This window comes from Blastococcus sp. SYSU DS0541 (assembly GCF_054050875.1).
Map to the genome: position 1 here is coordinate 1 of NZ_JBJHAD010000015.1, position 57,671 is coordinate 57,671.

The window sequence follows — 57,671 nt, forward strand, 5'->3', positions numbered from 1 at the left end:
GGCCGGGGCCCTGCACGGCGCGCGCCGTGCAGCGGTCCTGCTGGTGGACGGTCTCGGCGCCGACCTGGTCCGGGCCCACGCCGACATCGCCCCCACCCTGGCGGCGCTGGCCAGCCCGGCCGGCACCCTCCAGGCGCCCTGCCCCAGCACCACCCCGGTCAGCCTCGCCACCATCGGCACCGGCCTGCCGCCGGGCAGCCACGGCATCCTGGGCTTCGTCACCGAGGTGCCAGGGCAGGGGCGCACCCTCAACCACACGCAGTGGAGCGACGACCCGGACCCGGCCGACTGGCAGGCCCAACCCACCGTCTTCGAGCGGGTCGCCGCCGACGGGGTCGCGGTCACCGCCGTCGGCCCGTGGGCCTACGCGGGCTCGGGGCTCACCGTGGCCGCCTACCGGGGCGCCCGCTACACCGGCGCCGTCGGCCCCGGCGACCTCACCGCGCTCATGCGCTCGGCGCTGGACGCGGGACCCCGGGCGCTGGCGTACGGCTACATGGCCGAGCTGGACCTCACCGGGCACGTCCGGGGCGTCGACTCACCGAGCTGGCGCGCGCAGCTCGCCCTGGTCGACCGGGTCGTCGAGCAGGTGCTGGACGGCCTGCCCGACGACGCGGCGCTGCTGGTCACGGCCGACCACGGGATGCTCGACGTGCCCGCCGCCACCCGCCTGGACCTGGACGACGAGCCGGACCTCGCCGACGGGGTGCGGTTGCTCGCCGGGGAGCCGCGCGCCCGCTACGTGCACACCGAGCCCGGGGCGGAGGCCGACGTGCTGGCCCGGTGGCGGGGCGTCCTCGGCGACCGGGCGTGGGTCGTCGGGCGGGAGGAGGCGATCGCCAGCGGCGTCTTCGGGCCGGTGGAGGAGCCGCTCTCCGCCCGCATCGGCGATGTCGTGGCCCTGGCCCGCGGCAGCTGGGCGCTGGTCACCCCCCGCCTGGAGCCGGGGCCGAGCCGGCTGGCCGCCTACCACGGGTCGCTCACCGCGACGGAGCTGGCGATCCCGCTGCTCGTCGCCCGGGGGCGCGCCCTGTCCTGACCGGCCCGATCAGCCCGGCGACAGCGCCAGGTGGTGCCAGCTGCGCACCCGGCCGGCCGAGGTGGCCTGGCAGGTCAGGTGGACCGCCTCCGCTGACGGCCGGCTCTCCACGGTGACGACGACGGTGCCCGCCGCGCGGCCCAGCGTGACCTCCCACCGCTCCGCGCCCGCGTCGGCCGCATCCCGGGGGACGACGCGGACCGGGTGCAGGTCGTCGACGCCGAGCGCGCCGAGCTCCTCCCGCGCGTAGTGCTGGGCGGCCTGCGCCGGCGCGGCCAGCCCTGCCCGGCCGCGCAGCCACGGCAGCGCGACCTCGTGCCGGCCGTGAGCGGCGACGACGAGGCCGCCGTCGCCGGGCACCTGGCCGTAGTAGAAGCCGTGGGGGAGCACCAGCATGTTCGCCGCGAAGCGGTCGCCCCCGAGGTGGCTGCACTCCCACACGTCGATCGGGCCGGGGGAGGGCAGCGCCCGGGCCAGCGGCCGGCCGCGCAGCGCGCAGCAGGCGTCGTGGCCGCCGTGCGTGCACACCAGGTACGTCGGCCCGGGCGCCGGCTCGCCGACCGATCCGTCCCACGGTGCGGTGAGCAGGTCGGAGTCCGCCGAGCGCACCGACCACCACAGCCCCTCCTGGCCGATCCGGCCGTCGGCGTAGGCCCAGCGCCGCCCGGAGTCGGCCAGCCGGTCCCCGGGTCGGCGGACCAGCAGGACCCGGACGCCCTCGCGCTGCGCGCGCTCGCTGAGCAGCCGGGCCACCCGCGCGTCGAACCGCGACTGCAGCAGCGCCTGGCGCCCCCACGGGCCCGGCTGCTCGATCAGCAGCCAGCGGGACACCGGGGCGGCCGTCGCGACCCCGGAGTCGCCGCGCGCGAGCGCCTGCACCGAGCAGCGGCCCGCGTCCAGACGGCCCAGCGGGCGGGCGGGGACGTCCGTGCGGCAGAAGTCGTCGTCACCCGCCGGGCCGGCTGTGGTCACGCCCCCCACCGGGTCACCCGGGCACCCCGGCGTCGGGCACGGTGGCGATCGACTCGGTCACCAGCCGGCGGGCCAGCGTGAGGCGGTCCTCCGGGTCGAGGCCCGGCAGGTCGCCGACCTTCAGCTCGCCGGCGGCCAGCAGCTCGGTCAGCGCCGGGCGCACCTCGCCCGGGAAGGAGTGCGTGCGCCGCCCGGCCACGAGGGCCACCCGGCCCTCGTCGGCGTCGCGCAGCACGCAGCGCAGGTGCCGGCGAAGCCGCAGCACCGTCGCGGGGCCCAGGGACGCGGCGGCCGCGGACTGCGCCAGCGGCGCGACCGGCTCGGGCCGCACCTGGGCCCAGGTCCGGCTGCGCAGGCGGTCGGCGACCTCGCCGGGGTCCACCCGGCCGAGCCACTCCCGGAGCCCGTCGACCACGGCGGTGACGTCCTCGGCGATCGTGTCGGGGTCGGACAGGTCCACGCCCAGGGGGAGGGAGGTGCGCAGTGCGCGGTCCTCGGCCGCCAGCTCGCGCACCAGGTCCAGCACGGACTCGGCGGCCGCCCAGCGGGTCACGGAGTGGATGCCGACGGTCAGGTGCGCGCTGATCGCGCCCAGGGCCTTGGCCGAGTGCAGGAACCCGCGCGGCAGGTAGAGGGCGTCTCCGGGGCGCAGCACCGCGTCGATCACCGGGGCGCGTTCCGCGGCGGCGGCCACCTCGGCCGCGCGGTCGCTCCACGGCTGGGTGCGCAGGGGGTCGGGCAGCACGGGCTCGTGGATGGTCCAGTGCTTCTCGCCGGCCACCTGCAGCACGAAGACGTCGTGGACGTCGTAGTGCGGGCTGAAACCCTGCGAGGACGGCGGGGTGATGTAGGCGTTGACCTGCGTGGGGTGGCCGAGGTCGGCGGCCAGCTGGTCGGCGAAGGTGATCAGCGGCGGCCAGAGCCGGTGCAGCCCCTGCAGGACGACGGTGCTCCCGTCGGCGAACAGGCGCAGCACCGCGTCGGAGGAGACCTGGTCGGCGATCTCGGCGCCCGCCCCGCCCGAGGTGGTGAACCGCTTGGGGTCGACGACGGCGCCGTCCTTGGCGATCCGGAGGAAGGGCGTGCGCAGACCTCGCCGGGAGAGCAGCTCGTCGACGGCGGGCAGGTCGAGCAGGTCGGTGAAGGAGTTGCCGGTGTCCTCGGCCCGGGTCAGGAGCGGGTGCCGCGCCCAGTGCTCCCGCGCGAACCGCTCGGGTGCCATGTCCGTGCACCGCCGCAGGGCCGGGCGGAGCTGCGGCTCCGCCCGGCCCTGCGCGGTCGGGTTCTCGGTCAGGCCGAACCGTCCGCGCCGCCGTCGGCACCGCCGTCCGCGCCGCCGTCCGCGCCACCGTCGGCACCGCCGTCCGCGCCACCGTCGGCACCGCTGTCCGCACCGCCGTCGGCCCCGCCGTCGTGGCCGCCCGGGGCGCCGGAGGCGCCGTGGTCGGCCGTGCCCGCGCCGCTGTCGGCCGGGCCGTGCGCACCGCCGTCGGCGCCACCGTCGGCCCCGCCGTCCGTGCTGGTCATCTCGTCGTCGAGCGCCATGGGCTCCTCCGCTCTCGTGCGTCCGGACCGCCGTGCGGCGGCCCCGGTCGGTGCAGTACCTCCCGCGTGCTGCCCTGACACCTGCGCTCCGACCAGCGGTTCTGCCCGGGACCACGGGGGTCGGGCGCCCGGACGCCGGCCCTCGACCCGAATGTGACGATCCGGTCACGGCTTCGGGGTGGAGGTGGGCGCCCGGGCCGCCGGCGGGCATCCCCAGGAGGTCGGCGTGGAGCACACCGCGCCTGCACCGTGAACTGCACGACGACCGGAGGAGTGAGCTCGTGACCGAGAGTCGTACGCGAACCGACACCACGTTCGAGGACAACGTCATCCGCCAGGAGACGGTCGACCGGCCGGCCGAGGGGGCGACCGCGACGGCGCCGGTGACGGGTCCCGCCGTCTCCGCGCCGCCCCGACGCGACCGGGTCCGGTGGGGCCCGGTGTGGGCCGGTCTGATCGTCGCCGTCCCGACGTTCCTGCTGCTGCAACTGGCCACGCTGGCCCTGGGCTGGTGGGACATCGGCCCCGGGGCGACCGGTAACAACGCCGACTGGATCAGCGGGGTCAACGGGCTGATCGCCCTGTTCCTCGGCGGGCTCACCGCCGGCGCCAGCGCGATCTGGCGCGGCCTCAGCGACGGGCTGCTGCACGGCATCCTGGTCTGGGCGCTGACGGTGGTCGCCATCGTCTTCCTGACCCTCTTCGGTGGCGGCGCCCTGCTGGGCTCGCTGGCCGGCGTCGTGACCGACGTGACCAACATCCAGCAGGCGAACCTGCCCGACGTCGCGGCCGGCCAGGCGACGGACGTGGCCACGTCGGCCGCCAGCTGGGCGGTGCTGGGCCTGGGGCTCGGGATCGCGGCCTCCGCGCTGGGCGGCGTGCTGGGCGCCAAGATGTGGCCGAGCCGCAAGGACGCCGAGCGCCAGCGGGTCGCGGCCGGCTGACGCCCACCCGCACCGCTATCGTCGACCCCGGATCGAACGCATGTTCGATCCGGGGTCGACGTGCGGAAGGGGACGGCGTGGGGCGGGGTGGCGGTCGTGCGGCGGGCTGCACCGTGCTGCACGTCGACATGGACGCCTTCTTCGCCAGCGTCGAGGTGCGCCGCCGGCCGGAGCTCGCCGGCACCCCCGTCATCGTCGGTGGCGCCGGCAACCGCGGCGTAGTCACCTCGGCCACCTACGAGGCCCGCAGGTACGGCGTGCACGCGGCCATGCCCACCGCGCGAGCACTGCGGCTGTGCCCGACGGCGACGGTCCTGCCGGGGGACATGGCGCTCTACGCCGAGGTGTCCCGGGCGGTCATGGCGCTGTTCCGGTCGGTCACCCCGCTGGTCGAGCCGCTGAGCATGGACGAGGCGTTCCTCGACGTCTCCGGCGCCGGCCGCCGGCTGGGCGACGCCGCGGAGATCGGCGAGTACCTCCGGGCCCGGGTCTTCGACGAGCAGGGCATCACCTGCTCGGTCGGCGTGGCCGGCACCAAGTTCGTGGCGAAGCTGGCCTCCACGCACGCCAAACCCGACGGGCTGCTCGTCGTCCGGCCGCCGGAGGTCATGGGCTTCCTCCACCCGCTGCCGGTCGGTGCGCTGTGGGGGGTGGGGCCGAAGACGGAGGAGACCCTCCTGCGGCTGGGGCTGCGCACCGTGGGCGACCTGGCCCACGTGCCGGCGAAGACGCTCCAGCGGGCGCTGGGGGTGGCGGCGGGCACCCACCTGCACGAGCTCTCCTGGGGCCGCGACCCCCGGCGGGTCGTCCCCGACGAGCCCGAGCGCTCCACCGGCGCGGAGGAGACCTTCGCCACCGACGTCGACGACCCGCGCGTGGTCCACCGGGAGCTGCTGCGCCTGGCGGAGCGGACGGCCGGCCGGCTGCGCTCGATCGGCTGCCTGGCCCGCACGGTGAGCATCAAGGTCCGCTTCGCCGACTTCACCACGATCACCCGCAGCCGCACCCTCGGAGCGCCCACCGACGTGGGGCAGGAGCTCTACGACACGGCCCGCGTGCTCTACGACGCCCTGGGGCTGGACCGGACCCGCATCCGGCTGGTCGGCGTCCGGGCCGAACGCCTCGTCGAGGCCGGTTCGGCCCCCCGGCAGCTCGAACTGGGGGCCCGCGAGCACGGTCGCCGGGAGGCGGAGCTGGCCGCCGACCGCGCCGCCCGGCGTTTCGGTGCCGGCGCGGTGCGCCCGGCCACGCTCCTGGGTTCCTCGGGCAGGGTCGGGCGGCCGGGCCGCTGACCTGCCCGGACGCGCCGGGGGACCCACCCGGAGGAGTGATCGGCCGACGCGCTCGGCGGCTCGCCGTGGCGTCGCCTTTCGCCGCGTGCAATCGGCTCGTATCCTCGAAGACACCGTCGGCGGGAGCCTCCGACGGAACTGGCTCCGCCCATTTGGAGGTCGACGTGCCGCTCTCCGAGCACGAGCAGCGTCTGCTGGAGCAGATCGAGCGCGCCCTCGTCGATGACGATCCGAAGTTCGCATCCTCGGTCCGCACCGGCGATCGCCGTCAGAAGGCTCGCCGCAGACTGCAACTCGGCGGGTTGCTGGTCCTGGTCGGCCTCGCCGTCCTGGTGGCCGGCGCCGTCGCCGAATCCGTTCCGCTGGGGGTCCTCGGGTTCCTGGTGGCCTTCGGTGGCGCCGCCCTCGGGGTGCTGCACTACCGCGCGGCCACCGGTGCCGTCGAGGCCACCGGTCCCGCCGGGTCGCGCGGCTCGACCGCGGCCGGCCGCGGCGGCCGGAAGGGCAAGCAGCCGATGAAGAACCGGCTCGAGGAACGTTTCCGCCGCCGCTACGACCAGTAGCCCCACGCACCCGCCCGGCCGCCGTCCCGCCCGGACGGCGGCCGGGCGCGTCCCGGGCGGCCACGGCAGAGGCCCTGGGTCCCGGCGCCGCTAGGACCAGGAGCCCTCGCGCACCGACCCGCCGGCCGCTCTCCGCCCGGCACGGTCGAACCCGTCCCGGGTCCACCGCGCGACCCGCGCCCGCGTGCCGGCGACGAGCGAGGCCGGCCACAGGAGCGCGCGCAGCCGCACCGTCCGGGGGCGGGACGCGAGGAGCCCCCGGCGGGCCGTCCGCAGCGCCGTCCGCAGCTCCGCGGGCGGCGGTGCGCTGCCCGGACGCCCGTAGCTGGCCGCCTCCTCCGCCTGCGCCAGCCGGCGCACCGCCGCCACCGACGACTCCGCCGCCGGGCCACCCGGCCCACGGCTGACCGCCCGCACGAGGGCCTCGGCCACCCGGCGCGGTGTCCACGACGGCTGCAGGTGCACGCCGAGGTCCGTGGCGGTGGCGCACAGCTCCGCCCAGGAGCCGGTGGCGGCGTCCCCCGCCAGCCGGCGGCGGCGCTGCAGCGTGCGCACCACGGCCGGCGCGGCCACCGCGGCCGCGCCGAGCGCCAGCAGCCCGGCGCTGACCAGCAGCGGGCCCCGGTCGGTCGCGGTCCCCGCCGACGGGGTGGCCTGGGGCACCGCCTCCGGCAGCCGGTCCGTCCGGGGGAGCGCCGGCGGCGGCGTCGTCGGCGCCGCGGGGACGGCGGGTGCGGCGTCGACCCGCTCCTCGGCCGCGGTCCGCGGCGACCAGGGGAGCTCGACCTGGCGGTCGGCGGCCAGCGGCGTGGGGTCGAAGGGCACCCAGCCCACCCCCTGGAAGTACACCTCCACCCAGGCGTGCGCGTCGTCGCTGGTGACCAGCCGGGTCCCGTCGGGCTGGACCTCGCCCGGCGTGTACCCCAGCGCGACCCGGGCGGGGAGACCGGTCTGCCGGACCAGCACGGCCATGGCGCCGGCGTACTGCTCGCAGTAGCCGCGCTTGAGCCGCAGGAAGTCCACCAGGTCGTCGCCGCTCGTGCCCGGAGCGGTGGAGAGGCTGTAGACGAAGCCGTTGGCTCGGTCGGTGAGGTACCGCTGGATGCGCAGCACCTGCTCGTAGGGCGTCGACGCGCCGGCGGTCAGCCCGGCGGTGAGCTCGGCGATGGCGGGGTCGAGCTCGGGCAGCACGCCGAAGCGCTCCTGCACCGGATCGTCCGCCGGCAGGGGAAGGGCGCCGGAGAGGAGCTCCTCGGAGGGGCGCGGCTCCACCGCGGTCACCCGGTAGGCCAGCCCGGCGCTGGTGACGCCGCGGCCGAACACCGTCCCGGTCGCGTCGTCGAAGCGCCAGGCGGCCTCCTCGCCGGCCACGCGGATCGACAGCGGGGAGGTCGGCACCGGGAGGAACCGGTCGTCGTGCTCCAGGACCTGCACCTCGGCGGACACCTGCCGCGTCGGCTGGCCGTCGGGCAGCGGCGCCAGGAAGCCGTCGTCGGCCACCGAGGTCTCGCCGTCGAGATTGCTCAGCGACCACCCCGTCGCCGGCTCGTACTCGTCGAGCGCGACGGCGCGCAGGTAGCCGGGGTCCTCGACCGAGCTGCCCAGGCGGAGCAGCGGGACGGGCTCGGGCAGGGTCAGCTGCCCGCGCAGCTCCGCCGCCGGGTCGAGCGAGGTGCCCGTGGCCGACCCCGTCCCACCGCCGAGCCCGGTGGCGAACGAGCCCTCGGGCAGGGTGGGCACCGCGGTGCCGACGACGGCCCCGGCCGCCACCGCGACCACGCCGATGCGCACGGCCGTCCCCGCGCCGCCCGCGGAGCCCTGCAGCATCCGGCGCTGGTCGGCCCACAGCAGGACGGCGAACCCGGCCGCCGGCCCGACCAGCGCGACCAGCCCGATGCCGCCGGTCACCGTGGCCACGGGCACGCACACGAGGGGGAGCAGGGCCGCACCCGCGACCGCCGCCTGCCGGCCGGTGACCGCCAGCAGGTCGACGACGACGGCGACGAGCCCCACGAAGAGGGTGGTGAGCGCGAGCAGACCGGTCAGCGGGAGGGCGGGGGTGGCCTGCTCGCGGATCTCCGCCGTGCCGGCGGTGAAGACCTCCCCGAGCCGGGTCAGCGTCGCCGGCGTGGGGACCAGGCCGGCCAGCGCGGTGTCGGGCACGAAGACCGCCGCCAGCACGCAGGCGACGAGGGCCAGCTGACCGACCGGCACCGCCAGCGCGCCCAGCAGCCCGAGCGGCCGGTCGCCGGTGAGCCGGGCCACCGCGGCGCGCAGGGCCAGGCCACCGGCGAGGACGGCGACGACGACGGTCACCACCGGGGGCACCCACGCTCGGCTGGTGAACACGGGGGAGAGCGCCAGGGCGCCGAGGAGGGTGGCCGCCGCGGCGGCGACCGGGGTCCGGACGTCGGCGCCGTTCATGCCGGCGCCCCCGCCGGCGTCCCGGTGAGCGCGGCCCACACCTCGCCGACGTCCTGACCGGCCGACGCGGTGGCGACCCGCCAGCCCGCCGCGGCGAGGACGGTGGCCGCCTGCTCGCGCTGCGCCGAGAGGGTGGCCGGCGCGGTACCGGTCGTGCCCCGCCGGCCGCGGCCGGGGTCGCCCCACGTCGCGACGTCGAGCAGCACGGCGAGCCCGGGCACCGGCCCCTGGCGCAGCCGGGAGAGGTCGGCGACGTCGTCGGGCCCGACCGCACCGAGCAGGCAGACCAGGGGCCCGTCGCCGGCGGCGCGGCACGCCGCCGAGACGGGGTCGGCCAGGCTGCTCGCGCGCGAGGGCCCCAGCACGGCCAGCCGGTCCAGGAGGTCCTCGGCGCCGAGGACGGCGCCGCCGGGCTCGGGCGCCAGCTCCCCGGCGCCGGTCAGCACCCGCAGCCGCGCCCCCCGCTGGGCGAGGGCCACCCCGATGCTGGCCGCGGCCTCGACCAGCCACTCGAAGCTGTCGGCGGGCGGCGAGTCGTCACCCGGGGGCCCGGCGATCCGGCGGGTGGCGTCCCAGCTGGGCGCCACCAGGTGCGCGCGGGCCCGGGTGTCCAGCAGCAGCGTGCCCTGCGCGCGCCAGGGGTGCTCCTCCAGCCGGACCATCAGCTCGCCGGTGCGCGCGCTGGCCCGCCAGTGCACCTTGCGCATGTCGTCGCCGCGCCGGTACTCGCGCACGCTGACGTCGTCCTCCCCGTGGACGGCGAACGCGCGGTGGGCGCCGTCGCCCCCGCCGCTGCCGCCGCCGGGGCCACCGCGTCCCAGGGGGCGCACCCGGGGCACCACGACCAGCGGGGCGGTGTCCGAACCCACCGCGGTGCGCTCGACCAGGCCGAAGGGATCGAGGACCCGCAGCCGCAGCGGCCCGAGCTGGTAGCGGCCGCGGTGCCGGCCGACGAGCCCGTACCGCACGGTGGTCGCGGCGCCGGGGGCCAGGCCCGACACGGTGAACCGGTGCGGGCGGCCCAGCGTCGGGGGCAGCTGCTCGGACAGCAGCCACAGCCCGCCGCGGCGGGCGTCGACGTTCTCCAGCCGCAGCTCGGCGTGGGCCCGCGCGCCGCGCGGCACCCGCTGCGGCGTGACGCTGCGCCGGGTGGTCACCCGGAACCGCCCCCGCGCCACGGTGACGGCGGCGAGCAGGGGGAGGGCCAGGACGAAGGCGGCCAGCTGGACGAGCGCCCGCTCGCCGAGGAGGGCACCCACCAGGCCCAGGCCGACGCCGCCGGCGAGGAGCGATCGGCCGCGGGACGTGAGGGCGCCCAGCGCCCGGAAGGGACCGCCGGGCACGCTCAGCGCCCGCGGGGGACCGGTACGGAGGCCACCAGGGAGGCCACCACCTGCTCGGCGCTGCGCCGGGCGACCACCGCCTCGCCCCCGAGCAGCAGCCGGTGGGCGAGCACGGGCACAGCGAGCGCCTGCACGTCGTCGGGCAGCACGTGCTCGCGGCCATCGAGGGCAGCGGAGGCGCGGGCGGCACGCAGCAGCTGCAGGCCGGCGCGGGGCGAGGCGCCCAGCCGCAGCTCCGGTGAGCGGCGGGTGGCCTCGACCAGCGCCACGACGTAGCGGCGGACGGCCTCGGCGACGTGGACCCGGCCCACGGCGGTGACGAGGGACCGGACGAGGGCGGCGTCGGCCACCGGGCGCAGGGCGTTCAGCGGGTCGGCGGTGGAGCGGTCGTCCAGCATCGCGAGCTCCGCGGCCGGGTCGGGGTACCCCATCGAGACCCGGGCGGTGAAGCGGTCGCGCTGGGCCTCGGGCAGCGGGTAGGTGCCCTCCATCTCCAGCGGGTTCTGCGTGGCCATGACCAGGAAGGGCCGCGCCAGCTCGTAGCTGACGCCGTCGACGGTGACCTGCCGCTCCTCCATGCACTCCAGCAACGCCGACTGGGTCTTGGGGGAGGCCCGGTTGATCTCGTCGGCGACGACGACGTTGGCGAAGATCGCGCCGGGCTTGAACTCGAAGGCCCGGGTCTCCTGGTCGTAGACCGCCACGCCCGTCACGTCGCTGGGGAGCAGGTCGGGCGTGAACTGGATGCGCCGCACGCTCGCGTCGATCGAGCCGGCCAGCGCCTTGGCCAGCGTCGTCTTGCCGACCCCGGGCACGTCCTCGATCAGCAGGTGCCCCTCGGCCAGCAGCACCACCAGCGCCAGCCGGACGACGTGGTCCTTGCCCTGCACGACCCGGCCGATCGCGGCCGCGATGCGTGCGCACTCCGCTGCGACGTCGACCGACGCGTCGGCCGTCCCGTCGGCGGACCGTGTCGCCTCCGTCACCGCTCCACCGTACGTGCCGGGCGACGCCCCGTCCCGGTCGCTGATCACGCTGCCCGCGCACCAAAGACGGGAGGTCGGGCCGCCGGTGGGGCCGGCGGGTCACGACACGGCCTCAGGTGGTGTCCAGTGGGGGCTGGTGGGTTACTGTGTCGGCCGGTGGGGAGGCAGGGTTTCGCCAAGGGACCTGCAGAGCCATGGGAGGACCGATGCGGGAGGTGATCCGGTGTTCGTCGGCAGCTACCAGTTGCGGCTCGACGAGAAGGGCCGGCTCGCGCTCCCCGTCCGCTTCCGCGACCAGGTGGCCGACGGCATGGTGATCAAGAAGGGCCAGGACCGCTGCATCTACGGGCTGACCATGGCCCGGGTCGCCGAGCAGAGCGCCGCGATGGCCGCCATGGCGCCCTCCGACACGGCCGCCGCCCGCATGCGGGCGCGCATGAGCTTCGGCTCGATGGTCGAGCTGGAGCCGGACAAGACCGGCCGCATCACCATCCCCGCGAGCCTGCGGGAGTACGCCCACCTGGACCGCGACGTGGTCGTGGTGGGCGTCGACACCCGTTTCGAGATCTGGGACTCCGCGACCTGGGACGCCTACGTGGCCGAGCAGGAAGCCGCCTTCGCCGACATGGAGAGCGAGGGGATGCCGACGCTGTCGTGATCCCGGGAACGCCCCACCCGCCCCCACCGGCCTCCGCGCCACGCCGAACGAGCCGCCTTCCCCGCGGCTCGACCGGCCCGGGCCCCAGCCGCCTTCCCCGCGGCTCGGTCCCGACGACGGAGGACCGCACGGATCAGCGGAGGGGCCTCCCGCCGGCGGGGGTGACCCACCGGCCCCGCGGGAACCCACCTGACGCTCTTCCCCGACGCCAGGCGGAGCCGCGGGGCCGGACACCCCCGGGATCCCACGTCCCGCCGCCCCACCCCGCTCCACCGGCCCCACCGCGCCCCACCCCGGGCACCGCGACCCACCCACCCCCTGCGCCCCACCCGCCCGAGCCCGCACGCCCCCGGTGCCGCGTCCCCCCGCGGCCCGGCACGGCACGGCACCATCGCGAGAGCCGCCAGGACCAGTCGAGAGGCAGCAGACGATGAGCAGCACCGGACCTGCCGCGGCCCCCGGGCCGTCGCAGCCCCCGGTGCACGTCCCGGTGCTGCTGGACCGGGTCGTCGAGCTGCTCGGGCCGGCCTGCGCCGCAGAGGGCGCGGTCATGGTCGACGCCACGCTGGGCCTCGCCGGCCACACCCTGGCCATGCTGGAGGCGCACCCCGGCCTGCGCGTCGTGGGGCTGGACCGCGACCCGGACGCGCGCGCCGAGGCGACCCGCCGGATCGAGGCCGCCGGTCACGCCGGGCGGGTGACGGTGGTACCCGCGGTGTTCGACGAGCTCCCCGAGGTGCTCGACCGGCTGGGCATCGACGAGGTCCAGGGCGTGCTGTTCGACCTGGGCGTCTCCTCGCTGCAGCTCGACCGCCCCGACCGGGGGTTCAGCTACTCGGTCGACGCCCCGCTGGACATGCGGATGGACCCGGGCGCGCCCCGGACCGCCGCCGACGTCGTCAACACCTACCCGCCCCGCGAGCTGGCGCGGGTGCTGCGCGTCTACGGCGAGGAGCGGTTCGCCTCCCGCATCGCCGCCGCCATCGACCGGGAGCGGGCCCGCGAGCCGTTCTCCGGCACGGCGCGGCTGGCCGAGCTCGTCCGCGAGTCCATCCCCGCCGCCACCCGGAGGACCGGTGGCCACCCCGCGAAGCGGACCTTCCAGGCGCTGCGCATCGAGGTCAACGACGAGCTCGGGGCGCTGGAGCGCGCCCTCCCCGCGGCGATCGAGGCCCTCGCCGTCGGCGGGCGCGTCGCCGTCATCACCTTCCACTCCTTGGAGGACCGGATCGTGAAGCAGACCCTGGCCGCGGGAGCGGCGGACCGCACCCCGCCGGACCTGCCGGTGCCCCTGCCCGAGCACGGTCCGGTGCTGCGGCTGCTCACCCGCGGCGGCGAGGCCCCCGGCGCCGCGGAGACGGCCGGCAACCCCCGCGCGGCGTCGGCCCGTGTCCGGGCCGCCGAGCGCATCCGGCGGGCGGCGTGACGCGCGCCGCGGCCGTGCGCCCGGCCCCCTCGCGCGCCACGCCCTCCCGCCACGCGACCACCCGGGCCACCGGCCCGGCGCCCCGCACCTCCCCGTCCGGCGCGCGCGGCACCGGCCGGGCGACGCCGCGGCCCGAGCTGCGCCTGGTCCCCACCGGTGCCGCCGCGCGGCCGCGCCGGCAGACCCGTGGGGCCGAGCGCTCCCGCAAGGCGCCGTTCGTCGTCCTGGTCGTGGCGCTCCTGGCGCTGACCACGCTCGGGCTCCTGGTGCTGAACACCGCCATCGCGGTGGACTCCCTCAAGGCGTCCCAGCTGCGCGCCGACAACGCCGCGCGGGCCCAGGAGGTGCAGCGCCTCGAGCAGCTCGTCGTCGCCGGTGACACCCCGGCCGACGTCGCGCGGGCCGCCGAGGCCGCGGGGCTCGTCCCGGCCGGCGTCGCCGGCTACCTGGTGCTCGGCGGCGACGGGTCGACGACGATGCGCGGCACCCCCGAGCCCGCACCCGCGCCGGAGCCCGCACCCGCACCGGAGCCCGCGCCCGCAGCCGCGCCCGAGCCGGGCCCCGCCGCCGAGCCCGCCCCCGCGGGCGGGAACTGACCCGTGCCGAGCAGCGTCCGCGGTCCCGGCGCCCGCACCCCGCGCCCGACGGCGACCGGACGGGGGGACAGCGGGCCGTTCGTCTCCCGCCGTGCCCCCGGGACCCGCCGCAGCAGCGGGGCCGGGCTGTCGGTCGAGCAGCGCGGCCGCCGCAACCGGTGGGGGTTGATCGTCCTCGTCAGCCTTCTCGTGCTCGTCGTCGGGCGGCTCGTGGTGCTGCAGGGCATCGACGGCGCCGCGTACGCCAGCGCGGCGGAGCAGGACCGGCTGCGCACCATCCCGCTGGCGGCGATCCGCGGGCAGATCCTCGACCGCGACGGCAACCCGCTGGCCTACACGGTCGACGCGTCGCGGGTGGTCGCCGACCCGACGATGGTCCGCGACCCGGCCCGCACGGCCCTCGCCCTCACCACCCTCCTCGACGTCCCCGTGCCCGAGCTCACCCGGAAGCTCTCCCAGGACAGCCGCTACGAGGTGCTGGCCACCCAGGTGGTGCCGGAGACGGCCGACGCGGTCGACGGGCTCGAGCTCGCGGGGGTCTACCTCCGGGACGACCCGGTGCGGCTCTACCCGGTCGGCGCGGTGGGCGGCCAGGTCGTCGGCTTCGTGGGCAGGGAGGGCACCGGGCTGGCCGGCATCGAGCAGACCTTCGAGGAGGAGCTGTCGGGCACGGCGGGCCAGCGGACCGTCGAGGTGGGCAGCGGCGGCCACCCGATCCCCTCGGGCATCGACGAGGTCACCGAGGCCGTCGCCGGCCGCGACGTCACCCTCACCCTCGACGAGGACCTGCAGTTCGTCACCGAGGAGCGGCTGGCGGAGGCGTGCGCCGACGGCGCCACCACCCGGGCCTCGGCGGTGGTCCTCGAGGTGGCCACCGGGCGCGTCGCCGCCATGGGGTCGTGCCCGGGCTACGACCCCGGCAGCTACTCCACGACCGACCCCGAGCGGCTGGGTAACCCCGTGGTGTCCGACGTCTTCGAGCCGGGCTCGGTCATGAAGGCGGTGACCCTGGCCGCCGCGGTCGAGGAGGGGTACGCCACCCCGGACCGGGTGATGACGGTCGACGGGCACATCCAGGCCGGCGACCGGGTCGTCACCGACGCGCACGACCACGACCCGGTCGACTGGACGGTCACCGGCATCCTCGCCAAGTCCAGCAACGTGGGGACGATCATGCTGGCCCGGGAGGTCGGCGACGAGAAGCTCGAGGAGTACCTGCGGGCCTTCGGCATCGGGGAGAAGACCGGCATCGAGCTGCCGGGCGAGAGCCGCGGCATCCTCCAGGACTCGGCGGAGTGGAGCGAGGTGCGCGCGGCCAACGTCGCCATCGGGCAGGGCGTCTCGGTCACCACCCTGCAGATGGCGTCGGTCTACCAGGCGATCGCCAACGGGGGAGTGCGGGTGGAGCCCCGCATCGTGTCGTCGGTGACCGGCGCGGACGGCCGCCCCGAGGAGACCCCCGAGCCCGCCCGCACCCGGGTGGTCAGCGAGTCCACCGCCGAGCAGATGGCCTACATGCTCGAGGCCGTGGTCGGCAAGGGCGGCACCGCCCCGCTGGCCCAGATCGAGGGCTTCCGCGTCGCCGGCAAGACCGGCACCGCGCAGCGCGCCAACCCGGAGTGCAACTGCTACGCCGGCGGCGGCTACGTGACCACCTTCGTCGGGTTCGCCCCGGCGGACGACCCGCAGTACGTCGTCGCCGTCGACCTGGAGCGGCCCACCAGCTCCGCCGAGGGCGGGCAGGTCGCCGCGCCGGTGTTCGCCGACGTCATGCGGGCGGCGCTCATGGCCGACGGCGTCGTGCCCTCCGGTACCGCGCGCCCCGAGTTCGTCCTCACCGGCGCCCCCTGAGCGAGAACCCCTCCTGCCCCGCCGCTCGCGTGTGCGGCGGGGCCCCGCCGCGGCGCCTGGGCGCGGTGACGTCGTGCGGACATCCACCGCCGGTAGATTGGAGCCCCGTGACCCCGACCGACCCCGGGACGGCCCCGCGGCCGACGGGGAACCGCCCGCTGCCCCTCGCCGAGCTTGCCGACCTCATCGGCCCGGCCGAGGGCCCCGGCACCGACGTCGCCGTCTCCGGGGTCACCCTCGCCTCCGGTGAGGTGGGGCCGGGCTTCCTGTACGCCGCCCTCCCCGGCGCCCGGACCCACGGCGTCCGCTTCGCCGCCGACGCGGCGGCCCGCGGGGCGGTCGCCCTGCTGACCGACCCCACCGGCCGGGCCGACGCGCTGGCCACGGGGCTGCCGGTCTGCGTCGTCGAGGAGCCCCGGCAGGTGCTCGGGGCGGTCGCCGACCGCGTCTACGGGGAGCCGAGCCGCCGGCTCACCGTCCTGGGCATCACCGGCACCAACGGCAAGACGACGACGAGCTACCTGGTCGAGGCCGGGCTGGCCGCCGCCGGCCGCAGCACCGGCCTGATCGGCACGGTCCAGACCCGCACCCGCGCCGCGGACGGCACCGTCACCGCCCTGCCCAGCGTCCGCACCACCCCGGAGGCGCCCGCGCTGCACGCGCTGCTCGCGGGCATGGCCGACGCCGGGGTCGGTGCCGTCGTCATGGAGGTCTCCAGCCACGCCCTGGTGATGGGCCGGGTGGGCGGCGTGCGCTTCGCCGCGGCCGGCTTCACCAACCTGGGCCGGGACCACCTGGACTTCCACCGCGACATGGAGGACTACTTCCAGGCCAAGGCGCTGCTCTTCGACGGCCGCGCCGCAGTCGAGGTCGTCGACGTCGACGACGCGCACGGCCGCCGGCTCGCCGGGCGGCCCGGCCGCCCCCGCCCGGTCACCGTCGCCGGCAGCGAGGGTGCGGCGGCCGACTGGACCGTCTCGGACGTCGCGACGGCGCCCGGTGGCGGCTCGACCTTCACGCTGCACGGGCCGGGCGGGCGCACCTGGCCGGCGCGCGTCCGGCTGCCCGGGCGGTTCAACGTGGCCAACGCCGTCCTGGCCGTGGCGCTGCTGGACGCCGTCGGCGTCGCCGTCGAGGACGCCGTCGCCGGCCTGGCCGAGACCGTCGTCCCGGGGCGCATGGAGCCCGTGGACACGGGGCAGCCGTTCGTCGCCGTCGTCGACTACGCGCACACCCCCGACGCCGTGCGGACGGCGCTCGCCGCCCTGCGCGAGGCCACCCCCGGACGGCTGATCACCGTCCTCGGGTGCGGCGGCGACCGGGACCCCGGCAAGCGCCCCGAGATGGGCCGGGTGGCCGCCGAGGGCAGCGACGTGCTCGTCGTCACCGACGACAACCCCCGCTCCGAGGACCCCGCCGCCATCCGGGCCGCGGTGCTCGCCGGCGCCCGGGACGTGCCGGGAGACCGGCGTGCGGAGGTGCTGGAGGTCGGGGACCGCCGCGCCGCGCTGACCGCCGCCGTGGAGCTCGCCCGCGCCGGGGACACCCTCCTGGTGGCCGGCAAGGGCCACGAGACGGGCCAGGAGGTGGCCGGCACGGTGCACCCCTTCGACGACCGGGCGCAGCTGCGCGAGGTGCTCGCCGCGTCGGGGACACGGGCATGATCCGCCTGTCGCTGACCGAGGTCGCCGCGCTGGCCGGGGGTCGGCTCGCCGGCGCGCCCGAGGGCGCGGTCACCGGGAAGGTCACCCTCGACTCGCGGGCGGTCGCCGCCGGGGACCTCTTCGTCGCCGTGGCGGGGGAGCGGGTCGACGGCCACGACTTCCTCGGGGCGGCAGCGGGCGCCGGCGCGGTGGCCGCGCTGGCCACCCGACCCGACCCGGCGCTGCCGTGCGTCGTCGTCGACGACCCGGTGGCCGCGCTGGGCCGGCTGGCCGCCGGGGTCCACGCGCGGCTGACCGCCGCGGGCGTGCGCACCCTGGCGATCACCGGCTCCTCGGGCAAGACCTCGACCAAGGACCTCCTGGGGCAGGTGCTCGCCGCGCACGGGCCCACGGTCAGCCCGCCGGGTTCCTACAACAACGACATCGGCCTGCCGCTGACCGTGCTCTCCGCCGACGCCGGCACCCGGTTCCTCGTCCTGGAGATGGGCGCCCGCGGGCCGGGGCACATCGCCCGCCTGTGCCGGGTGGCCCGCCCCGAGGTCGGCGTCGTCCTCAACGTCGGCTCGGCCCACCTGGGCGAGTTCGGCAGCGCCGACGGCATCGCCCGGGCCAAGGGCGAGCTCGTGGAGGCGCTGCCCGCCGACGGCACCGCCGTGCTCAACGCCGACGACGCCCGGGTGCTGGGCATGGCCGGCCGCACGGGCGCCCGGGTGCTCACCACGGGGCGCTCGGAGCAGGCCGCCGTCCGGGCCGTCGACGTCGCGATGGACGAGGCTGCCCGCGCGCGCTTCACCCTCGTCGCCGGCGGTGAGCGCCACCCGGTGGCGCTGCGGGTCGTCGGCGAGCACCAGGTGGCCAACGCGCTGTCGGCCGCCGGCGCCGCGCTGGCGGTGGGCCTGGGCGCGGGCGCCGTCGCCGCGGCGCTCTCGGAGGCCGAGCCCCGCAGCCGCTGGCGCATGGAGATCGACCGGCGCGCCGACGGGGTGACCGTCGTCAACGACGCCTACAACGCCAACCCCGAGTCGATGCGGGCCGCGCTCGCCGCGCTCGCCGGGCTGGCCGGGACCCGGCGCATCGCCGTGCTCGGCGGCATGGCCGAGCTCGGCCCCGACGCCGCCGCGGAGCACGAGCGGCTGGGCCGCGACGCGGTCGCCGCCGGGGTCGACCTGGTCGTGGCCGTCGGCGCGGATGCGGTAGGCATAGCGGGAGGTGCGACCGCCGCGGGGCGGGGCGCAGGAGAGGAGTCGGTGCACGTGCCGGACCGGGCCGCTGCCCTTGCGCTGCTGTCGGAGGTGCTGCGACCGGGTGACGTCGTCCTCGTGAAGGCCAGCCGGGCCCACGGCCTGGAGCTCCTCGCGGCCGACCTGCTGGGCGGTGCCGCGCAGTGAGGAGCGTCCTGATCGCCGCGGCGGTCGGCCTGATCGTCTCGATCCTCCTCACCCCGCTGGCCATCCGCGCGTTCCGCCGGCAGGGCCTGGGCCAGGAGATCCGCGACGACGGCCCCGAGAGCCACCTCTCGAAGAAGGGCACGCCCACGATGGGCGGCACCGTCATCGTCGGCGCCACCGTGCTCGGCTACCTGGCCGCGCACCTGGTGTTCGTCGGCGAGTCCGGGTGGGGGTTCAGCGCCACCGGCCTGCTGCTGCTGTTCCTCATGGTCGGCATGGGCACGGTCGGCTTCCTCGACGACTACCTCAAGATCCGGCACCGCCGCAGCCTGGGCCTGAACAAGACCGCGAAGCTGGTCGGCCAGCTCGTCGTCGGCGTCACCTTCGCCGTCCTGGCGATCAACTTCCCGAACGCCGACGGCGTGGAGCCCGCCTCCACCGTCGTCTCCTACGTCCGCGACATCGCGCCGATGACCCTCGGCCCGATCGCGTTCGTGATCCTCGCCTACCTGTTCATCGCCGGGTTCTCCAACGCGGTGAACCTCACCGACGGCCTGGACGGGCTGGCCGCCGGTGCGTCGGCGATGGTGCTCGCCTCCTACATCGTCATCTCGTTCTGGCAGTTCACCCACGACTGCGCCAACGAGCTGATCGAGGGCTGCTACACCGTCCGCGACCCGCTCGACGTCACCCTCGTGGCCGCGGCGGGCATGGGCGCGTGCCTGGGCTTCCTGTGGTGGAACACCAGCCCGGCGCGGATCTTCATGGGCGACACCGGCTCGCTCGCGCTCGGCGGCCTGCTCTCGGGTCTGGCGATCGTGACCCGCACCGAGCTGCTGCTGGTGGTCCTGGGCGGCCTGTTCGTGGCGGTGACGCTGTCGGTGATCATCCAGGTGGCGTTCTTCCGCGCGACCCGCCGCCGGGTGTTCCGCATGGCGCCGCTGCACCACCACTTCGAGCTCGCCGGCTGGACGGAGAACACCGTCATCGTGCGGTTCTGGCTGGTCACCGGGATGGCGGTGGCGTTCGGTCTCGGCCTGTTCTACGCCGACTGGCTCAGCTTCGTGGGCCTGTGAGCGCCCCCTCCTCGCCCGTCGCCGGCCGCACCGTCCTCGTCGCCGGGCTCGGGATCTCCGGGGCGGCCGCCGCCCGGGTGCTGCTGGCCTCCGGCGCCCGGGTCCTGCTCGCCGACGCCGCCCGGCCGGGGGCGGTCGACGAGCTCACCGGCGCGGGGGCGGAGTGGCTCGGGGCCACCGAGACGCTGCCCGAGGGCGTCGACCTCGTCGTCACCTCCCCGGGCTGGCGCCCCGACGAGCCGCTGCTGGTCGACGCCGCGGCCCGCGGGGTGGAGGTGGTCGGCGAGCCCGAGCTGGCGTGGCGGCTGCGCATCCCCGGCCCGGACGGCGTCCCCGCACCCTGGCTGGCGGTCACGGGGACCAACGGCAAGACGACGACGGTCACGATGCTCGAGGCCATCCTGCGGGCGGCCGGCCGCCGCGCGGTCGCCGCCGGCAACGTCGGCCGGCCCCTCGTCGAGGTGGTCACCGCCCGGGAGGAGGACGGCACGCCGTCCTACGACGTCGTCGCCGTCGAGCTCTCCAGCTTCCAGCTGCACTGGTCCTCCTCGCTCGCGCCGGCGGCCGCGGCGGTGCTGAACGTCGCCGACGACCACACCGACTGGCACGGCTCCTTCACCGCCTACCGCGACGCGAAGGCCCGCATCCTCGAGCGCGCCCCGGTCGCCGTCGGGGACGCGGGAGACCCGGTCGCCGCCGCGCTCGTCGCGGCGCACCCGCGGCCGGTGACGGTGACCCTCGGCGAGCCCGCCCCCGGCCAGCTCGGCGTGCGCGGCGGCGCCCTGGTCGACCGCGCGTTCGCCGACGACCCGGCGGGGGAGCGGCTCCTGGAGCGCTCGGCGATGCCGGTCCCGGGCCCGCACAACACCGTCAACGCGCTGGCCGCCGCGGCCCTCGCCCGCGCCGCCGGGGTGCCGGCGGAGGCGATCGCCCGGGGACTGGCCGCGTTCACCGGTGGGGCCCACCGCAACGCCCTCGTCGCCACGGTCCACGGCGTGGACTACGTCGACGACAGCAAGGCGACCAACCCGCACGCGGCCGGGGCCTCGCTCGCGGCGTACCCGCGGGTGGTCTGGATCGCCGGCGGGCTGCTCAAGGGCGCCGACGTCGATCCCCTCGTCGCCGCGGTCGCCCCCCGGCTCGCCGGCGTCGTCCTGCTCGGCCGCGACCGCGCCGTCGTGGCCCGTTCGCTGGCGCGACACGCCCCGTCGGTGCCGGTCGTGGAGGTCCCGAGCGGCCACCATGGCGGGATGGACGGGACCGGTGTGACGGGAGAGGAGACGATGACCCGGGTCGTCGCCGCCGCCGCCGGGCTCGCGCAGCCGGGGGACACGGTGCTGCTGGCCCCGGCCGCCGCCTCGATGGACGTCTTCCGGGACTACGGCCACCGCGGCCGCGCGTTCGCCGACGCGGTGCGGGCGCTGGGGGCCCGGCGGTGACCACCACCGAGCGGCCGCTGCGCGAGGCGCGCCCCACCCGCGGCCGCACCCGCCCGACGGCTCCCCGCACCCCGCCGCCGCGCCGGTGGGCCGGTCCCGCGTGGCTCGACGGCCCGCTGACCAGCTGCCACCTGGTGCTCGGCGCCGCCGGACTGCTGCTGCTCATCGGGCTGGTCATGGTCTTCTCCGCCTCCTCGATCGAGGCGGCGCTGGCCGACGAACCGGCGTGGGCCCCCGGCGTCAAGCAGCTGGTCCTTGCCTGCATCGGCCTGGGCGCGATGGTGCTCGCGATGCGGCTGCCGGTGGGCCTGGTGCGGCGCTGGTCGCCCATCGCGCTGCTCGTGGTGATCGGCCTGCTGGTGCTGGTGCTCGTCCCGGGCATCGGCCTGGAGCGCAACGGGGCCCGGCAGTGGATCCCGCTGGGCGTCACCGACTTCCAGCCCTCCGAGGCGGGGAAGCTGGTCTTCGCGCTCTGGGGCGCGCACGTCATCGCCCTGCGCGAGCGCTACCTGACGACGAGGTCGCTGCTGGTCCCGGTGCTCCCGGTCTTCGCCCTGCTGTCCTTCCTGCTCATCCTCGAGCCCGACTTCGGCGGGGTGGTGAGCCTGGGCCTGGTGCTCGTCGGCCTGCTGTGGGCCGGCGGGATGCCGATGCGCTGGTTCGGCGCGTTCGCGGCCGTCGCGATCGCGGCGATGGTCGCCATGGTCTGGGCGGCCCCGTACCGGATGGCGCGGATCACCGCGTTCCTCGACCCGTTCGCCGACCCCGACCACACCGGGTTCCAGGCGATCCGCGGCATGTACGCCCTGGCGACGGGCGGCCTCTGGGGGGTCGGCCTGGGCAACAGCAAGATGAAGTGGAACATCCTGCCGGAGGCGGAGTCCGACTACATCTTCGCGATCATCGGCGAGGAGCTGGGCTTCCTCGGCTGCCTGGTGGTCGTCACCCTCTACGGCGTCCTCGCCTACGCCGGCTTCCGCATCGCCCGGCGCTCGGCCGACCGGTTCGTCCAGCTCGCCTGCGTCGCGATCACCGTGTGGCTCATCGGCCAGGCGACCATGAACATGGGGTACGTGGTGGGCCTGCTCCCGGTGACCGGCGTGACCCTCCCGCTGATCTCGGCGGGGGGTACCTCGCTGGTCCTCACCCTCTTCATCGTCGGGCTGCTGGCCCGGTTCGCCCGCTCCGAGCCCGCCGCCATCGAGGCGTTGCGGACCGCCGAGCGCGGCCGCCTCGCCCGGCTGCTCGCCCCCGCCCCGACCGTGGCCGTCGACCAGGTGCGGCCGAGGCGGTCCCCGGCCGACGACGTCCCCGAGCGCCCCGTGGTCGGGGGTGCCCGCACCCTGCTGCACGCCCGCGGCGCCCAGCCCCGCCGGTCCCCGGCGCCCGCCCCGGCGACGCGTGGCGCGGCCCCGGCGCGGCCCCGGCCGGTCTCCCGTGCCGCCACGCCCCTGCGCGAGCCGGCGCGCACCGCCGCTCCCCGGCAGCGGCCGGTCGTCCCGCGCGGTCGTCCGGAGGGTGGGCGATGAGCGCGGTCCGGTCGGTCGTGCTGGCCGGTGGCGGAACCGGTGGGCACATCGAGCCGATGCTCGCCCTGGCTGACGCGCTCCGCCGCCGCGACCCCGCGCTGCGGCTGACCTGCCTGGGCACCGCCCGCGGCATGGAGACCCGGCTCGTCCCCGCGCGCGGCTACGACCTGCGGCTCATCCCGCCCGTGCCGCTGCCCCGCACGCCCACGCCCGACCTGCTCCGGGTGCCCGGCCGGGTGCGCCGGTCGGTGTCGGAGACCCGCGCGGTGCTCGACGACGTCGCCGCCGACGTGGTGGTGGGCTTCGGTGGCTACGTCGCGCTGCCGGCCTACCTCGCCGCGCGGCGGGCGGGGATCCCGACCGTCGTGCACGAGCAGAACGCGCTGCCGGGGCTGGCCAACCGCGTCGGCGCCCGCCTCGCCGCCCGCGTGGCGGTCACCTCGCCCGGCACGCCCCTGCACCGCGGCGAGCACGTCGGCATGCCGCTGCGCCGGGCCATCTCCACCCTGGACCGGGCCGCCCGCCGGGCCGAGGCCCGGGCGGAGTTCGGTCTGGACCCCGACCGGCCGACCCTGCTGGTCTTCGGCGGGTCCCAGGGGGCGGCGTCGCTGAACCGCGCTGCCGTCGCCGCCGCCGGCGCGCTGACCGAGGCGGGGGTGCAGGTGCTGCACGCCCGGGGGCCGAAGAACACCGACGTCGCCGTCCCGGCCCGCGCGGCCGGGCAGGCGCCGTACGTCGTCGTCGACTACCTGGAGCGGATGGACCTCGCCTACGCCGCCGCCGACCTGGCGCTGTGCCGGTCGGGGGCGGTGACCGTGGCCGAGCTCTCGGCCGTGGGCCTGCCGGCCGCGTTCGTCCCGCTGCCGATCGGCAACGGCGAGCAGCGGCGGAACGCCCTGCCGGTGATCGAGGCCGGCGGGGGGCTCCTGGTGGAGGACGCCGACCTCGACGCCGCCTGGATCAGCGACACCCTCCTGCCGCTGCTCACCGACCCCGCGGCGCTGGCCGGCCTGGCCCGGCACGCCGCCGCGGCCGGCGTCCCGGACGCCGACGAACGGCTGGCCGACATCGTCTGCGAGGTGACGGGGTCGTGAGCGCGCAGGCGGTCGCCGACTGGACCGGTCCGGTGCCCTCCCTGCCGGAGCTGGGAGCCGTGCACTTCATCGGCATCGGTGGGGCGGGCATGAGCGGGATCGCGCGCATCCTTCTCGCCCGCGGCGTGCCGGTGTCGGGCTCCGACCGGCGGGACGGGCCCACGCTGCTGGCGCTGCGCGCCCTGGGTGCGCGGGTCGAGGTCGGCCACGACGGCGCGCACGTGGGGGAGGCCGACACCGTGGTGGTCTCCACGGCGATCCGGGCCGACAACCCCGAGCTCGTCGCCGCCCGGGAGCGCGGGCTGCGCGTGCTGCCGCGCGCCGTCGCCCTGGCCGCGGTGATGGCCGGGCGGCGCAGCATCGCGGTGGCGGGCACGCACGGGAAGACCTCGACCACCTCGATGCTCACCGTCGCCGTCCAGGCGTGCGGCGTCGACGCCTCCTTCGCGATCGGCGGCAACCTCAACGAGTCCGGCAGCAACGCCCACGCGGGGGAGGGCGACGTCTTCGTCGCCGAGGCCGACGAGAGCGACCGCTCCTTCCTCCTGCTCTCCCCCTTCGCCGGCATCGTCACCAACGTCGAGGCCGACCACCTCGACAACTACGGCGACCTCGCTGCCGTGGAGGCGGCGTTCGACCGGTTCCTGCAGACCGTGGACCCCGCCGGCTTCGTGGTCCTCTGCGCCGACGACCCGGGCGCCGCGCGGCTCGCGTCGGTCCCCGGCCCCGCACGGGTGCGCACCTACGGCACCGCCGCGGACGCCGACCTGCGGCTGCTCGACCTCGAGGTGGGCCGCGAGCACACGGCCTACACGGCGGTGCTGGACGGCGCCGTGCTCGGCCGGGTGCAGATCCGGGTGCCGGGTGAGCACATGGCGCGCAACAGCGCGGCGGCGCTGCTCGCCGGGCTGGAGCTCGGGCTGCCCGCGCGCGGTCTGGTGGACGGGCTGGCGCGGTTCGGCGGGGTGCACCGGCGGTTCGAGCTCAAGGGGACCGCCGGCGGGGTGCGGGTCTACGACGACTACGCCCACCACCCCACCGAGGTCGCCGCGCAGCTGCGCGCGGCCCGTGCGGTGGCGGGCGACGGTCGGCTCGTCGTCGCCTTCCAGCCGCACCTCTACAGCCGGACCCAGGAGTTCGCCGAGGGTTTCGGCGCGGCGCTGGGCCTCGCCGACGAGGTCGTGGTCATGGACGTCTACGGCGCGCGGGAGGACCCCGTGCCCGGGGTCACCGGCGCGATGGTGGCCGACGCCGTCCCGCTGCCCGCCGAGCACGTGCACTTCGAACCGTCCTGGTCAGCCGCCGGGCCGGCGCTGGCCGCGCGCGCCCGTCCGGGCGACCTGGTGATGACGATGGGGGCCGGCGACGTCTCCATGGTGGGTCCCGAGGTGCTCGACGCGCTGCGCGCCGCGGAGGGTCCGGCCGGGAGGGACGACGCGGCGGACGCCGGACGGTGAACCGCACCGGCAGCACCACGAGCGACCGCACCCGCCGCACCCGCGGTCCGGCCGAGCGCCGCGCCGCCGACCGCCGGGGTGCCCGGGTCGCCCCCCTGCCCGACCGCCGCCCGCCCCGGCGCCGCAGCCGCCACCGGCGCGTCCTCCAGGCCGCGGCCGCGCTGACCGTCGTCGCGGGGATCTCCTGGTTGCTCTGGCTCGGCCCGTGGCTCGCCGTCCGCACCGTGCAGGTCGACGGGACGGCGACCCTGACGCCCGACGGGGTGCTGGAGGTCGCGCAGGTGCCCGAGGGGGTGCCCCTGCTGCGCGTCGACCTCGGGGCGGTGGAGCAGCGGGTGGCCCGGCTGCCGCAGGTCCGCGACGTGCAGGCGGCCCGGGGGTGGCCCGACCGGATCGTGATCACCGTCGCCGAGCGCGTGCCCGTCGCGGTCGTCGGCCCGCCCGGCCGGCGGTCGCTGGTCGACGCCGAGGGGATCCTGTTCGACACCGTCACCGGGAGCGCGCCGCGCGGAGTGGTGCCGCTGACCGTCGACGACCCGGCGCCGGACGACCCGGCCACCCTGGCCGGGCTCGCCGCCATCCGCGCCCTGCCCGGGCCGCTGCGCGAGGACGTCGTCGAGGTCGCCGCGCCCGGACCGCAGTCGATCACGCTCACCATGGCCGACGGCACCGAGGTGGTGTGGGGCGGCGCAGAGGAGTCGGCCACCAAGGGCGAGGTCCTCGTCGCCCTGCTCGACCGGATCGCCGGCGGGGAGCTGGAGCCGGCCGGGCTCATCGACGTCAGCGCCCCCGACGCCGTCGTCCTGCGCTGACCCCGGCGCACCCGCCCCGGTGGCGGACCGTGGCCGCACGCGTGCGGACCGGCTCGGGGAAGTGGTCGCCCGGACACGCCGGTCGCCGCGACACGCCCGACACGCGCTCCGGCCGCAGATCTTTCTTCGCACCCGCTGCGGCCGTCCCTGCATCACGGGATGAGACGTTTCCGAGGCGAGTCGTCACGGTCAGTGGTGCGGATGTGACCAAAGGGTCGTCCGGGTCTGGTGCGATCCGGGCCCACCGACACGCCGACCCCGTGAGGGTGCTTGTAGCGCCTCTCGGCGCGCACCTAACTTCATCCACGTCGACCGAGTTGACATAACTGTAAGGCTGAACTTGAGGATGAGGGTCCAGTTGGGGAGCGCCGCATGACACCTCCGCACAACTATCTAGCGGTCATCAAGGTCGTCGGCATCGGCGGCGGCGGGGTGAACGCGGTCAACCGCATGATCGAAGTCGGCCTCAAGGGGGTCGAGTTCATCGCGATCAACACCGATGCCCAGGCGCTGCTGATGAGCGACGCCGACGTCAAGCTCGACGTCGGCCGCGAGCTCACGCGCGGGCTCGGTGCCGGCGCGCAGCCCGACGTCGGCCGGCAGGCCGCCGAGGACCACCGCGAGGAGATCGAGGAGGTGCTCAAGGGCGCCGACATGGTCTTCGTGACCGCGGGCGAGGGTGGTGGCACCGGTACCGGCGGCGCGCCCGTCGTGGCCTCGATCGCCCGCAAGCTGGGCGCGCTGACCATCGGCGTCGTCACCCGTCCTTTCTCCTTCGAGGGCAAGCGGCGCGCGGTGCAGGCCGAGTCGGGCATCGAGGAGCTGCGCAACGAGTGCGACACGCTCATCGTCATCCCGAACGACCGGCTGCTGCAGCTGGGCGACCGGAACGTCAGCGTCATGGATGCCTTCCGCACCGCCGACCAGGTGCTGCTGAGCGGTGTCCAGGGCATCACCGACCTGATCACCACGCCCGGCCTGATCAACCTGGACTTCGCCGACGTCAAGTCGGTCATGTCCGGGGCGGGGTCGGCGCTGATGGGCATCGGCAGCGCGCGCGGCGACAACCGCGCGCTGCTCGCCGCCGAGCAGGCGATCGCCAGCCCGCTGCTGGAGGCCTCGATGGAGGGCGCCCACGGCGTGCTGCTGTCGATCTCCGGTGGGTCGGACCTGGGGCTGTTCGAGATCAACGAGGCCGCCTCGCTGGTCTCGGACGCGGCGCACCCCGACGCCAACATCATCTTCGGTGCCGTCATCGACGACGCCCTGGGTGACGAGGTGCGGGTGACCGTCATCGCCGCCGGCTTCGACGGCGGACGGCCCAACACGCGCAAGGACGGCGCTGCGACCACCGGGTCGCCGCAGCCGCCGGTCTCCACCGGGGCCGCCTCGCCGTTCGCCGCGCACCGGCGTCCGGTGGCCGCACCCCCGGTCGCCACCACGCCGCCGCCGGCGGCCGCACCGGCTCCCGCCCCGGCGCCGGCGGCTCAGCCGGTGACGGGGGAGCGGCTCGCGCAGCAGGCCCCGTCGGCCTCGGGTGGGCGACCGGGTACCGGGGGCGGTCTCACGGTGCCCCCGCTGCCGCCCATCCAGGGCTCGTCGACCAACGGCCGCCGGCCCCTGTCGAACGAGGACTTCGAGGAAGAGCTGGACATCCCCGAGTTCCTCAAGGGCTGAAGGACCCTGCTGCAGGACCCCGCCCGTCGCGGGCTCAGGGCGGGGTCCTGCAGCAGGGCCGTTCCGCGGGCTCGCCAGGCCGTAGTCTGACGCCCGATGCATACGAATCCGGCCGCTCCGTCGGCGGTGCGACCTCGCAGGGTCGTCACCGACCGGCGGGGCGGCCGTTCCCGTTCCCCCTACGACTCCTTCAACCTGGGCTCCCACGTCGGTGACGACCCCGCCGACGTCGCCGCGAACCGGGCCCGCGTGGCGCGGGAGCTCGGCGTGGGGGAGGACCGCCTGGTCTGGATGGACCAGGTGCACGGCACCGGCGTCGCGGTCGTCGACGGGCCGCAGGCCGGGCCCGTCCCCGGGACCGATGCGCTGGTCACCGCGACCCCGGGCCTGGTGCTGGCCGTGCTGGCCGCCGACTGCGTGCCCGTCCTGCTGGCCGACCACGAGACCGGTGTCGTCGCCGCCGTCCACGCCGGCCGCGAAGGAGTTCGCCAGGGCGTGCTGCCGGCGGCGCTGTCGGCCATGGCGAGCCTGGGCGCCCGCGCGCGGAACGTGACCGCGTTGCTGGGCCCCGCCGTCTGCGGAGCCTGCTACGAGGTCCCCGGGGAGATGCAGCGCGAGGTGGCGCGGGAGGCGCCGGCCGCCGCGGTGACCACCCGGGCCGGTACGCCGGGCCTGGACCTGCGGGCCGGTGTCGAGGACGTCCTCCGTCGCGCCGGCATCCCGGAGGTCGTCCAGGACCCGCGCTGCACCGTCGAGGACCGCACCCTCTTCTCCCACCGCCGTGACGGCGTCACCGGCCGTCAGGCGGGCCTCGTCTGGCTCGAGTGAGGGCCACCCTTCCCCCGGCACCTCGCAGGCCCGGCGCGGGGGCCTGGAGGGTGGTTGTTCCGGCCCGTCACCAGGGGGGACGATCCAGGTCGTGAGCCCGCTCGCCGAGAACCTGCGCGCCGTCCGCGCCCGCATCGACCGGGCCGCGCGGGCCGCCGGGCGCGACCCCGCGACGGTGCAGCTGCTCGCGGTCAGCAAGACCTGGCCCGCCGCCGATGTCCGCGTGCTCGCCGCGCTGGGGCAGCGCGACTTCGGTGAGAACCGGGTCCAGGAGCTCCTGGGCAAGGCGGGGGAGCTCGCCGACGCCGGCGTGCGCTGGCACTTCGTCGGCCAGCTGCAGCGGAACAAGGCCGCCGCCGTGGCCCGCACCGGCGCCGTCGTGCACTCCCTGGACCGCGCGCCCCTCGCCGCCACGCTGGACCGCGCCGGCCAGGAGGCGGGCCGCCCGGTCGACGTGCTCGTCCAGGTCGACCTCGGCGGGCCCGAGGGGGAGGCCGCCGCGCGCGGCGGGGCGACGCCGGAGGAGGTCCCCGCGCTCGCCGACGTGGTGGCCGCGGCGGCCGGGCTGCGGCTGCGCGGCGTCATGGCCGTCGCGCCGCGGGGCGAGCAGGCGGGGCCCGCCTTCGACCGGCTGGCGCGGGTGGCCGAGCGGCTGCGCGCCGACCACCCCGGGGCGGTCGAGATCTCCGCGGGCATGAGCGGGGACCTCGAGGAGGCGGTCGCGGCGGGCGCGACGATCGTGCGTGTCGGAACCGCGCTGTTCGGCGCGCGCCCCCTACCCTGCGGTGAGTTCGAGGAACACCAGCCACGCGAGTCACAGCAGTCACACGAGCCGCGCGAGCACCGGGCGGACGGGGGCGACGTGACGACGACCGTGCAGACGCGACGCTGAGGACACCAGCAGAGGGGGAGGTCCGATGGCCGGAGCCATGCGGAGGATGGGGATCTACCTGGGGCTCGTCGAGGACGACGATCTCCGTGGCTACGGCCGGTACGACGCCCGCCCGTCGGACGAGCTCGAGCACGACCGTCGCTACGGCCGCTACGACCAGGACCGCTACGGCGAGAACTTCGCCGACCGCGGCTACGCCGACGACTACGCCGACGACGAGTACGCCGACGACGAGGTCGCCGAGGTGCCCGCCGCCCGTGACCCCGAGCCCCTGTCGGTGCGCCGGGTCCAGGCCCGCCCGCTCGGCCTCGCGCCGACCGGCGCGGCTGCCGGGTCGACCGGCTCCCGTGTCCTGAGCACCACCAGCGGCCCCGTCGCCGCGGCCGGCCTGGCCGTGCGCGAGCCGGTCGTGGCCCCCGAACCCGAGCCAGAGGCGGCACCCGCACCCGTGGCCAAGAGCTACCAGGTCGTCACGCTCCACCCGCGCACCTACAACGAGGCGCGCACCATCGGTGAGCGGTTCCGCGACGGCATGCCGGTCATCATGAACCTGACCGAGATGGACGACGCCGACGCCAAGCGCCTCGTCGACTTCGCTGCGGGACTGAGCTTCGGACTGCGCGGTAGTATCGAGCGCGTCACGGCGAAGGTGTTCCTGCTCAGTCCGCAGGACGTCGCCGTCACCGCTGAGGACAAGGCGAAGATCCGCGAGGGCGGGTTCTCCCAGAAGTCCTGAGCGGCGCGCAGTGGAGTCGGCACCCGGTGGTGCCCTGATCGAGCGGGGCCCGTGTCTCTTTTCTGGCAGATCGTCTCGTCGGTGCTGCTCGTCTTCCTCGTGCTGCTCTTCGCGCGGTTCGTCGTCGACTGGGTGATGGTGCTGGCGCGCAGCTGGCGTCCGTCGGGCGCGGTCGCGGCCGGTCTGGAGATCGTCTACTCGACCACCGATCCACCGCTGAAGGCCGTGCGGAAGGTCATCCCGCCGTTGAACCTGGGGTCCATCCGACTGGACCTCGGGTTTATGGTGCTGCTGATCGCCGTGGTGGTCCTCCGGAACATCACGCTCGCACTCGCATGACCGCTGAAGCCCCTGGGGTCCAGAGCCGTGGGACGGTGGCGTTCCGTCGCCGCCCCACGACGCCCCTGTTCCCGCCGTCCGACCTGAGGTGACCTGAAGATGCCACTCACGCCTGCCGACGTGCACAACGTCGTCTTCAAGAAGCCGCCCATCGGCAAGCGGGGCTACGACGAGGACGAGGTCGACGCCTTCCTCGACGTGGTGGAGGCCGAGCTGGCCCGCCTGATCGAGGAGAACAACGAGCTGCGCTCCAGCGTCGGCCGCGCCGGCGCGCGTGCCGAGGAGCGGCCCGAGCCGCCGGCCCCCGCCCCGGCACCGGCGCCGCAGGCCGCGCCCGCGCCGCCGGTCCAGCCCCGGGAGGACGACAGCGCCCGTGCCTCCCGGATGCTGGCGCTGGCCACCGAGACGGCCGACCGGTACGTCAACGAGGCGAAGACGCAGTCCGAGCAGATGCTCTCCGGCGCCAAGACCAACAGCGAGCGCCTGATGTCCGAGGCGCGGGCCAAGAGCGAGCAGATGGTCGCCGAGGCCAAGCACCGCGCGGACTCCATGATCGGTGACGCGCGCACGCGCGCCGAGACGATGGAGCGCGAGGCCCGCGCCAAGGCCGCCGCGCTCGACCAGGACGCCGAGCGCCGGCACGTCGAGGTCATGGGCGGCCTGGAGGAGAAGCGCACCAGCCTGGAGCGGAAGATCGAGGAGCTGCGCACGTTCGAGCGCGAGTACCGCACCCGGCTGCGGTCCTACCTCGAGTCGCACCTGCGCGACCTGGACAGCCGCGGCTCGGCCGAGCCCGCCGCCGCCGGCCGGCAGAACCAGCACGCCAGCGCCTGAGCCGGCGCACCACGAAGGCCCCGGACCTCTCGGTCCGGGGCCTTCGTGCTGGAACGGCCTCGTTCAGGGGCCCGGTGCCAGCGTGCGAGTGCCGGGGAGCAGGAGGTCCTTCACCCCTTGACGCTCCCGGCGAGCAGGCCGCGCACGAAGTAGCGCTGCAGCGCCAGGAACACGATCAGCGGCAGGATGATGGAGACGAACGCGCCCGCCGCGAGCAGGTACCAGTCCGACCCGCGGGTGCCCACCATGTCGGCCAGCCGCACGGTGAGCGGGGCGACGTCCTGTGCCCCACCGGCGAAGGTGAGGGCGACGAGCAGGTCGTTCCACACCCACAGGAACTGGAAGACGGCGAACGCCGCGATGGCCGGGGTGAGCAGCGGCAGCAGCACCTGGAAGAAGATCTTCACGTGCCCCGCGCCGTCCATGCGGGCGGCCTCGACGAGCGAGGGCGGGATCTCCTTCATGAAGTTGTGCAGCAGGAAGATCGCCAGGGGCAGGGCGAAGATCGCGTGCGACAGCCAGATGGTCCAGAACGACCCGGCCAGCCCGCCGTCGACGTACAGGCTCAGCAGCGGGATCAGCGTCACCTGGATCGGGACGACCTGCAGCGAGAAGACGGCGACGAACAGGATGTTGCGGCCCTTGAACTGCACCCAGGCGAACGCGTAGGCCGCCAGCAGGGCCAGGGTGATCGGGATGACCACCGCCGGCAGGGTGATGACCAGCGAGTTGACGAACAGCGACGCGAAGTCGGTGCCGCCGTAGAGGACCTGGTTGTAGTTGTCGAGGGTGAACTCCGGGTTCGTGAACGCCGTCCACCAGCCGGAGCGGCGGATGTCGAGCTCCGGCCGGAAGGAGGTGACCAGCAGGCCCAGGATCGGCACGGTCCAGAGGACGGCGATGACGATCGCGATCATCGACGCGGCCGGGGAGGTGAGCCGCTTCTTGGCCCGGGCCGCACGGGTGTGCGTCCGCCCGCGGGTGTCCACCTCCCCGGGTACCGGGGCCATGACGGGGGTCGTGGTGGTCATCGGACCTCCTCGGCCAGGCGCAGCTGGCGGACGTTGTAGGCGATGATCGGGATGACCAGCAGGAAGAGCAGCACCGCCAGGGCGGCGCCGAGGCCGAAGTTGAACTGGCGGAAGGCCTGCGTGTAGAACTCGTTGGCCACGACGCTGGTGCCGAAGTTGCCGCCGGTCATCGTCCGCACGACGTCGAAGACCTTGAGCGTGACGATCGCGATCGTGGTGAGCACGACCACGAGGGCCGGGCGGATGCTGGGCACGGTGACGTAGCGGAACATCTGCAGGCCACCGACGCCGTCGAGCCGCGCCGCCTCGACGATGTCGTCGGGGATCGCCTTGATCGCCGCGGAGAGCACCGTCATGGCGAACCCGGCCTGGATCCAGATCATCACGACGATGAGGAAGAAGGTGTTCGCGGGCGCGGTCAGCAGGAACTGCTGGGGCTCGAAGCCCAACGAGACCAGAAGCTGGTTCAGCAGGCCGATCTGGTTCACCCCCGGCTGGTCGGGGCGGAACTCGTAGACGAACTTCCAGATGACGCCGGCCGCCACCATGGAGATCGCCATGGGCAGGAAGATCAGCGCCTTGGCCAGGGACTCGAAGCGGGTGCGGTCGACCAGGTAGGCGTAGACCAGCCCGAGGGTGGTGGTGACGACGGGGACCACGAGCACCCAGAGCACGGTGTTGACCAGGACGGTCTGGAAGTTGTCCTCGGTGAAGACCGTCGCGTAGTTCTCCAGGCCGACGAACTCCGAGCCGTCCCGGTTGTAGAACGAGCCCCGCACGGTCTCCAGCGCGGGGTACACCAGGCCGACCAGCAGCAGGAGGAACGTGGGGCCGAGGAAACCGGCGACGACCACCCAGGTGGGTACCCGCTTGGGCCGGTCCACGGCGAACAGGATCGCGCCCATCACGACGGCGAACAGCAGGATGGCGACCACCATCAACGCGATCTTGTGCCCTGCGGTGTTCGCCTCCAGGAACCACTCCACCGGTGGTCACCTCCTTCCGACGGTGGATGCCGGGGGACGGCCGCAGCCGTCCCCCGGCATCCGGGGTGAGGGCGTCCGGTCAGCCGTGCGGCTGCCGGGCGCCCGGTCTCACGACCGCGAGGTCAGGACGCCGGCCAGGCCTGCTCGACGTCGGTGAGGACGGCCTCGGTGGGCTTGTCGTTGGCGATCCAGTTGGTCAGCTCGGTCCACAGGCGACCGGCGCCGATCTCGGCCGGCATGAGGTCCGAGCCGTCGAACCGGAACACCGACTCCGGGTCCTGGAACAGCTCGGCGGAGAGCTGGTCCACCGGGGACTCCAGGTTCTCGACGTCCAGGCCGGTGTTGGCGCTGACCCAGCCCGGGCCGGAGACCTGGGCCTTGATGTTGGCCCACTCCGGGGAGGAGAGGTAGGTCTGGAACGCCTGGGTGGCCGGGTCGTCGTTGAACGCCGCGGTGAACTCGCCGCCCCCGAGGACGGGCGCGGACTCGCCCTCGATGGGCGGCAGCGGGAAGGCGAAGACGTCGCCGTCCGGGCCGACCTCGGTGCCCTCCGGCCAGTTGGCCTGGTAGAAGGACGCCTGGCGGTGCATCCAGCAGCTGCCGTCGAGGATGGGCAGACCGGCGTCACCGAACTCGGTGGACGCGATCGACTGCACCTCGCCGAGGCCGCCGTTGACGAACTCGGGGTTCTTGAGGATCTCGCCGACGGTGTTCAGCGCCTCGACGATCTGGGGGTCGTTGAACGGGATCTCGTGGTTGACCCACTGGTCGTAGACCTCGGGGCCGGCGGTGCGGAGGACGACGTCCTCGAGCCAGTCGGTGGCCGGCCAGCCGGTGGCGTCACCGGAGCCGATGCCCGCGCACCACGGCTTGGCGCCGGTGGCGGCGATCTCCTCGGAGAGGGCGATCATCTCGTCCCAGGTCTGCGGGACCTCGTAGCCGGCCTCCTCGAACGCCGCGGGCGAGTACCAGACGAAGGACTTGGCGTTGGCGCCCAGCGGCGCGGCGTAGAACTCGCCGTCGACGCTGCCGTACTCCTTCCAGCTCTCGTCCCAGTACTCGTCGACGTTCGCCTCGGTCTGCTCCGGGGCGGCCACGACGTCGCCGGAGCGGACGAGGTTGGCCAGCAGACCCGGCTGCGGGATGAAGGCGATGTCGGGGGCGTTGCCGCTCTGGGTGCGGACGACGAGCTGCGCCTCGAACTCGCGGGAGCCCTCGTACTGGACGTCGACGCCGGTGCACTCCTCGAAGGGCACGTACGAGTCGATGTGCGGCTGGTCCTCGGGGTCGACGATCGAGGTGTAGACGGAGACCGTCTCGCCCTCCAGGTCGCCGAACTCCTCGTAGGGCGCGCAGTCGATCTCCGTGTCGGCGGCCGCCGCGCCGCCGCCACCGCCGTCGACCTGGTCCGCGCCGCACCCGGTGAGCAGGAGCGTCAGCCCCAGCCCGCCGGCCACTGCCGCTGCCCCGCGGCCTCTCGCGCGCTTGCTCATGTGGTCCCTCCAAAGTCCTGCGGCTCCGTCGCCGCATCGTGTGACTGCGAGCTCGGCACCCGGTCCAGGGCCCGGCCCGTCACATCCGTGCGGCGAGGTTAGCCGCGCGGAAGACCCCCTGCGGCAACGTTGCCGTAACAGTTGTGCAGGATCCGAGCGGTTGTGCACGTCCGGGTGACTGCGCGCCGCGGAGCATATGGGAGCGCTCCCACGGCGGCTCGCCGCCGACCCACGATCGGGGGACGTCCCGTCCGCCGCCCGGTGACCCGGTCGGGCACGTCGTCGGCGCCGTGGTGGTCCAGGCGGCCACCGCCGTGCCACAGTGACGGCACCGTTCGGCGCAGGAAGGGACCCATGGCCGCCATCACGTTCGACCACGCCACGCTCGTCTACCCGGGGGCGACCCGCCCGTCGGTCGACGCGCTGGACCTGCAGATCGCCGACGGCGAGTTCCTCGTGCTGGTCGGCCCGTCCGGCTGCGGCAAGTCGACGTCGCTGCGGATGCTCGCCGGCCTGGAAGAGGTCACCGACGGCCGGATCTGCGTGGGTGAGCGGGACGTGACCCACCTGCCGCCGAAGGACAGGGACATCGCCATGGTGTTCCAGAACTACGCGCTCTACCCGCACATGACGGTCGCCGAGAACATGGGGTTCGCCCTCAAGATCGCCGGCGTCTCCAAGGAGGAGCGGGCGAGCCGCGTCCAGGAGGCCGCCCGCATCCTCGACCTCGAGCCCTATCTCGACCGCAAGCCCAAGGCGCTCTCCGGCGGCCAGCGGCAGCGGGTCGCGATGGGCCGGGCCATCGTGCGCCAGCCCCAGGTCTTCCTGATGGACGAGCCGCTGTCCAACCTCGACGCCAAGCTGCGCGTGCAGACCCGCACCGAGATCGCCGCCCTGCAGCGCCGGCTCGGGGTGACGACGGTGTACGTCACCCACGACCAGGTCGAGGCCATGACGATGGGCGACCGGGTCGCCGTGCTCAGCGAGGGGGTGCTGCAGCAGGTCGACACGCCCCGCAACCTCTACGACAGGCCGGCGAACGTGTTCGTCGCCGGCTTCATCGGCTCGCCGGCGATGAACCTGGTCCCGGTGACGCTGACCGACGGTGGGGCGCAGGTCGGCGGGCAGGCGGTCCCGCTGCCGCGCGAGGCGCTCTCCACCATCGCCCGCGAGGGCGGCACCACCGCCACCCTGGGGTTCCGGCCGGAGTCCGTCGAGTTCGTCGCCGCGGGTCAGGGCATCCCCGTCGAGGTCCTCATCGTGGAGGAGCTCGGCTCCGACGCGTTCGCCTACGGCCGGCCGGCCACCGCGGTGGAGGGGCTCGACGACCAGAAGCAGATCGTGCTGCGCGCCGACCCCCGTCGCCCACCGGCGAAGGGCGAGGTCGTGCACGCGGCCATCCGGCCGGGGGAGGCCCACCTCTTCTCCGCGGAGACGGGGCTGCGGGTCACCGAGACCCCGGTCTGACCCCCGCGCCGCTCCCGAGCGGCGCGGGCGTCCGAGGGGCGGGTGCGGCGCGGCGCGCCCTACAGTCCCCCCTGTGATCGTGATCGCCGCGCTGCTCGTGCTGCTGGGCCTCGGTCTCTTCGTGGGCGGGCTGCTCACCGGCACGACGGCGCTGTACTGGGCCTGCGTCGGGGCGTGCGTGGTCGCCGCGGCCGTCCTGGTCGTGGCCCGCCGGCAGATCGCGGCGCGCGCCGGGGAGCCGGCGGGCGGCGCGGCCGCGGGGGCCACCGCCTCGGCGGCGGCCACGGGCGTGCCCGCCGCCCCGGCGACCCCCGCGACCACGCCCGACGCCGGGCCGGCGGCGACCGGGCCGGACCTGGCGACCGGCGCGACCGCCGTCCCCCCGGCGACCCCGCCGACCGCCGAGCCGACCCCGTCGACCGCCGAGCCGGCCCCGTCGACCGCCGAGCCGGCCCCGGCACCGCCGGTCGAGCACCCGGCCGCGCCGGCTGGGCCTCCGACGGGCGGTCACGCCGCGGTGGGCCGGCCGCGGGAGCTGCGTGAGCTGGGGGAGCCCCCGGTCGAGGAGGTCGAGGTCACCGACCTGCTGATCATCGTGGACCTCACCGACGAGGTGCTGGTGGTCGACGAGCACCCGCGCTACCACGTGCCCGGCTGCGTGCACCTGCAGGGCCACGAGCCGATCCCCCTGCCGCTGGACGAGGCGCGCACCGACGGGTTCACCCCGTGCGGCGCGTGCCGGCCCGACCGCCAGCTCGCCGACCGGGCCCGCGCCCGCAAGGCCCGGGGCGCCTGAGCCCCCCCGGGCGCCCTACGCGGAGGCCTTGGCCACCCAGAACCGCGAGCCCTCCGGGCCCTCGACGCCGTCCCCGGCCCCCGGGGTGCCCGCGTGGACGGCGACGGCCAGCACCTCGCCGGCCAGCTGTTCGGCGTGCTCGGTGAGCGCCTGCGCCATGACGCCGCCGGCGGTCCAGGACAGCTCGATCCGGTCGCTGACCTCCAGGCCGCTGCCCTTGCGGGCCTCCTGGACCAGGCGGACCGCCTCCCGCACCAGGCCGGCCCGCTCCAGCTCCGGGGTGAGGGCGAGGTCCAGCGCCACGGTGAGCCCGCCGGTGCTCGCCACGGTCCACCCCTCGCGCGGGGTCTCGGTCACGATGAGGTCGCCCTCGGCCAGCGCGACGTCCACGCCGTCGACCTCGACGCTCGCGGTGCCCGACCGGTAGGCGGCCACCAGCGCCGGGGCGTCGGCCGCCGCGACGGCCTTGGCCACCGCCTGCACCTGCTTGCCCAGCCGGCGGCCCACCGATCGGAAGTCGATCTTCACGCTGACGTCGACCAGGTCACCGCCGACCGCGGCGAGCTCGAGCACCTCGGTGACGTTGAGCTCGTCGGCCACCTCGGCCACCAGGTCGCGGGGGAGCGAGGCCCACCCGGGGGCCGCCACGACGGCGCGTGCCAGCGGCTGCCGGGTGCGCACCTTGGCCGACGTGCGGGCGGAGCGGCCCAGCTCCACCAGCCGGCGGACCAGCGCCATCTGCTCGACGAGGGCGTCGTCCAGCGCCGCCTCGTCCACCGCGGGCCACGAGGCCAGGTGCACCGAGTCCGGCGCGTCCGAGCCGGCCAGGCCCGGGACGACCGCCCGTGCCCACACCTCGTCGGTGACGAACGGCGTGAAGGGGGCCATGAGCCGGGTCAGCCCGTCGAGCACCTCGTGCAGGGTGCCCAGCGCCGAGGGGTCGCCGTCCCAGAACCGGCGCCGCGACCGCCGCACGTACCAGTTGGAGAGGTCGTCGACGAACTGGGCCAGCAGCCGCCCGGCGCCCTGGGTGTCGAAGTCCTCCAGCGCCGCGGTGACGTCGCGGGTGACCGCGGCGAGCTCCGCCAGCGCCCAGCGGTCCAGCAGCGGCCGCTCCTCGCGCGCCGGCGCGGGCGCGGCTCCGTCTCCACCCGGCCCACCCCAGCCGTTGGTCTCGGCGTACAGGGTGAAGAAGCTGGCGGTGTTCCAGTAGGTGAGCAGCACCTTCCGGACGACCTCGGACAGCGTCTCGTGCCCCACCCGCCGGGCCGACCAGGGCGAGCCGCCGGCGAGCATGAACCAGCGGACGGCGTCGGCGCCGTGCCGGTCCATCAGCGGGATCGGCTCGAGGATGTTGCCCAGGTGCTTGCTCATCTTCCGGCCGTCCTCGGCCAGGATGTGGCCCAGGCAGAGCACGTTCTCGTAGGAGCTCCGCTCGAACACCAGCGTGCCGACGGCCATCAGCGTGTAGAACCAGCCGCGGGTCTGGTCGATCGCCTCGCAGATGAACTGCGCCGGGTACGCGGCCTGGAACTCCTCCTGGTTGCGGTGCGGGGCGCCCCATTGGGCGAAGGGCATCGACCCGGAGTCGTACCAGGCGTCGATCACCTGACGGACCCGGCGGTACGTGCCCTCCTCACCGGGCAGCGTGAACGTGACCTCGTCGATGAACGGCCGGTGCGGGTCGAGGTCGGACAGGTCGCGGCCGGTCAGCTCGGAGAGCTCGGCCAGCGAGCCGACGGCGACCATCCGCGACGGGTCGGCGTCGTTGCGCCAGATCGGCAGCGGCGTGCCCCAGTACCGGTCGCGGGACAGCGCCCAGTCGACGTTGTTGTGCAGCCAGTCGCCGTAGCGGCCGGTCTTGATGCTCTCGGGGTACCAGTTGGTCCTCGCGTTCTCGGCGAGCAGCTGGTCCTTGATCTGGCTGGTGCGGATGTACCAGGACGGCTGCGCGTAGTACATGAGCGGCGTGTGGCAGCGCCAGCAGTGCGGGTAGCTGTGCTCGTACCGGATCTCGCGGAAGAGCACGCCGCGGCTCGTCAGGTCCTCGACGAGGGCGGGGTCGGCGGCCTTGAAGAAGTGGCCCCCCACGAGCGGCACCTCGGTGAGGAAGTGCCCGGTGGCGTCGATCGGGTTCACCACGGGCAGGCCGTAGCCGCGGCAGACGGCGAGGTCGTCGGCGCCGAAGGCGGGGGACTGGTGCACCAGGCCGGTGCCGTCGTCGGTGGTCACGTAGTCGGCCAGGACGACGAAGTGCGCGTCGCCCTCGGGGAACTCCACCAGCTCGAACGGCCGCTGGTAGTGGGTGCGCTCCCACTCCCGGCCCGGCGCCCGGCCGAGCACCTCGGCGTCCTCACCGAGGACGGCGGCCAGCAGCGGCTCGGCCAGCACCACCGGGACGTCGTCGCTACCGGCGGCGCGGGCGACGACGTAGGCGACGTCGGGGTGCACGGCGACGGCGGTGTTGCTGGGCAGCGTCCACGGCGTCGTCGTCCAGACGAGCAGGTCGGCCTTGCCGGCCCACGCGCCGTCGGTGATGGGCAGCCGCACGTACACCGAGGGGTCGGTGATGGTCTCGTACCCCTGGGCGACCTCGTGGTCGGAGAGACCGGTGCCGCAGCGCGGGCAGTAGGGGGCGACCCGGTGGTCCTCGACCAGCAGGCCCTTCTCGAAGACCTGCTTGAGCGACCACCAGACGCTCTCGATGTAGGCCGGGTCCATCGTCCAGTAGGCGGTGGACATGTCGACCCAGTAGCCCATGCGGTGGGTCAGCTCGGTGAAGGCGTCGACGTGGCGCTCCACCGAGGCGCGGCAACGGGCGTTGAACTCCGCGATGCCGAAGCGCTCGATGTCGGGCTTGCCGGCGAAGCCGAGCTCCTGCTCGACGGCGATCTCGACCGGCAGGCCGTGGCAGTCCCAGCCGGCGCGGCGGGGCACGTGCCAGCCCTGCATCGTCTTGAACCGGGGGAAGACGTCCTTGAACGCGCGGGCCTCGATGTGGTGGGTGCCGGGGCGGCCGTTCGCGGTCGGCGGCCCCTCGTAGAAGTTCCACTGCGGGCGGCCCTGCGAGGCCTCCAGCGACCGGTCGAAGACCTTCTCGCTCTCCCAGCGTTCGAGGATGCGGTGCTCGAGGGCGGGGAGGTCGACCTGCGGGGGCAGCGCGGCGAAGGGACCGGTGGGAGCACTCACGGCAGCCATTCTCCCCGATCCGGCAAACACACCTCCGGTGGGGAACCCGACGTCCTCCGGCGGCGCCCGGCCCGACCGGTCCGGGGGCGCGTCCCCGGGTGCCCCCGACCCGCCGTCCGCCTGCACCCGCGGGGGCCGGCACGGCGGTGCGGAAGACTGCCCCCATGGGGCGGGCACGGTGAACACCACGGTCACCGTCGCCCTCGCCCTGGGCGCCGGGGTCGTGCTCCTCGCGGCCGTGGCGCTGCGCCTGGCCGACCGGATCGGGCTGCCCAGCCTGCTGCTGTACCTGGCCATCGGCGTGGTGCTCGGGGAGAGCGGGCTCGGCATCCAGTTCGACGACGCCGAGCTCACCCAGACCCTCGGCGTCGCCGCGCTGGTCGTCATCCTGGCCGAGGGTGGGCTGACCACCCGGTGGGCCGACGTCCGCCGCGCGATCGGCCCCGGGCTCAGCCTCGCCACCGTCGGCGTCGCGGTGAGCGTGGTGGTCACGGCGGGGATCACGGTGTGGCTGCTGGAGGCGTCCTGGGGCTTCGCGCTCCTGCTGGCCGCGGTCATCGGCTCGACGGACGCCGCCGCCGTCTTCGCGGCGCTGCGCCGGCTGCCGCTGCCCCGCCGGCTCGCCGCCGCCCTCGAGGCGGAGAGCGGCCTCAACGACGCCCCGGCGATCCTCCTGGTGACGACGCTGGCCGCCGTCCTCACCGACACCGGCGCGGGCGCCTGGTGGCTGATCCTCCTCCAGGTGGGGGCCCAGCTCGTCGGCGGCGCCGTCCTCGGCGTGGTCACCGGGCTCCTGGGGGCCGAGCTGCTGCGGCGGGTGGCGCTCCCGCTGGCCGGCTTCTACCCGCTCGCGACGCTCTCGCTCTGCGTGCTCGCCTACGCGACCGCGACGCTGGCGTGGACCTCCGGGATCGTCGCGGTGTACCTGTGCGGCGTCGTGCTGGGCAACGTCGCGCTGCCGCACCGGACGGCGAGCATCGGCTTCGCCGAGGGCATGGCGTCCCTGGCCCAGATCGGGCTCTTCGTCCTGCTGGGCCTGCTGGTCTCGCCGCCCCGGTTGCTCGACGCCCTGGTCCCGGCCCTCGTCGTCGGAGGCGCCCTGCTGCTGGTGGCCCGGCCCCTCTCGGTGCTGCTGTCGCTGGTGTGGTTCCGGTGGCCGTTGTCCCAGCAGGCCTTCGTGTCGTGGGCCGGGCTCCGGGGGGCCGTGCCCATCGTCCTCGCGACGTTCCCCGTGACGGCGGGGGTGCCGGGCGCGGCGCGGATCTTCGACACCGTGTTCGTGCTGGTCGTCGTCTTCACGCTCGTGCAGGGCTGGTCCCTGCCCTGGGTGGCCCGGCGGTTGCGCATCGGGGCGCCGATCGCACCGCGGGAGATCCAGGTGGAGGCGGCGCCCCTGGAGGAGCTCGACGCCGAGCTGATGCAGATGCGGGTGCCGGAGGGGTCCCGCCTGCACGGCGTCTACCTGCCCGAGCTGCGGCTGCCCGAGGACGCCGCCGTGGTGCTCATCGTGCGGGACGGCCGGGCCTTCGTGCCGGACAGCACGACGCGGCTGATGCGCGGCGACCAGGCGCTGCTGGTGTCGGCCCGCGCCTCGCGGGCCGAGGCCGAGCGGCGGCTGCGGGCGGTCAGCCGTGCCGGCCGGCTGGCCATGTGGCGTGGGGAGGACGGCCGCCCCGACGTCACCGACTGACGCACGACCACCTTTCCCTGCGACGCACGTCCCCTGGCGGGTTGCCGTTCCAGCACGTCACCGGGTCTCCGGCGTGGGATCGTGGCGGCAGCACCCTGACTTCCCTCCCGGAGCGCCCCATGCGGTACCTGTTCCGACCACCGGCCACCGATGCGGCCGGGTTGCTGTCGCTGCCGTGGGAACAGCCGCTGGAGGAGTGGGACGAGGACCTGCTGCTCGACGTCCCCTCGCGCGGCATCTCCCGGCACGTCGTCCGCTTCGTCGCCGCCGAGGACCGGGTCTACGCGCTCAAGGAGATCGACGAGCGGCTGGCCCGGCACGAGTACGCGCTGCTCGCCCAGTTCGAGAGCGAGGGGTTGCCGACGGTCTCCGTGCTCGGCATCTGCATCGACCGGCCCGACGAGCAGCCGGCGATCCTGGTCACCCGGTACCTCGAGTACTCGATGTCCTACCGGTGGCTGTTCTCCGGCCGGCGCGGCGGCCAGTCGGCCGAGCAGCTGCTCGACACCATGGTCGTGCTGCTGGTGCGGCTCCACCTGGCCGGCGTCTTCTGGGGCGACTGCTCGCTCTCCAACACCCTCTTCCGCCTCGACGCCGGCGCCTTCGCCGCCTACCTGGTGGACGCGGAGACCGTCGAGCGCCACCCGCGGCTCTCACCGGGGCAGCGCCGCTACGACGTCGACCTCGCCCGGGAGCGCGTCGGCGCCGAGCTGCTCGACCTGCAGTTCGGCGGCCTGCTGCCCGAGGGGATCGACCCGGTCGAGGTGGCCGAGAGCCTGCCCCCCCGGTACGAGCTGCTCTGGGAGGAGGTCACCCGCGAGGAGGTCTTCCGCACCGACGAGCAGCGCTACCGCGTGGCCGAGCGCCTGCAGCGGCTCAACGAGCTCGGCTTCGACGTCGGTGAGGTGGAGCTCCGCACGACCGACGAGGGCACCCGGCTGCGCGTGCACACCCGGGTGGCCGAGCCCGGGCACAACCGCCGGGAGCTGTTCCGCCTCACCGGGCTGGAGGTCCAGGAGCGGCAGGCCCAGCGGCTGCTGAACGACGTCCGGGCCTTCCGCGCCTATCTGGAGCAGAAGTCGGGTCAGCCGGTGCCCGAGACGATCGCCGGCCACCGCTGGCTGGCCGAGGTGTACCAGCCGGTCGTCGACGCCATCCCCGAGCACCTGCGCGGCCGGCTCGAGCCGGCCGAGGTCTTCCACGAGGTCCTCGAGCACCGGTGGTTCCTGTCGGAGAAGGCCGGCCGCGACGTCGGGACGACGAAGGCCGCGCGCTCCTACTTGGAGAACGTCCTGCCGGGCATGCCGCAGGAGCTCACCACGCCCTCGGTCATCGCCGGCCGCGGATAGCCCGGCACGTGCGGCGCCCGACGGGGTCTCGGTCCGATCGCGATCGCTGCCTCGGGAGCCGTTCGAATTGACACCCCCTGTGAGCTGTATCACGCTCCGATGACCGTCGTGATCTCGGTCGGGCACGTGCCAATGGAGACGAGGACTCATGCCGAATGCTCCCGGTAAGAAGCGCCGGAGAAGAAGGGCAGCGGGTGCCGCGGCATCGCTGGTCGCGGTCTCGGCGTTGGCGGCCTGTGGCGGTGACTCGGGCGACGACAGGACGCTCACCTGGTACACGAACCCCGACTCGGGTGGGCAGGCGGAGATCGCCGCGCGCTGCACGGAGGCGGCGGGCGGCGCCTACACCATCGAGACGGCGCAGCTGCCCCGTGAGTCCTCGCAGCAGCGGGAGCAGCTCATCCGGCGGCTCGCGGCGGAGGACGACTCCATCGACCTGATGAGCCTGGACCCGCCCTACATCCCCGAGTTCGCCGAGGCCGGCTTCCTGGCCCCCGTCCCCGAGGACGTCGCCGAACGGGTGACCGAAGGCGTGGTGCAGAGCGCCGTCGAGGGGTCGACCTGGGACGACGAGCTCGTCGCGGTCCCGTTCTGGGCCAACACCCAGCTGCTCTGGTACAAGCAGTCGGTGGCCGAGGCCGCCGGGCTGGACATGGAGGAGCCGGTCACCTGGGAGCAGCTCGCGGCAGTGGCCGAGGAGGAAGGCACCCAGATCGCCGCCCAGGGCATCCGCGCCGAGGCGCTCACGGTCTGGGTCAACGCGCTCATCGAGGGGGCGGGCGGCTCGATCATCGAGGAGACCGCCGAGGCCCCGGAGGACATCGAGCTCGGCCTCCGGTCCGAGGCCGCCGTGGAGGCGGCCCGGGTGATGGAGTCGGTGGCCCCCGTCGGTGGCCCGGCGTTCTCCACCGCCGGCGAGGACGCCAACGTGACGGACTTCGAGGAGGGCGACGCGGCCTTCATGGTCAACTGGCCCTTCGTCTGGCCGCGGGCCCTGGGCGCCGTCGAGGCGGGCACGCTCGAGCCGTCCGTGCCCGAGGACTACGGGTGGGCGCGCTACCCGCGGACCGTCGAGGGCGAGGAGAGCAGGCCTCCCTACGGCGGGATCAACATCGGCGTCGGTGCCTTCAGCCAGAACACGGACCTGGCCTACGAGGCCGCCGAGTGCATCGTCTCCGAGGAGAACCAGACCTACTACTTCCTCACCAACGGGAACCCGGCGGCCCTGGCGTCGGTGTACGACGACCCCGAGGTGCTCGAGGAGTTCCCGCAGGCCCCGCTCATCCGGGAGTCGCTGGAGGCGGCCGCACCCCGGCCGCAGACGGTCTACTACAGCGAGGTCTCCGGGGCGCTGCAGCGCGTCTACCACCCGGCGAGCTCCGTCGAGCCGGGGGTCACCGGCGAGGAGGCCGCCGAGCTCATCCAGGCCGTCCTGGCAGGGGAGGAACTGCTGTGACCCAGACCACGCTTCCCCCGGTCAAGAAGACAGAACCGGTCTCGGCGCCCAAACGGGGGCTGAGCGACCGGTCGCGCAGCGAGCGCAAGCTCGGCTGGCTGCTGGCCGGCCCGGCGTTCGTGGTGATGCTGGCGGTCACCGCCTACCCGATCGCCCAGGCCATCTACGAGTCCCTGTACTCCTACCGGCTGACCGACCCGGCCAACCGGGAGTTCACCGGGCTGACCAACTACTGGGTGATCCTCACCGACCCGATCTGGTGGCAGGCCATCTGGGTCACCGTCTTCATCACGGTGGTCACGGTGGCGGTGGAGCTGGTGCTCGGCTTCGGGCTCGCCATGGTCATGGCCAAGGCGCTCAGCAACATCCGGCCGGTGGTGCGGGCGGCGATCCTCATCCCGTACGCGGTGATCACCGTGGTCTCCGCCTTCGCCTGGCAGTTCGCCTTCGACATCAACACCGGCTTCGTCAACTCCTGGTTCGCCTGGATCCCCGGGGTCACCGAGAACACCGACTGGTTCGGCGACAGGTGGCAGTCGCTGCTGGTGATCTGCCTGGCCGAGATCTGGAAGACCACCCCGTTCATCTCGCTCCTGCTGCTGGCCGGTCTGGCGCAGGTCCCCGAGGTGCTGCAGGAGGCGGCGAAGGTCGACGGCGCCACGTGGTGGCAGCGCCTGTGGCGGGTGACGATCCCGAACATGAAGGCGGCGATCATGGTCGCCCTGCTGTTCCGCAGCCTGGACGCCTTCCGGGTCTTCGACAGCATCTTCATCATGACCGGCGGCGCCAACGGCACGGAATCGGTGTCGTTCCTCGCCTACCGGCAGACGATCGCCCGGCTGGAGATCGGTCTCGGGTCCGCGGTCTCGGTGCTGCTGTTCCTCGTGGTGGTGCTGATCGCTTTCAGCTTCATCAAGGCATTCAAGGTCGACCTGGCCTCGACGCGGGGGGAGTGACGGTGTCCACTCGAAGAAAAGTCATGTGGTGGATCGGTGGCGCGATCATCGTCGTCTACGCGCTGTTCCCGATCGCCTGGATCATCTCCATCTCGCTGAAGGCCCCGTCGGACATCGCCAACGGCCAGTTCCTGCCGACCGACGTCTCCTGGGAGAACTACGAGACGATCCTGACCGGGAACGCCAGCGAGCTGTTCCTCCCGGCGCTCCGCAACTCGTTCGGCATCTGCCTCATCGCCACAGCGATCTCCTGCCTGCTGGCGATGTTCGCCGCGTACGCCATCGCCCGCCTGGACTTCCCGGGCAAGAAGGTCATCCTCTCGACGGCGCTGGCGGTGGCGATCTTCCCGGTCATCTCGATCGTGACGCCGCTGTTCAACGTGTGGCGGCAGATCGGTCTCTACGACACCTGGCCCGGCCTGATCCTCCCGTACCTGTCGCTGACCCTGCCGATCTCGATCTGGACGATGTCGGCGTTCTTCCGGGAGATCCCGTGGGAGATGGAGCAGGCCGCCCAGGTCGACGGGGCGACCACCTGGCAGGCGTTCCGCAAGGTGATCGTCCCGCTGGCCGCTCCTGGCGTCTTCACCACGGCGATCATCGCGTTCTTCATCGCCTGGAACGACTTCGTCTACGGCATCGTCCTGACCTCCACGGAGGCGGCCCGACCCGTACCCGCGGCGCTCGGGCTGTTCAGCGGTGCATCCCAGTTCGAGGACCCGACCGGCGCGATCGCGGCGGCGGCCCTGATCGTGACGGTCCCCGTCGTCGTCCTCGTGCTCCTCTTCCAGCGGCGCATCGTCGCCGGCCTGACCAACGGTGCGGTCAAGGGCTGACCGTCATGACCCCCACCAGCTGCACCTCATCGACCCACCGAGGGGACGAACACTGATGGCCTCCATCGAGATGAAGAACATCGTCAAGAAGTACGGCGACGGCTTCCCGGCGGTCAACGACGTCAGCCTGGACATCGCCGACGGGGAGTTCATGATCCTCGTCGGCCCGTCCGGCTGCGGGAAGTCGACGCTGCTGCGGATGATCGTCGGCCTCGAGGACATCACCAGCGGCGACATGATCATCGGCGGCAAGCGGGTCAACGACCTCGCACCCCGGGACCGCAACCTCTCGATGGTGTTCCAGAACTACGCCCTGTACCCGCACATGACGGTGTACGAGAACATCGCCTTCCCGCTGCGGCTGGCCAAGACCCCGGACGACGAGGTCCGCCGGAAGGTGGAGGCGGCGTCCGACGTGCTCGAGCTCAAGGAGCACCTGGAGCGCAAGCCGGCCAACCTCTCCGGTGGTCAGCGGCAGCGGGTCGCCATGGGTCGGGCCATCGTCCGCGACGCCGAGGCGTTCCTCTTCGACGAGCCGCTGTCCAACCTCGACGCCAAGCTCCGCGGGCAGATGCGCACCGAGATCTCCCGGCTGCAGCGCCGGCTGGGCATCACGACCGTCTACGTCACCCACGACCAGACCGAGGCCATGACGCTCGGCGACCGGGTCTGCGTGCTCCGCCAGGGGAAGATCCAGCAGGTCGCGTCGCCGCGCGAGCTGTACGAGCAGCCGGTCAACCTCTTCGTCGCCGGGTTCATCGGCTCCCCGCCCATGAACTTCCTGCCGGCGACCCCGGAGGGCAACCGGCTGCGGACCCCCTTCGGCGACATCGAGCTCGACGAGAAGCGCATGGCGGCCGTCGCCGGGCACGACCTGCTGCTGGTGGGGATCCGACCGGAGTACTTCGAGGACGCGTCCCTGGTCGACGAGGCCAAGCGCCCGGTGGGCTCGATCTTCCGGGCGCGGGTGGACGTCACCGAGTGGCTGGGTGACTCGCAGTACGCCTACATCCCCTACGACGCCCCCGACTCGATCAAGGTCCAGCTGCGCGAGCTGTCCAGGGAGCTCGACAGCGAGGAGCTGCGCACCCAGGCGATCGTGTCGATCGACGCGACCAGCCGGATCCGGGAGGGCCGCGAGGCGGAGTTCTGGCTGGACAGCCGCAAGGTGCACGTGTTCGACCCGGAGTCGGGGGAGAACCTCACCCGCGATCCCGAGGCCGGCGCCGAGCTCACCCGCATGGCGACACAGGACCGGGTCGAGCAGCTCGAGGACTCGCAGGCGGGCGGCGCGCGTGCCGATGGTGCACCCGCACGCGGGGCCCAGGTGGGCGGGGCCACGGCGGCCTCGGCCTGAGGACCGACCGCCCCTCGGCACCGATGGCGCGGGACGAGTGGTGGCGGGACGCCGTCGTCTACGAGGTGTACCTGCGGAGCTTCGCCGACTCCGACGGGGACGGGGTCGGCGACCTCGGCGGCCTGCGCCGTCGGCTGCCCTACCTGGCGGAGCTCGGCGTCGACGCCCTCTGGATCACCCCCTGGTACCCCTCGCCCATGGCCGACGGGGGGTACGACGTGGCCGACTACTGCGACATCGATCCTCGGTTCGGCACGCTGGCGGACGCCGACGCACTGCTCACCGAGGCGCACGCATGCGGCCTGCGCGTGATCACCGACCTGGTCGCCAACCACACCTCCGACCAGCACCCGTGGTTCCGTGCGGCCCTGGCCGCCGGGCCGGCATCGCCCGAGCGGAGCCGCTACTTCTTCCGCGACGGCCGGGACGGCGGATCGGTGCCGCCCAACGACTGGATCAGCGCCTTCGGCGGCCCGGCCTGGACGCGGGTGCGCGAGCCGGACGGCTCGCCGGGGCAGTGGTACCTGCACCTGTTCGCCCCGGAGCAGCCCGATCTGGACTGGGACCACCCAGGGGTCCGGGAGGATTTCGACGCGATCCTGAGGTTCTGGTTCGACCGGGGGATCGACGGCATCCGGGTCGATGCCGCCCCCGCGATGGCGAAGGCCGAGGGCCTCCCCGATGCCGGTCACGGCCCCGGGGCACTGTTCGAGTCCCGCAGCTGGGTGGGCAACCCGCACTGGGACGTCGACGGCGTGCACGAGATCTTCCGACGCTGGCGGCGCATCGGGGACAGCTACGAGGGCGGGCGGCTGTTCGTCACCGAGGCGGTGGTGAACGGTCCCGAGCGGCTCAGCCGCTACGTGCGGCCGGACGAGATGCACACCAGCTTCAACTTCGACTACCTGGCCGCACCGTGGGACGCCCGGCGCCTGCGCACGGTCATCGACGCCAGCCTCGCCGCCCTGGAGCCCGTCGGTGCCCCGGCGACCTGGGTGTTGTCCAGCCACGACGAGACCCGGCACGTCACACGCTTCGGGCGGGCCGAGAGCGCCGCCGCGACGATGGGCTTCGACGCCGGGGCGACCGGCACCGACCTCGCGCTGGGGCTGCGCCGCGCCCGTGCCGCCGCGCTGCTCACTCTCGCGTTGCCGGGGTCCGCCTACGTCTACCAGGGCGAGGAGCTGGGGCTGCCCGAGGTGGAGGACCTGCCGGTGGACGTGCTGCAGGACCCGACCTGGGAGCGCTCCGGCCGCACCGCCCGGGGCCGCGACGGTTGCCGGGTACCGCTGCCCTGGGAGGGGAGCCGCCCTCCGTTCGGCTTCACCGTGGACGGGGTCGAGCCCTGGCTGCCGCAACCTCCGGGGTGGGCGTCCCTGACGGTGGCCGCCCAGTGGGCCGACCCCACCTCGACCCTGTCGCTGTACCGCGCCGCCCTGGGGCTCCGCCGGCGCACACCCGGCCTGCGTGGCGCGAGCTTCTCCTGGCGGACGACGGCCGACGACGTCCTCGCCTTCGACCGCGGGCCGTCCTTCCGGTGCGTGGTCAACCTCTCGGGCGAGCCGCTGGACCTGCGCGGCGCGGGCCGTCGGCTCCTCTCCAGCGAGCCCGGTGCGGAGCTGCTGGCGCCCGACACGGCGGTCTGGCTGGACCCCGGCGCGTCCTAGCCGCTCCGGCCAGCCGGGGCCGGCGGCCGGCCCGCGCGCGGCTATCGTCGTCGGCACCGCCGGGTCAGCCGGACGGTGCCCATCCATCGAGGAGCCCGACCTGTCCGAGCACGCCGATCCGGCCGACGGCGCGACCGGCGGCTCCTCCGCCGTGGAGCCGGCCGGCCGCCCCCGCACCCGGTTGCTGCTCTCCCTGGCCGCCGTCGTCCTGGTGCTCGACCTGGTCACCAAGGTCGTCGTCGTGGCCACCATCGAGCCGGGGGAGGACATCCGCGTCCTCGGCGGGGCCCTTTACCTCACCAACCTGCGCAACACCGGGGCCGCGTTCTCCTTCGCGGAGGGCGCCACGGTGGTGTTCAGCCTGATCGCGGTCGTCGCCGCCGTGGTCATCGTGCGGGTCGCCCGCCGCCTGCGGTCGGCCGGCTGGGCGGTGGCGCTGGGGCTGGTCCTCGGCGGGGCCGTGGGCAACCTCGTCGACCGGGTGTTCCGCGACCCGGGGTTCCTGCGCGGCGGCGTCGTCGACTTCCTCTCGGTGTTCGGTCCCGACGGGCGCGTGTTCCCGGTGTTCAACGTCGCCGACTCGGCCATCGTCTGCGGCGGAATCCTCGGCGTCCTCCTGGCGCTGCGCGGCATCGAGTTCGACGGCACCCGCAGCGGCGCCGGCGACCGGCCCGGCGCCGCCTGAGGGAGAGCCGCTCCGGTCCCTCTCCCCGGTCGGCAGTCACAATGGGGGACGTGACCAGCACTCCCGGCCTGCACCGGGCCCTCCCGGTGCCCGACGGCCTGGAGGGCCAGCGGGTGGACCAGGCCCTGTCCCGGCTCTTCGGCCTGACCCGCACTGCGGCGGCCGACCTCGCCGACGAAGGCCGCGTCGTCGTCGACGGCCGGGTCCGCGGCAAGGGGGACCGGCTCACCGGCGGCAGCTGGCTGGAGGTCGAGCTGCCGCCGCCACCCGGCGAGCCCGCGCCCCCGCAGCGGGTCGAGGGGATGACGGTCCTGCACGACGACGACGACCTCGTGGTCGTCGACAAGCCGGTCGGGGTCGCCGCCCACCCGAGCCCCGGCTGGGAGGGGCCCACGGTCATCGGGGGTCTGGCCGCCGCCGGCTACCGCGTCTCCACCTCCGGCGCCGCCGAGCGCCAGGGCGTGGTGCACCGCCTGGACGCCGCCACGACCGGCGTCATGGTGGTCGCGAAGAGCGAGCGGGCCTACACCGCGCTCAAGGCGGCCTTCAAGGAGCGCACGGTCGAGAAGGGCTACCACGCCCTCGTGCAGGGCCACCCCGACCCGTCGCGCGGCACCATCGACGCGCCGATCGACCGGCACCCGCGGCACGACTGGAAGTTCGCCGTCGTCAGCGGGGGGCGGCCGTCGGTGACGCACTACGAGGTCGTGGAGGCGTTCGCCGCCGCCAGCCTGGTCGACATCCGGCTGGAGACCGGCCGCACCCACCAGATCCGCGTGCACTTCTCCGCGCTCCGGCACCCCTGCGTGGGCGACACGACCTACGGGGCGGACCCCACGCTCGCCGCCCGGCTCGGCGTGGCCCGCCAGTGGCTGCACGCGGTGCGGCTGGGCTTCCCCCACCCGGCCGACGGGCAGTGGGTCGAGTTCACCAGCGAGTACCCGCCCGACCTCGCCGGCGCGCTGGCCCTGCTGCGCGCCGAGGCCTGACCTCCTGCCGGTGACGAGCCTGCCGGTCGCCCTCGACGCCTTCGGCCCGGCGGCGCTGGCCGCGGTGGTCGTGGCGGCCTACCTGGTGGTGGGCGAGCCCGTCGTCGGGCACGTGCTGCACCGTCGGTTCGAGGGGCGGTTGCGCACCGACGCCGGGGCGCGCCGGTCGTTCTACCGGCGGCTGCTGGTGCTCGAGTGGGGCCTCGCCGTCGTCGCCTTCGTCGTCTGGCTGGCCTCGCCCGGGGTCGACGCCGCGGCCGTGGGGTTGGTCTGGCCGCGGGAGTGGCCCGGTCCCGTGTCCGCGGTGGTGGTCCTCGCCGTGCTGCTGCTCGTCGTCGCCTCCACCCGACAGTTGCGGGCCGGCGCCCTGCTGGAGGCGGCGCGGCCGGCCCGGCGCCCCGGCGAAGGGCGCCACGCCGAGCCACCCGGTCAGTCCACGCTCGCGCTGCTGCCCCGGACCGAGGGGGAGCGGCGGCTGTTCATCCTCGTCGGCGTCACCGCCGGGGTGTGCGAGGAGTGGCTGTACCGGGGGTTCTTCCTGGCGGTGGTCGCGGCCATGGCCGGCGGTCCGCCCACCTGGTCGCTGGTGGTCGTCGCCGCGGTGGCCTTCGGACTCGCGCACGCCTACCAGGGGCGGGCAGGGATCGTCCTGACCGGCGTGCTCGGCGGGGTGATGGCGCTGCTGTACCTGGACACCGGCTCGCTGCTGCTGCCGGTGCTGCTGCACGCGGTCATCGACCTGCGCTTCCTGCTCGTCCCCGCCAGCGCGCTCCCGGCGTCGGTGCACGAGGCGGGCGGGCCGCCGGGCCGCTGACCGGCCCCGGCCGGGAGGACGCCACAATGGGTGCCGTGCCCAGCCCCGCCGCGCAGGTCGCCACCCCCGCGGACCGGGCGGAGGTCGTGGCCCTGCGCACCCGCGTCTTCGTGGACGAGCAGGGCGTCCCGCCGGAGATCGAGCAGGACGACGCCGACGCCACGGCCCTGCACGTGCTCAGCCGCGACGGCTCGGGGCGGGTGGTGGCGACGGGGCGGCTGCTGCTCGACGGCGCCACCGCGCGGATCGGCCGGATGGCCGCCGACGCCGCGGTGCGGGGCCGCGGCCACGGGGCCGCCGTCCTGGCCGAGCTGCACCGCCAGGCGCTCGCCGGGGGCGCCACCGAGGTGGTCCTGCACGCCCAGCTGCCGGCCCGCCGGTTCTACGAGCGCGCGGGCTACGCGGCCGTCGGCGAGGTGTACGAGGAGGCCGGCATCGCGCACGTGACCATGCGTCGTCGCCTGCCGTGACGGCCCCGTCCCGAGCCTGCGAGGGATGAGGAGGACGGGGTCCCTTCTGTGAGAAGACACGTTCTGTCAGACCCTCGAAGTAGACACCTACCAGTGCGAGGATCGACGCACCGGCCCGCCGGTGCCTGCCGCCCCCCGCACGCACCGCCGGTCTTCCCCGCCGGTCGCCCGCCGCGTGACGCCGGCCGGGCACGCACGACCCGTGAGGAGCCAGACCCCCTGTGAGCAGCCCGTCCGATTCGTTCGTGCACCTGCACGTGCACACCGAGTACTCGATGCTGGACGGTGCGGCGAAGCTGCCGGAGGTCACCAAGGCCGCGGCCGAGCACGGGATGCCGGCGCTGGCCATGACCGACCACGGCAACGTCTTCGGCGCCTACGACTTCTACAAGCAGGCGAACGCGGCCGGTGTGAAGCCGATCATCGGCATGGAGGGCTACTACACGCCGGGCTCGCGCTTCGACCGGGCGCCCTTCGACTTCGGCGACAACCTCATCGACGAGGAGGGTGACGGCGGGTCCAACCGGGGCAAGGCCGCCTACACCCACATGACGCTGCTGGCCCGCACCACCGAGGGCATGCACAACCTGTTCCGCATCTCCTCGCTGGCCAGCCTGGAGGGGCAGTACCGCAAGCCGCGGTTCGACCGCGACCTGCTGGAGCGCTACGGCAAGGGCCTGATCGCCACCACCGGCTGCCCGTCGGGCGAGGTCAACATGTGGCTGCGCGCGGGCAAGGAGGACAAGGCCCGCCAGGCGGCCGCCGACTTCCAGGACATCTTCGGGCGGGAGAACTTCTACGCCGAGCTGATGGACCACGGCCTGTCCATCGAGAAGAAGACCCGCCCGGCGCTGCTGGCGATCGCCAAGGACCTCGGCATCCCGCTGCTGGCCACCAACGACCTCCACTACACGCACAAGGAGGACGCCGAGGCCCACGACGCCCTGCTGTGCATCCAGACCGGCTCGCGGCTCAACGAGCCGAACCGCTTCAAGTTCAACGGTGACGGCTACTACCTGAAGTCCGCCGCCGAGATGCGCGCGCTGTTCACCGGCGACCTCCGCGAGGCCTGCGACAACACCCTGCTGGTCGCCGAGCAGTGCGAGGTGAGCTTCACCGAGGGCGCCGACCTCATGCCCCGCTTCCCCCTGCCCCCGGGGGAGGACGAGACCTCCTGGTTCGTCAAGGAGGTCGAGCGCGGCCTGCACAAGCGCTACCCGAGCGGCATCCCCGACCACGTGCGCAAGCAGGCCGACTACGAGGTCGGGATCATCACCCAGATGGGCTTCCCGGGGTACTTCCTCGTGGTCGCCGACTTCATCAACTGGGCGAAGGACAACGGCATCCGCGTGGGGCCCGGCCGTGGATCCGCCGCGGGCTCGCTGGCCGCCTACGCCATGGGCATCACCGACCTCGACCCGCTGCAGCACGGGCTGATCTTCGAGCGGTTCCTCAACCCCGAGCGCGTCTCCATGCCCGACGTCGACATCGACTTCGACGACCGCCGGCGCGGCGAGGTCATCCAGTACGTCTCGAAGAAGTACGGCGAGGAACGGGTCAGCCAGATCGTCACCTACGGGACGATCAAGGCCAAGGCCGCGATCAAGGACGCCGCCCGGGTGCTCGACCGGCCCTACTCCGTGGGCGACGAGCTGACCAAGCTCATGCCGCCGGACGTGATGGGCAAGGGCATCCCGCTCTCGGGGGTCTTCGACCCGGCCCACCCGCGCTACAAGGAGGCCGCGGAGTTCCGCGCCCGCTACGAGTCCGACCCCGGCGCCGCCGAGGTGGTCGACCAGGCCCGCAAGCTCGAGGGGCTGAAGCGCCAGTGGGGCGTGCACGCGGCCGGCGTCATCATCGGCCGCTACCCGCTCATCGACTCGATCCCGATCATGCGGCGCGAGGCCGACGGCGCGGTCATCACGCAGTTCGACTACCCGACCTGCGAGACGCTCGGCCTGCTCAAGATGGACTTCCTGGGCCTGCGCAACCTCACGGTCATCGACGACGCGCTGCGCAACATCGTGATCAACGGCAAGGAGCCGGTCGACCTCGACGAGATCAGCAAGGACCTCACCGACCCGAACACCTACGCGCTGCTCAGCCGCGGTGACACCCTCGGGGTCTTCCAGTTCGACGGCGGGCCGATGCGCTCGCTGCTGCGGCTCATGCGGCCGGACAACTTCGAGGACATCTCGGCCGTCGGCGCCCTCTACCGCCCGGGTCCGATGGGCGCGAACTCGCACACCAACTACGCGCTGCGCAAGAACGGCCAGCAGGAGATCACCCCGATCCACCCGGAGCTGGCCGAGCCCCTGGAGGAGATCCTCGGCCAGACCTACGGCCTGATCGTCTACCAGGAGCAGGTCATGGCCATCGCGCAGAAGGTCGCCGGGTACTCGCTCGGCAAGGCCGACCTGCTGCGCCGCGCGATGGGCAAGAAGAAGAAGTCGGTCCTGGACGCCGAGTTCGTCGGCTTCGAGGCGGGGATGAAGGCCAACGGCTTCTCCGGCGCCGCGATCAAGACGCTCTGGGACATTCTCGTCCCGTTCGCCGACTACGCGTTCAACAAGGCCCACTCGGCCGCCTACGGCCTGGTCTCGTACTGGACGGCCTACCTCAAGGCCAACTACCCGGCCGAGTACATGGCCGGGCTGCTCACCAGCGTCCAGGACGACAAGGACCGCCGGCCGATCTACCTGGCCGAGTGCCGTCGGATGGGCATCAAGGTCCTTCCGCCGGACGTCAACGAGTCGTCGTGGGACTTCACCGCCGTCGGCACCGACATCCGCTTCGGGCTGGCGTCGGTCCGCAACGTCGGCACCAACGTCGTGGAGTCGATCGTCAAGGCGCGCGAGGAGAAGGGCGCGTTCAAGGACTTCGCCGACTTCATGCGCAAGATCGACACCGTGGCCTGCAACAAGAAGGTCATCGAGTCCCTGGCCAAGGCCGGTGCCTTCGACTCGCTCGGCCACTCGCGCCAGGGCATCGTCGCGATCCACGCGCAGGCCGTCGACTCCGCGATGGGGCTCAAGCGCAAGGAGGCCGAGGGCCAGTTCGACCTCTTCGGCAGCTTCGGCGAGGGGGACGCGGCCGACGACCCCTTCGGCAACGCGCTGGACATCACCATCCCGACCGCCGACTGGTCCAAGAGCGAGCGGCTGATGTTCGAGCGCGACATGCTCGGCCTCTACGTCTCCGACCACCCGCTGCACGGGGTCGAGCACGTGCTGGCGGCCAACGCCGACACACCCATCGCCGAGATCAACGCCGGCGGGGTCGAGGACGGCGCCAACGTGACCATCGCCGGCATCCTCACCTCGGTCTCGCCGCGGACCAACAAGCAGGGCGCCCCGTGGGCGATCGCGACGCTGGAGGACCTCGAATCGGGCATCGAGGTCCTGTTCTTCCCCAAGACCTGGGCCGAGGTCTCGGAGAAGGTGGTCCGCGACCAGATCGTCGTGGTCAAGGGCCGGATCAGCCGGCGCGACGAGCAGCCGTCGCTGTTCGGGTCGGAGGTGAGCATCCCGGAGCTCACCGAGGGCGCGCGCGGCCCCGTGCTCGTCTCGATGGCGGCGGCGCGCTGCACCCCACCGGTGGTCGAGCGGCTCCGCGAGGTGCTCGGCAGCCACCCGGGCACCACGGAGGTGCAGCTCAAGTTGGTCAACGGCGGCCGGGAGACCGTGCTGCGGCTCGACCAGGGGCTGCGGGTGCGTCCCAGCCCCGCCCTGATGGGGGACATCAAGGCCCTCCTCGGGCCGACGAGCGTCGCGCTGCTCTGAACGAGGGCCCCCTGCGGGAGGGTCGGGCGCGGTCCCCGGCGGAGCCGTTGTTCACTGGGACGGTGACCACCCCACCGCTGCCCCTCCAGCCCGCCCCGGGGGTGCCCGTGCACGCCTACTGGCGGGGCTGGACGGAGGTGCGGCAGGACCTGCACGCCGCCCGGACGCTGGTGGTGGGATTGGCGCTCGCCGGCCTGCCCGTGGGGGCGCTCTGGTGGCTGCTGGCGCCTCGCGCCGAACTGCGGGTCACCGACACCGGGCCGGTCGTCGTCGGGCCACCCGCGGCGGAGGTCCGCGTCGCCGACGACGCCGTCCTCGTGCTCCTGCTCCTCGGGCTCGGCCTGCTGGCCGGTGCGGCGGCGTGGCGGGTGCGCCGCGCTCGCGGGGTGGGGATGCTGGTCGCCCTCTCGGTCGGGGGCTCGGTCGCCGCCGTCCTCGCCTGGCAGACCGGTGAGCTGCTCGCCCCCTCGCCGACCGAGGCGCAGCTGTCCGAGGTCGGTGCCCAGGTCACCACGGGGCTGGTGCTGAGCTCGCTGCCCGGCCTGGCCGCTGCGCCGTTCGCCGCGTTGCTGGTCTACCTGGGTTGCGCGCTCCTGGCCGCCGACGACGGCCTCGGGCGCACCTGGACCCCGCCCGGGGCCCGCACGGGCTGAACAGGCCGGGGGCCTCCCTCAGTTCACCGTCATCGGGGTGGCGAACTGCTGCAGCGGCGCGGGTACAGCGCCCAGCGTCTGCAGGAGGGTGAGCTCCCGGCGCAGCAGCCGGGACTCCGCGGCCAGCCGTCGGCGGGTCGCGGACTCGGCGAGCAGCGACTGCCGGTCCTCGGTGGTGAGCAGCGCCGAGGAGGCGACCAGCCAGGACAGCGCCGCCGGGTCGTCCCCGGCCGCGGCGAGCCGCACCGCCGCCTCCACGCCGTCCCCGGTCGCGCCGGCGCCCAGGGCCGACACCTCGGCCACGTAGCGCGTGAACAGGTCACCCACCCCCCGCGCCAGGAGATCCAGCGACCCCCGGGCGACCGAGGTGGCCACCTCGTCCGCGGGCGGCACCAGCGAGCGGTCGCCGTCGGTCACCGACTCGGCGTCCCCGGCGGCCTCCTCGGCGGCCTCCTCCTCGGCGAGCCACTCGACCTCGGCCTGCAGGTAGGGCGGATCCTCGCCGACGACGACGTCCAGGAGCCGGAACCGCTCGCCGCCGACGGTCACGATGCGGAAGCCGCCGTCGGACTGGGGCTGCACCCGCTGCAGGCGCGCGGTG

Annotated in this window: 48 protein-coding genes (1 of these 48 running past the window's edge); 37 read left to right on the top strand and 11 right to left on the bottom strand. The window is 74.7% G+C overall.

Annotation, left to right across the window (positions count from 1 at the left end):
- A partial coding sequence (locus ACI794_RS15605; protein ID WP_456616807.1) for an alkaline phosphatase family protein occupies positions 1–1,039 on the top strand: 1,039 nt, incomplete at its 5' end.
- 9 nt (positions 1,040–1,048) lie between these two features.
- Here ACI794_RS15605 and ACI794_RS15610 read toward each other — a convergent pair.
- From ACI794_RS15610 to ACI794_RS15620, 3 genes are all read right to left on the bottom strand, one after another.
- Complete coding sequence (locus tag ACI794_RS15610) at positions 1,049–2,011, bottom strand: sucrase ferredoxin (RefSeq protein ID WP_456601854.1); 963 nt, start codon at positions 2,009–2,011, stop codon at positions 1,049–1,051.
- Between the two features lie 13 nt (positions 2,012–2,024).
- Positions 2,025–3,233: a cupin domain-containing protein gene (locus ACI794_RS15615; RefSeq protein WP_456601855.1), complete on the bottom strand. Its 1,209-nt coding sequence runs from the start codon at positions 3,231–3,233 to the stop codon at positions 2,025–2,027.
- Between the two features lie 68 nt (positions 3,234–3,301).
- Positions 3,302–3,556, bottom strand: coding sequence for a hypothetical protein (locus ACI794_RS15620; protein ID WP_456616808.1), 255 nt, complete (start codon positions 3,554–3,556; stop codon positions 3,302–3,304).
- Positions 3,557–3,837: 281 nt separating this feature from the next.
- Here ACI794_RS15620 and ACI794_RS15625 point away from each other — a divergent pair, with 281 nt between their 5' ends.
- From ACI794_RS15625 to ACI794_RS15635, 3 genes are all read left to right on the top strand, one after another.
- Positions 3,838–4,500, top strand: coding sequence for a permease (locus ACI794_RS15625; protein ID WP_456601857.1), 663 nt, complete (start codon positions 3,838–3,840; stop codon positions 4,498–4,500).
- A 113-nt stretch (positions 4,501–4,613) separates the two neighbouring features.
- On the top strand, positions 4,614–5,792 hold the full coding sequence (gene dinB / locus ACI794_RS15630) for a DNA polymerase IV (protein ID WP_456601858.1): 1,179 nt from the start codon (positions 4,614–4,616) through the stop codon (positions 5,790–5,792).
- 164 nt (positions 5,793–5,956) lie between these two features.
- Complete coding sequence (locus ACI794_RS15635; RefSeq protein WP_456580898.1) at positions 5,957–6,355, top strand: DUF3040 domain-containing protein; 399 nt, start codon at positions 5,957–5,959, stop codon at positions 6,353–6,355.
- A gap of 90 nt (positions 6,356–6,445) precedes the next feature.
- On the opposite strand, the gene ACI794_RS15640 is transcribed toward ACI794_RS15635, so the two are convergent.
- The 3 genes from ACI794_RS15640 to ACI794_RS15650 are packed head-to-tail and all read right to left on the bottom strand — an operon-like array spanning position 6,446 to position 11,108.
- Positions 6,446–8,779, bottom strand: coding sequence for a transglutaminase family protein (locus ACI794_RS15640; RefSeq protein ID WP_456616809.1), 2,334 nt, complete (start codon positions 8,777–8,779; stop codon positions 6,446–6,448).
- On the bottom strand, positions 8,776–10,122 hold the full coding sequence (locus ACI794_RS15645) for a DUF58 domain-containing protein (protein WP_456616810.1): 1,347 nt from the start codon (positions 10,120–10,122) through the stop codon (positions 8,776–8,778). Before ACI794_RS15645 ends, ACI794_RS15640 begins: the two co-directional genes overlap by 4 nt.
- A gap of 2 nt (positions 10,123–10,124) precedes the next feature.
- A complete protein-coding gene (locus ACI794_RS15650; protein WP_456616811.1) occupies positions 10,125–11,108 on the bottom strand; it encodes an AAA family ATPase in 984 nt (327 codons plus the stop codon).
- 223 nt (positions 11,109–11,331) lie between these two features.
- On the opposite strand from ACI794_RS15650, the gene mraZ reads away from it, so the two are divergent.
- The 18 genes from mraZ to wag31 all read left to right on the top strand — a co-directional run bounded on the left by mraZ (position 11,332) and on the right by wag31 (position 31,404).
- A complete protein-coding gene (gene mraZ, locus ACI794_RS15655) occupies positions 11,332–11,766 on the top strand; it encodes a division/cell wall cluster transcriptional repressor MraZ (RefSeq protein WP_456580894.1) in 435 nt (144 codons plus the stop codon).
- 430 nt (positions 11,767–12,196) lie between these two features.
- Positions 12,197–13,192: a 16S rRNA (cytosine(1402)-N(4))-methyltransferase RsmH gene (rsmH, locus tag ACI794_RS15660; RefSeq protein WP_456616812.1), complete on the top strand. Its 996-nt coding sequence runs from the start codon at positions 12,197–12,199 to the stop codon at positions 13,190–13,192.
- Positions 13,189–13,788 (top strand): hypothetical protein, encoded by a 600-nt coding sequence (locus tag ACI794_RS15665; RefSeq protein WP_456616813.1) that lies wholly within the window; start codon positions 13,189–13,191, stop codon positions 13,786–13,788. The genes rsmH and ACI794_RS15665 overlap by 4 nt, the downstream gene beginning before the upstream one ends.
- 3 nt (positions 13,789–13,791) lie before the next feature.
- Complete coding sequence (locus ACI794_RS15670; protein WP_456601864.1) at positions 13,792–15,639, top strand: peptidoglycan D,D-transpeptidase FtsI family protein; 1,848 nt, start codon at positions 13,792–13,794, stop codon at positions 15,637–15,639.
- 107 nt (positions 15,640–15,746) lie between these two features.
- Positions 15,747–17,303 carry a UDP-N-acetylmuramoyl-L-alanyl-D-glutamate--2,6-diaminopimelate ligase gene (locus ACI794_RS15675; protein ID WP_456616814.1) on the top strand — a complete coding sequence of 519 codons (1,557 nt, stop codon included), beginning with the start codon at positions 15,747–15,749 and terminating at the stop codon, positions 17,301–17,303.
- Entirely contained in the window at positions 17,300–18,691 is a 1,392-nt protein-coding gene (locus ACI794_RS15680; RefSeq protein WP_456616815.1) for a UDP-N-acetylmuramoyl-tripeptide--D-alanyl-D-alanine ligase, read from the top strand. Before ACI794_RS15675 ends, ACI794_RS15680 begins: the two co-directional genes overlap by 4 nt.
- Positions 18,688–19,767 (top strand): phospho-N-acetylmuramoyl-pentapeptide-transferase, encoded by a 1,080-nt coding sequence (gene mraY, locus ACI794_RS15685; RefSeq protein WP_456580888.1) that lies wholly within the window; start codon positions 18,688–18,690, stop codon positions 19,765–19,767. Before ACI794_RS15680 ends, mraY begins: the two co-directional genes overlap by 4 nt.
- On the top strand, positions 19,764–21,206 hold the full coding sequence (murD, locus tag ACI794_RS15690) for a UDP-N-acetylmuramoyl-L-alanine--D-glutamate ligase (protein ID WP_456616816.1): 1,443 nt from the start codon (positions 19,764–19,766) through the stop codon (positions 21,204–21,206). Before mraY ends, murD begins: the two co-directional genes overlap by 4 nt.
- Complete coding sequence (gene ftsW / locus ACI794_RS15695; protein WP_456616817.1) at positions 21,203–22,735, top strand: putative lipid II flippase FtsW; 1,533 nt, start codon at positions 21,203–21,205, stop codon at positions 22,733–22,735. Before murD ends, ftsW begins: the two co-directional genes overlap by 4 nt.
- Entirely contained in the window at positions 22,732–23,829 is a 1,098-nt protein-coding gene (gene murG / locus ACI794_RS15700) for an undecaprenyldiphospho-muramoylpentapeptide beta-N-acetylglucosaminyltransferase (protein WP_456616818.1), read from the top strand. The genes ftsW and murG overlap by 4 nt, the downstream gene beginning before the upstream one ends.
- Positions 23,826–25,286: a UDP-N-acetylmuramate--L-alanine ligase gene (gene murC, locus ACI794_RS15705; protein ID WP_456601870.1), complete on the top strand. Its 1,461-nt coding sequence runs from the start codon at positions 23,826–23,828 to the stop codon at positions 25,284–25,286. The genes murG and murC overlap by 4 nt, the downstream gene beginning before the upstream one ends.
- Positions 25,283–26,098 carry a cell division protein FtsQ/DivIB gene (locus tag ACI794_RS15710; RefSeq protein WP_456601871.1) on the top strand — a complete coding sequence of 272 codons (816 nt, stop codon included), beginning with the start codon at positions 25,283–25,285 and terminating at the stop codon, positions 26,096–26,098. Before murC ends, ACI794_RS15710 begins: the two co-directional genes overlap by 4 nt.
- Positions 26,099–26,470: 372 nt before the next feature.
- On the top strand, positions 26,471–27,775 hold the full coding sequence (gene ftsZ, locus ACI794_RS15715) for a cell division protein FtsZ (protein ID WP_456601872.1): 1,305 nt from the start codon (positions 26,471–26,473) through the stop codon (positions 27,773–27,775).
- A 96-nt stretch (positions 27,776–27,871) separates the two neighbouring features.
- The gene (pgeF, locus tag ACI794_RS15720) at positions 27,872–28,603 is read left to right on the top strand and encodes a peptidoglycan editing factor PgeF (RefSeq protein WP_456601873.1); all 732 of its coding nucleotides are present in this window, start codon (positions 27,872–27,874) and stop codon (positions 28,601–28,603) included.
- 91 nt (positions 28,604–28,694) lie between these two features.
- Positions 28,695–29,495: a YggS family pyridoxal phosphate-dependent enzyme gene (locus ACI794_RS15725; protein ID WP_456616819.1), complete on the top strand. Its 801-nt coding sequence runs from the start codon at positions 28,695–28,697 to the stop codon at positions 29,493–29,495.
- A 25-nt stretch (positions 29,496–29,520) separates the two neighbouring features.
- Positions 29,521–30,231, top strand: coding sequence for a cell division protein SepF (locus tag ACI794_RS15730; RefSeq protein WP_456601875.1), 711 nt, complete (start codon positions 29,521–29,523; stop codon positions 30,229–30,231).
- Positions 30,232–30,282: 51 nt separating this feature from the next.
- Complete coding sequence (locus tag ACI794_RS15735; protein WP_456580878.1) at positions 30,283–30,570, top strand: YggT family protein; 288 nt, start codon at positions 30,283–30,285, stop codon at positions 30,568–30,570.
- 99 nt (positions 30,571–30,669) lie between these two features.
- Positions 30,670–31,404, top strand: a complete 735-nt coding sequence (gene wag31, locus ACI794_RS15740; RefSeq protein ID WP_456616820.1) for a DivIVA-like cell division protein Wag31 — start codon at positions 30,670–30,672, stop codon at positions 31,402–31,404.
- Positions 31,405–31,514: 110 nt separating this feature from the next.
- Here wag31 and ACI794_RS15745 read toward each other — a convergent pair whose 3' ends face one another.
- From ACI794_RS15745 to ACI794_RS15755, 3 genes are all read right to left on the bottom strand, one after another.
- Positions 31,515–32,435, bottom strand: coding sequence for a carbohydrate ABC transporter permease (locus ACI794_RS15745; protein WP_456601877.1), 921 nt, complete (start codon positions 32,433–32,435; stop codon positions 31,515–31,517).
- On the bottom strand, positions 32,432–33,421 hold the full coding sequence (locus ACI794_RS15750) for a carbohydrate ABC transporter permease (RefSeq protein ID WP_456601878.1): 990 nt from the start codon (positions 33,419–33,421) through the stop codon (positions 32,432–32,434). Before ACI794_RS15750 ends, ACI794_RS15745 begins: the two co-directional genes overlap by 4 nt.
- A 122-nt stretch (positions 33,422–33,543) precedes the next feature.
- A complete protein-coding gene (locus tag ACI794_RS15755; RefSeq protein ID WP_456580874.1) occupies positions 33,544–34,914 on the bottom strand; it encodes an ABC transporter substrate-binding protein in 1,371 nt (456 codons plus the stop codon).
- A 354-nt stretch (positions 34,915–35,268) separates the two neighbouring features.
- Here ACI794_RS15755 and ACI794_RS15760 point away from each other — a divergent pair, with 354 nt between their 5' ends.
- Both ACI794_RS15760 and ACI794_RS15765 read left to right on the top strand, forming a co-directional pair.
- Complete coding sequence (locus tag ACI794_RS15760) at positions 35,269–36,381, top strand: ABC transporter ATP-binding protein (protein ID WP_456616821.1); 1,113 nt, start codon at positions 35,269–35,271, stop codon at positions 36,379–36,381.
- Positions 36,382–36,454: 73 nt separating this feature from the next.
- On the top strand, positions 36,455–37,177 hold the full coding sequence (locus ACI794_RS15765) for a hypothetical protein (protein WP_456616822.1): 723 nt from the start codon (positions 36,455–36,457) through the stop codon (positions 37,175–37,177).
- 15 nt (positions 37,178–37,192) lie between these two features.
- On the opposite strand, the gene ileS is transcribed toward ACI794_RS15765, so the two are convergent.
- Complete coding sequence (gene ileS, locus ACI794_RS15770; RefSeq protein WP_456616823.1) at positions 37,193–40,366, bottom strand: isoleucine--tRNA ligase; 3,174 nt, start codon at positions 40,364–40,366, stop codon at positions 37,193–37,195.
- Positions 40,367–40,544: 178 nt separating this feature from the next.
- Between ileS and ACI794_RS15775 the strand changes: the two genes are divergently transcribed.
- The 13 genes from ACI794_RS15775 to ACI794_RS15835 all read left to right on the top strand — a co-directional run bounded on the left by ACI794_RS15775 (position 40,545) and on the right by ACI794_RS15835 (position 57,070).
- Positions 40,545–42,056 carry a potassium/proton antiporter gene (locus ACI794_RS15775; RefSeq protein WP_456601882.1) on the top strand — a complete coding sequence of 504 codons (1,512 nt, stop codon included), beginning with the start codon at positions 40,545–40,547 and terminating at the stop codon, positions 42,054–42,056.
- Positions 42,057–42,175: 119 nt separating this feature from the next.
- On the top strand, positions 42,176–43,405 hold the full coding sequence (locus ACI794_RS15780; protein WP_456601883.1) for a DUF4032 domain-containing protein: 1,230 nt from the start codon (positions 42,176–42,178) through the stop codon (positions 43,403–43,405).
- Positions 43,406–43,553: 148 nt separating this feature from the next.
- A complete protein-coding gene (locus ACI794_RS15785) occupies positions 43,554–44,861 on the top strand; it encodes an extracellular solute-binding protein (RefSeq protein ID WP_456601884.1) in 1,308 nt (435 codons plus the stop codon).
- Positions 44,858–45,817 (top strand): carbohydrate ABC transporter permease, encoded by a 960-nt coding sequence (locus tag ACI794_RS15790; RefSeq protein ID WP_456601885.1) that lies wholly within the window; start codon positions 44,858–44,860, stop codon positions 45,815–45,817. The genes ACI794_RS15785 and ACI794_RS15790 overlap by 4 nt, the downstream gene beginning before the upstream one ends.
- Before the next feature lie 2 nt (positions 45,818–45,819).
- Positions 45,820–46,653 (top strand): carbohydrate ABC transporter permease, encoded by an 834-nt coding sequence (locus tag ACI794_RS15795; protein ID WP_456616824.1) that lies wholly within the window; start codon positions 45,820–45,822, stop codon positions 46,651–46,653.
- 55 nt (positions 46,654–46,708) lie between these two features.
- Positions 46,709–48,010, top strand: coding sequence for an ABC transporter ATP-binding protein (locus ACI794_RS15800; RefSeq protein ID WP_456601887.1), 1,302 nt, complete (start codon positions 46,709–46,711; stop codon positions 48,008–48,010).
- 23 nt (positions 48,011–48,033) lie between these two features.
- Complete coding sequence (locus ACI794_RS15805) at positions 48,034–49,677, top strand: glycoside hydrolase family 13 protein (RefSeq protein WP_456616825.1); 1,644 nt, start codon at positions 48,034–48,036, stop codon at positions 49,675–49,677.
- Positions 49,678–49,828: 151 nt separating this feature from the next.
- Positions 49,829–50,362, top strand: a complete 534-nt coding sequence (gene lspA, locus ACI794_RS15810) for a signal peptidase II (protein ID WP_456580863.1) — start codon at positions 49,829–49,831, stop codon at positions 50,360–50,362.
- Between the two features lie 41 nt (positions 50,363–50,403).
- Complete coding sequence (locus ACI794_RS15815; RefSeq protein ID WP_456601889.1) at positions 50,404–51,351, top strand: RluA family pseudouridine synthase; 948 nt, start codon at positions 50,404–50,406, stop codon at positions 51,349–51,351.
- Between the two features lie 10 nt (positions 51,352–51,361).
- Positions 51,362–52,165 carry a CPBP family intramembrane glutamic endopeptidase gene (locus ACI794_RS15820; RefSeq protein ID WP_456616826.1) on the top strand — a complete coding sequence of 268 codons (804 nt, stop codon included), beginning with the start codon at positions 51,362–51,364 and terminating at the stop codon, positions 52,163–52,165.
- Positions 52,166–52,191: 26 nt separating this feature from the next.
- Entirely contained in the window at positions 52,192–52,635 is a 444-nt protein-coding gene (locus tag ACI794_RS15825) for a GNAT family N-acetyltransferase (RefSeq protein ID WP_456616827.1), read from the top strand.
- Positions 52,636–52,856: 221 nt separating this feature from the next.
- On the top strand, positions 52,857–56,417 hold the full coding sequence (gene dnaE / locus ACI794_RS15830; RefSeq protein ID WP_456601892.1) for a DNA polymerase III subunit alpha: 3,561 nt from the start codon (positions 52,857–52,859) through the stop codon (positions 56,415–56,417).
- A gap of 62 nt (positions 56,418–56,479) precedes the next feature.
- Positions 56,480–57,070, top strand: coding sequence for a hypothetical protein (locus ACI794_RS15835; RefSeq protein ID WP_456601893.1), 591 nt, complete (start codon positions 56,480–56,482; stop codon positions 57,068–57,070).
- Positions 57,071–57,088: 18 nt separating this feature from the next.
- Here the strand turns inward: ACI794_RS15835 and ACI794_RS15840 are convergent, their stop codons facing one another.
- Positions 57,089–57,671 carry the 3' portion of an LON peptidase substrate-binding domain-containing protein gene (locus tag ACI794_RS15840; RefSeq protein WP_456616828.1) on the bottom strand. The gene runs 218 nt beyond the window's last position, so the window shows 583 of its 801 coding nt (coding positions 219–801); the start codon falls outside the window, past its right edge; its stop codon occupies positions 57,089–57,091.

What these genes read in the sequence shown, in the direction of transcription:
- ACI794_RS15615 (WP_456601855.1), bottom strand. Translation starts at nt 3,233, where the DNA reads ATGGCACCCGAGCGGTTCGCGCGGGAGCACTGGGCGCGGCACCCGCTC.
- ACI794_RS15620 (WP_456616808.1), bottom strand. Translation starts at nt 3,556, where the DNA reads ATGGCGCTCGACGACGAGATGACCAGCACGGACGGCGGGGCCGACGGT.
- ACI794_RS15640 (WP_456616809.1), bottom strand. Translation starts at nt 8,779, where the DNA reads ATGAACGGCGCCGACGTCCGGACCCCGGTCGCCGCCGCGGCGGCCACC.
- rsmH (WP_456616812.1), top strand. Translation starts at nt 12,197, where the DNA reads ATGAGCAGCACCGGACCTGCCGCGGCCCCCGGGCCGTCGCAGCCCCCG.
- ACI794_RS15680 (WP_456616815.1), top strand. Translation starts at nt 17,300, where the DNA reads ATGATCCGCCTGTCGCTGACCGAGGTCGCCGCGCTGGCCGGGGGTCGG.
- murG (WP_456616818.1), top strand. Translation starts at nt 22,732, where the DNA reads ATGAGCGCGGTCCGGTCGGTCGTGCTGGCCGGTGGCGGAACCGGTGGG.
- ftsZ (WP_456601872.1), top strand. Translation starts at nt 26,471, where the DNA reads ATGACACCTCCGCACAACTATCTAGCGGTCATCAAGGTCGTCGGCATC.
- pgeF (WP_456601873.1), top strand. Translation starts at nt 27,872, where the DNA reads ATGCATACGAATCCGGCCGCTCCGTCGGCGGTGCGACCTCGCAGGGTC.
- ACI794_RS15730 (WP_456601875.1), top strand. Translation starts at nt 29,521, where the DNA reads ATGGCCGGAGCCATGCGGAGGATGGGGATCTACCTGGGGCTCGTCGAG.
- wag31 (WP_456616820.1), top strand. Translation starts at nt 30,670, where the DNA reads ATGCCACTCACGCCTGCCGACGTGCACAACGTCGTCTTCAAGAAGCCG.
- ACI794_RS15745 (WP_456601877.1), bottom strand. Translation starts at nt 32,435, where the DNA reads ATGACCACCACGACCCCCGTCATGGCCCCGGTACCCGGGGAGGTGGAC.
- ACI794_RS15755 (WP_456580874.1), bottom strand. Translation starts at nt 34,914, where the DNA reads ATGAGCAAGCGCGCGAGAGGCCGCGGGGCAGCGGCAGTGGCCGGCGGG.
- ACI794_RS15760 (WP_456616821.1), top strand. Translation starts at nt 35,269, where the DNA reads ATGGCCGCCATCACGTTCGACCACGCCACGCTCGTCTACCCGGGGGCG.
- ACI794_RS15780 (WP_456601883.1), top strand. Translation starts at nt 42,176, where the DNA reads ATGCGGTACCTGTTCCGACCACCGGCCACCGATGCGGCCGGGTTGCTG.
- ACI794_RS15785 (WP_456601884.1), top strand. Translation starts at nt 43,554, where the DNA reads ATGCCGAATGCTCCCGGTAAGAAGCGCCGGAGAAGAAGGGCAGCGGGT.
- ACI794_RS15800 (WP_456601887.1), top strand. Translation starts at nt 46,709, where the DNA reads ATGGCCTCCATCGAGATGAAGAACATCGTCAAGAAGTACGGCGACGGC.
- ACI794_RS15805 (WP_456616825.1), top strand. Translation starts at nt 48,034, where the DNA reads ATGGCGCGGGACGAGTGGTGGCGGGACGCCGTCGTCTACGAGGTGTAC.
- ACI794_RS15815 (WP_456601889.1), top strand. Translation starts at nt 50,404, where the DNA reads ATGGGGGACGTGACCAGCACTCCCGGCCTGCACCGGGCCCTCCCGGTG.
- ACI794_RS15825 (WP_456616827.1), top strand. Translation starts at nt 52,192, where the DNA reads ATGGGTGCCGTGCCCAGCCCCGCCGCGCAGGTCGCCACCCCCGCGGAC.